We start from the raw sequence: 56,802 nt of genomic DNA, 5'->3' as shown, positions 1-56,802 counted from the left end.
TTAATCTAGGCCGGTTTTTTTGCCCGCCGCCGGAGCCTTTCCCATGCCCATCCTCGAGATCCGCCATCCGCTGATCCGTCATAAACTTGGCCTTATGCGCCGCGCAGACATCAGCACCAAGAATTTCCGTGAGCTCGCTCAGGAAGTCGGCGCCCTGCTGACCTATGAAGCCACCAAAGACCTGCCGCTGGAATCCTACGACATCGAAGGCTGGTGCGGCACCGTGTCGGTCGAGAAAATCGCCGGCAAGAAAATTACCGTGGTGCCGATCCTGCGCGCCGGCATCGGCATGCTCGAAGGCGTGCTGAGCCTGATCCCGGGCGCCAAAGTCAGCGCCGTGGGCGTGGCCCGCAACGAAGAAACGCTGCAGGCCCACACCTACCTGGAAAAACTGGTGCCGGAAATCGACGAACGCCTGGCCATGATCATCGACCCGATGCTCGCCACCGGCAGTTCCATGGTCGCCACCATCGACCTGCTGAAAAAAGCCGGTTGCCGTGACATCCGCGCCATGGTGCTGGTGGCCGCGCCGGAAGGCATTGCCGCGGTAGAGAAGGCGCACCCGGATGTGACCATCTACACCGCTTCCATCGATCAGAAACTCAACGAACACGGTTACATCATCCCGGGCCTGGGCGATGCCGGCGACAAGATCTTCGGCACCAAGCAGAAGGACGCGTGACCATGCAGGATGAGTTCAACGATCCGCTCTGGCGCACGGTGCTGTCTGGCGCACAGATGCTGTTCGTGGCCTTCGGCGCCCTGGTCTTGATGCCGCTGATTACCGGCCTTGACCCGAACGTGGCGCTGTTTACCGCTGGCCTGGGGACGATTCTGTTCCAGATCGTCACCGGGCGTCAGGTGCCGGTGTTCCTGGCGTCGAGCTTTGCCTTCATCACCCCGATCATTCTCGCCAAGGGCCAGTTCGGCCTGGCCGCGACCATGGGCGGCGTGATGGCGGCCGGTTTCGTCTACACCTTCCTCGGCCTTGCCGTGAAGATCAAAGGCACCGGTTTCATCGACCGCCTGCTGCCCCCGGTGGTGATTGGTCCGGTGATCATCTCTATCGGCCTGGCCATGGCGCCGATTGCCGCCAACATGGCAATGGGCAAGTCGGGTGAGGGCACCGAGCTGATTCATTACCAGACGGCGATGATGATCTCGATGCCCGCCTTGCTGACCACCCTGATCGTCGCGGTGTTCGGCAAAGGCATTTTCCGCCTGGTGCCGATCATCTCCGGCGTGCTGGTGGGGTTTGCGATGGCGTTCTATTTCGGTGTGGTCGACACCGGGAAGATTGCCGCCGCACCGTGGTTCGCCATCCCCCACTTCACCGCGCCGGAATTCAACTGGCAGGCGATCCTGTTCATCGTCCCGGTGGCCCTGGCCCCGGCGATCGAGCACATCGGCGGCGTGATTGCCGTGGGCAGCGTGACCGGTCGCGATTACCTGAAGAAACCCGGCCTGCACCGCACCTTGCTCGGCGATGGCATTGCCACCACCGCTGCCGGCCTGTTCGGCGGCCCGCCCAACACCACCTATGCCGAAGTGACCGGCGCGGTGATGCTGACCAAGAACTACAACCCGAAAATCATGACCTGGGCGGCGATTTTCGCTATCAGCCTGGCGTTCATCGGCAAATTCGGCGCGCTGCTGCAAAGCATTCCGGTGCCGGTGATGGGCGGGATTCTCTGCCTGTTGTTCGGTTCGATCGCGGCGGTGGGCATGAACACGCTGATTCGCCACAAGATCGATCTGGGCGAAGCGCGCAATCTGGTGATCGTGTCGGTGACCCTGGTCTTCGGCATTGGCGGTGTGCTGGTCGGCACCGGCACCGGCCCGGATGACTTCGGCCTCAAAGGCATCGCGCTGTGCGCGGTGGTGGCGATTGCGCTGAACCTGATCCTGCCGGGCAATGACAGCTGGAAGCACAAGAAGGCGGATGAGCCTTTGTTGTAGTGGCTTGAAGACTGTGTCGCCCGTTGAATAGCTTTCGCGAGCAAGCCCGCTCCCACATCAGACCGCGATCTAATGTGGGAGCGGGCTTGCTCGCGAAGGGGCCCTCAAAAACTACAACGCTATCGGGGCTCGCTCACACAACGTGCTCAACGCCCGCGCCCACTGCGGGTCATCGTTGAGGCATGGCACCAGCACCAACTCCTCCCCTCCCGCTTCGCGGAACTGCTCCAGCCCCCGGTCACCGATTTCTTCCAGCGTCTCGATGCAATCGGCAACAAATGCCGGGCACATCACCAGCACCTTCTTCACGCCGCTCTTGGCCAGCTCGTCCAGGCGAGCCTCGGTGTAGGGTTCGATCCATTTGGCGCGGCCCAGGCGCGACTGGAACGACACCGACCACTTGTCGTCCGGCAAGCCCATGCGTTTGGCGAACTCTTTTGCGGTGCGCAGGCACTGGCCGCGATAACAGGTGGCGACCACTTCCGGCGGCGCTCCGGCGCAGCAATCGCCGCCGCCGTCGAAGCGGTGGCCGGGGTTGAGTTTTTTCAGGTGCCGCTCCGGCAATCCGTGAAAGCTCAGCAGCAGGTGATCGAAATCCTGTTGCAGGTGAGGCCTGGACGTGGCGACCAGGGCATCGAGGTATTCCGGCTGATCGTAGAACGGTTGAAGCACCGACAGTTGCACATCGAGCTTCTTCTCGCGCAGCACGCGCTTGGCTTCCTCGATCACGGTCGTGGTGGTGCTGTCGGCGAATTGTGGATAAAGCGGCGCCAGGGTGATCCGCTTGTGGCCCTGGGCAACCAGACGCAGCAGGGTCGTTTCAATGGACGGTTCGCCGTAACGCATCGCCAGCTCGACCGGCCCGTGGTGCCATTGCGCGGTCATGGCCTGTTGCAGGCGCCGGCTGAGCACCACCAGTGGCGAGCCCTCCTCCCACCAGATCGAGGCGTAGGCATGGGCCGACTGCTCGGGGCGCTTGAACAGGATCAACGACACCAGCAAACGTCGCATCGGCCATGGCAGGTCGATCACGTACGGGTCCATCAGAAACTGATTGAGGTAGCTGCGCACATCCGCCACCGAGGTGGAGGCAGGTGAGCCCAGGTTGACCAAAAGCAACGCGTGATCGGTCATGCAACATCCTTTTCAGAGGCGGCTGGACAGTTCGTCCAGGGCCGCGCGCAAATCAGTGAACTGGAAAGTGAAACCCGCCTGGAGCAAGCGCGCCGGCGTGGCCCGCTGGCCACCCAGCAGCAACAACGACAACTCGCCCAAACCCACCTTCAACGCAAACGCCGGCATCGGCATGAACGCCGGACGGTGCAGCACGCTGCCCAGGGTTTTGGCAAATTCGCGGTTACGCACCGGCTTCGGTGCGCAGGCATTATATGGACCGATGGCGTCATTGCGATGCAGCAGAAAATCAATCAGGGCGATTTGATCGTTGATATGGATCCACGGCATCCACTGCCGGCCACTGCCAATCGGCCCGCCCAGCCCCAGTTTGAACGGCAACAACAGGCGCGACAAAAAGCCGCCCTCGGCGGACAGCACCAAGCCGGTGCGCACGAGCACCACCCGAATACCCAGGGCTTCGGCGCGCTGCGCGGTTTCTTCCCAGGCGATGCACAACTGGCTGGCAAAATCATCGATGACCGGGGGTGAGTCCTCGGTCAGCTCGCGTTCGCCACCGTCGCCGTACCAACCGATCGCGGAACCGGAAATCATGACCCGCGGTTTCTGCTCACGACTTTCCAGCCAGGCCAGCAGGGTTTCCGTCAGGGTAATGCGGCTGCTCCACAACAATGCCTTGCGCTTGTGTGTCCACAGCCGGTCGGCGATCGGTGCACCGGCGAGATTGACAATGGCATCGACGGGCTCCTGGCCCACCTCCTCCAGTCGAGCCACACCCCGCACTTGAGCCCCACAGATTTTGGCAACTTTTGCGGGCGTCCGGCTCCAGACCGTCAGGCGATGACCCTGGCCCAACCAGTGCCGACAAAGCTGACGTCCTATCAAACCAGTACCGCCGGTCAGCAATATGTGCATGACTTCTTCCTCGCGTGGCGTTTTACCCTGATCACTAGTCTATTTTTATAAGCAAGGGATCTTTCTTATCGGACAGGCTCTATGGTTAACAATAGGCCAAGCTGTCAGAACCAGAACGCTGAAAGTTATACCAAAAAACAATATTGTACAGGTTTCAAGCCCGGCGTAGTCTGTACAGAAAGGTAAACGAGGCCCTTATGACTGTACCTATCGCAATCATCGGCACCGGCATAGCCGGGCTCTCAGCCGCACAAGCCCTGACAGACGCAGGGCATGTCGTCCAACTTTTCGATAAAAGCCGCGGCAGTGGCGGACGCATGTCGAGCAAACGCAGCGATGCGGGCGCGCTGGACATGGGTGCGCAATATTTCACCGCCCGCGACCGCCGCTTCGTCACCGAAGTCCAGCGCTGGCAAGCCAACGGCTGGGTCGCCGAGTGGACGCCGCAGCTGTACACCTTCCATGGCGGCCAGCTCAACCTGTCGCCGGATGAACAGACGCGCTGGGTCGGTACGCCACGCATGAGCGCCATCACCCGCGCCTTGCTCGGCGACCTCGAAGTGCATTTCGCCTGCCGGATCACCGAGGTCTATCGCGGTGAAGAGCACTGGCACCTGCAGGATGCCGAGGGCTTCACCCACGGGCCGTTCAGTCACGTGGTGATCGCCACGCCCGCCCCGCAAGCAACCGCGTTGCTGGCCTCTGCGCCGAAGCTCGCCGGTGCCGCCGCCGGAGTGAAAATGGACCCCACCTGGGCCATCGCACTGGCGTTCGAAACCCCGCTGGATACGCCCATGGAAGGCTGCTTCGTGCAAGACAGCCCGCTCGACTGGCTGGCGCGCAACCGCAGCAAACCCGGGCGCGATAACACCCTCGACACTTGGGTGCTGCATGCCACCAGCGCCTGGAGCCGCCAGCACATTGACCTGCCAAAAGAGGCGGTGATCGAACAATTACACGGCGCCTTCGCCGAGTTGCTGCACAGCGCCATGCCCGCACCGAGCTTCAGCCTCGCCCATCGCTGGCTCTACGCCCGCCCGGCCAGCAGCCATGAATGGGGCACCCTGGCCGATGCCGACCTGGGCCTGTATGCCTGCGGCGACTGGTGCCTGTCAGGGCGCGTCGAAGGCGCTTGGCTGAGTGGCCAGGAAGCCGCCCGCCGCCTGCATGAACACTTGCAGTGAACCGCATTAACCCGGGCAAATTGCTGCTGTCGAAATGGACAGCAGCGCACCCGCAAAACCGCGAAAAACACTTTCTGGTGACCGACCTGTTTCGTGATGAGGACGGCACGGTGCGGGAGGTGGAATTGCAGGCTGTTTTGACCAGGCGCAGTGAAAGGTTCGAGTGGCGCGTCTTGCAGAACAGCACCACCTGGCAATCAGGCTGGAAATAGCCTCTGGTGGGAGCGGGCTTGCTCGCGAAGCGGTGTATCAGGCGACTGAATGGTTGAATGTCAGAAGGTCTTCGCGAGCAAGCCCGCTCCCACAAGGGCAGATGGCTCCGCACAAAACTTATACAAATAATTTGACTTGCACACCTTTGAATCTATGATGAACCTATGTTGTACAGGCATATTTATCTGTACAGGTTTTGATTCCGAGGTGCTCCGATGCCCCTGCCCGCCACCAAACCGAAAATCGCCATCAGCGCCTGCCTGATGGGCGCCGAGGTGCGCTACAACGGCGGGCACAAGGCGTCACGATTGTGCAGCCGCGTCCTGACCGACTACTTCGATTTCGTGCCGGTCTGCCCGGAAGTCGCCATCGGCCTGGGCATTCCGCGCGAACCGATCCGGCTGGTCGGTCAGACGGATCGACCCGAAGCCGTCGGCACGGTCGATCGCCAGCTCAACGTCACCCGGCCATTGGCCGAGTACGGCCAACAGATGGCCGTGGAGCTTGGCGATATCTGCGGTTACATCTTCATGCAGAAGTCCCCGTCCTGTGGCCTGGAACGGGTCAAGGTCTACCATGCCAACGGCGCACCGCAGGACGGTGGCGGCCAGGGCATCTACGCTCAGGCGTTCTGCGCCCTGCACCCTGACCTGCCGGTGGAAGAAGACGGCCGTCTCAACGACCCGGTGCTGCGGGAAAACTTCCTCACCCGCGTGTTCGCCTACAGCGCCTGGCAGCAACTGCGCCAGCAAGGCCTGAGCCGTCGCGGCCTCACGGACTTTCATTCGCGCTACAAGTACTTGCTGATGGCCCACAACCCGGTGCAATACAAAACCCTGGGCAACCTGCTGGGAACCATGGGCAGCAGCGATCCGCGAGAGCTCGGCCCGCGTTATTTCAGTGAGCTGATGGCGGCCTTGAAAAAGTGCGCCACCCGCCGCACCCACACCAATGTCCTGCAGCACCTCAGCGGCTATTTGAAACAGGCGATCAGCGCCGAGGACAAGCAGGAAGTGCAGCACGTGATCGGCCAGTACCGCCTGGGCATCGTGCCGCTGGTGGTGCCGCTGACCCTGCTCAAGCACCACTTTCGCCAACACCCGGACCCTTACATTGCGCAGCAGGTTTACCTGCAACCGCACCCGGAAAACCTCAGCTTGCGAAACGCCATCTGATGAAAACGCTCATCGACAGCAGCGCCGGCGAAGGCCTGGGCGGGGACTTTAAAAAAGCCCTCGACGAGGGCTGGCTGCCGATTCGCGAGGTAGCCCGGCAAACCGGCGTCAATGCCATCACCTTGCGCGCCTGGGAACGGCGCTATGGCTTGATCGTGCCGCAACGCACGCCCAAGGGGCATCGGCTGTTCTCTGCCGACCATGTGCAACGCATCCTGACGATCCTGACCTGGCTCAATCGCGGTGTCGCCGTCAGCCAGGTCAAGCAATTGCTCGACACCCCGCAGGCCTTCAGCGAGTCCGGGGAAAACGATTGGCAACGATTGCGCCAGGCATTGTTGCAGGCGGTCACTCAACTGACCGAGCGCAGCCTGGACGACACCGTCAACCAGGCCATGGCGCTGTACCCGCCGCGAACCCTGTGCGAACAACTGTTGATGCCACTGTTGTCGGAACTGGAACAACGCTGGCAGGGCCAGTTCGGCGCACAGATGGAACGGGTGTTTTTTTATTCCTGGCTGCGCAGCAAGTTCGGCGCGCGTATCTACCATAACAACCGTCAGCTGCATGCCTCGCCACTGCTGTTGATCAACCATTCGGACCTGCCACTGGAGCCGCATCTGTGGCTCACCGCATGGCTGATCAGCAGCGCCGACTGCCCGGTGGAGGTGTTCGACTGGCCGCTGCCCGCCGGTGAACTGGCGCTGGCGGTCGATCACCTGCAACCCCGGGGCGTCCTGCTGTATTCCAGCAAAGCCATGAACCTTTCACAACTGACGAAACTTTTGAACGGCGTCAGTTGCCCAAAAATGATCGCCGGACCAACGGTGTGTATTCACCACGCCGAGTTGTCCGCGAGAACTTCCGTCATCGCTGATTTGTACCTGGCCGAAAATCCGTTGTTGGCACATCAGGTGCTTGCTCAGCGTGGACTCATTTAATGGACACCTCCATGCAATTGATCTGGCTGCGCAGCGACTTGCGTGTACACGACAACACCGCCCTTTCGGCCGCCGCTGCGGTTGGCCCGTGCGTGGCGGTGTACCTGCTGAGCCCGGAACAATGGCTGGAACACGACGACGCCCCCTGCAAAGTGGACTTCTGGCTACGCAACCTTGCCGAAATGAGCCAGGCGCTGGGCGAACTGAACATTCCCCTGCTGATCCGCACGGCCCCTCGCTGGGACGACGCACCGAAGGTGTTGCTCGAACTTTGTCAGCAATTGAACATCGACGCGGTGCACGTCAACGAGGAGTACGGCATTCACGAAAGCCGTCGTGACGCGGCGGTTGCGCAGGCGCTGCAGGCCAAGGGCATCCAATGGCGCAGCTATCTAGACCAGTTGCTCTTCGCGCCTGGCACCGTGCTGACCAAAACCGGCACTTACTTCCAGGTCTTCAGTCAGTTCCGCAAGGTGTGCTACGACCGGCTGCACCGTTCACTGCCGGGCCTGGTCAGCGCTCCCATGGTTCAATCGCCGCTGGCCCTCGACAGCGATGCCGTCCCCTCGACGGTCGAAGGCTTTGAAACGCCCGGCGAATCCCTGCGCGCCCTCTGGCCTGCCGGTGAAGCCGAAGCCCGGCGCCGCCTCGACACCTTCGCCGACGCCCAGATCGACTACTACAAAAGTGAGCGCGACTTCCCGGCCAAACCCGGCACCAGCCAGCTGTCGACCTACCTCGCAGCCGGGGTCATTTCGCCACGCCAGTGCTTGCACGCGGCTTTGCAAAGTAATCAGGGCGAGTTCGAAAGCGGCAAGGTCGGGGCCGTGACCTGGATCAACGAGCTGTTGTGGCGCGAATTCTACAAACACATCCTGGTGGGCTACCCACGGGTGTCCCGCCACCGCGCCTTTCGCCCGGAAACCGAAGCCCTGGCCTGGCGCCAGGCCCCCGACGAACTGGCCGCCTGGCAACAAGCGCGCACCGGTTTGCCGATCATCGATGCGGCCATGCGTCAATTGCTCGAAACCGGCTGGATGCACAACCGCTTGCGCATGGTGGTCGCCATGTTCCTGACCAAGAACCTGCTGATCGACTGGCGTGAAGGCGAACGCTTTTTCATGCGCCACCTGATCGATGGCGACCTCGCAGCGAACAACGGCGGCTGGCAGTGGAGTTCGTCCACCGGCACCGACTCGGCGCCCTATTTCCGGATATTCAACCCGCTGAGCCAATCGGAAAAATTCGACCCCGAAGGGATCTTCATCAAGCACTGGCTGCCGGAACTGGCGGAGCTGAACAAAAAAGACGTGCACAACCCGGCGAACCTCGGCGGGCTGTTCGGGGTTGCCGATTACCCCTCGCCAATCGTCAATCTAAGTACGTCCCGCACCCGTGCGCTGGCGGCGTTCAAAAACCTGCCATCGCGACAACAGGATGCCGGAGGTGGCTATGAGTGAGTTCCTCCAGCGTTTTGCCGGGCAGTTTTCCAGCCTGGACAAAGACAATCTGCAACGCCTGGATGAGCTGTACAGCGCCGACGTGCATTTCACCGACCCTTTGCATGACGTGCAGGGGCTTGGGCATTTGCGCAGCTACTTCGGCGATCTGTACGCCAACGTCAGCGAACTGCAGTTCGAATTCCACGGCTATGACCAGGTGGCCGAAGGCGAGGGTTATCTGCGCTGGGTCATGAGCTACCGCCATCCGCGCCTGGCCAACGGCCAGTTGATTCGCGTCGACGGCTGCTCACACCTGCGCTGGCGCGACAAGGTCTATCGCCACCGGGACTACTTCGACGCCGGGGCGCTGATTTATGAACATCTACCCGTAGTGGGCCGGGCGATCGCCTGGCTGAAAAGGAGAATGGGATGAGTTTTACGTCTCCACGGCGCTATTGGCTGACCGGTGCCAGCAGTGGCATCGGCGCCTCGCTGGCCGAAGAAATACTGAAAACCGGTGCACACCTGGCCGTCAGTTCGCGCTCGGTAGCGCCCCTGAAAGTCTTGTCGCAGCGCTATCCCGGGCAGGTTTTGATTGTCCCCGGCGACCTGACCAACAGCCAGACGGTGCGCGAAATCGGCGAGCAAATCGCGCAAGAGTGGGGTTCGCTCGATACGGTGATACTGAATGCCGGCACCTGTGAATACGTCGACGTCCAGCAGTTCGATGCCTCGATCATCGAGCACGTCGTGCGCACCAACCTGCTGGCCAGCAGTTATTGCATCGAAGCGGCCCTGCCCTTGTTGCGGGCAGGCCTGGCGCCGCACCTGGTGGGTGTCGCCAGCTCGGTGACCTACCTGCCGCTGCCGCGGGCCGAAGCCTACGGTGCATCGAAAGCCGGGCTGCGCTACCTGTTCGAGTCGTTGCGTATTGACCTGGCACCCGAAGGCATCGAAGTGACCGTGGTCAGCCCCGGTTTTGTCGACACACCGCTGACCGCGAAAAATGATTTCCCCATGCCCCTCAGTTGGCCGGCGGCCAAGGCCGCGCAGCACATCTTCGCCAAGCTCAAGCATCGGCCGCTGGAGATCGCCTTCCCGGCGCTGTTCATGGCGGCGCTCTGGCCGCTGTCGAAATTGCCCAACCGTGTGAAGCTCGAAATTGGCAAACGCATGGTGCGCAGCAACCCGCCGATCAAGGATGTTCCGTGAACATCGCCATTATCGGCAGCGGTATCTCGGGGCTGACCAGCGCCTACCTGCTCAATCGCCGCCACGAGATCACCCTGTTCGAGGCCGGCGACCGGGTTGGCGGCCACACCCACACCGTGGAAGTGACCACCGATGGTCAGCGCCATGCGGTGGACACCGGTTTCATCGTGTTCAACGACTGGACATACCCCCATTTCATACGCCTGCTGGGCCAGATTGGCGTAGGTTTCAAACCGACGCAGATGAGCTTCTCGGTCACCGACCCGGACAGTGGCCTGTCCTACAACGGCAACAACCTCAACAGCCTCTTTGCCCAGCGCCGCAACCTGCTGTCGCCGGGTTTCTGGGGCATGCTGCGGGACATCCTGCGCTTCAACAGGCAATCGCAGCTTGACCTGTCCGAAGGCCGGATCAGCGCCGACACCACGCTGGATCAGTACCTCAAGGCCGGCGGTTACGGCGAGCGCTTCATCCTGCATTACATCGTGCCCATGGGCGCGGCGATCTGGTCGATGTCCATGGCCGACATGCTGGGTTTTCCGCTGCGTGGCTTTGTCCGCTTTTTCAAGAATCACGGCTTGCTGTCGGTCAATCATCGACCGCAATGGTGCGTGATCGAAGGCGGATCCAGTGCCTACATCGCCCCCCTGACGGCAAGCTACTCAGAGAAGATCCGGCTCAACTGCCCCGTTACGCGCGTCGAGCGCGATGAAGACGGCGTGGTGATCCACAGCGCCGCCGGCCGCGAACGCTTCGACAAAGTGGTGTTCGCCTGCCACAGCGATCAGGCGCTGGGCCTGCTGGCCACACCCAGCGCCAGCGAACAATCGATCCTCGGCGCCCTGCCCTACGCCGACAACGAAGTGGTGCTGCACACCGACACGCGCCTGCTGCCTGCGCGAAAACTCGCCCGGGCCAGCTGGAACTATCGCCTTGGCGGCACCGGGCACACGCGGTCCACCGTGACCTACGACATGAACCTCCTGCAGGGCATCCAGAGCGATACCACCTATTGCGTCAGCCTGAACCAGAGCGCCGGCATCGACACGGCCCTGGTGCTCGGCAGATTCACCTATGCCCATCCCCAATACAGCCTGACAGCCGTGGCCGCGCAAGAACGCTGGGAAGAATTGAACGGCGCGCAACACACCTTTTATTGCGGCGCCTACTGGGCCAACGGATTCCACGAGGATGGCGTGGTCAGCGCGCTGCGCGTGGCCCGATCCTTCGGTGAAACCCTGTGAACAGCGCCCTTTACAGCGGCTGGATCGCCCACCGGCGGTTCTCGCCAAAACGCCATGAGTTTCGCTACCGGATCGGCTTGCTTTACCTCGATCTGGATGAGCAGGACGCGGTGCTGGGGTTGTCGCGCCTGTCGGGCAGCCATCGTTTCTCGCCCTTTTCGTTTCGCGAACGCGATTACCTCAAGACCTTTACCGACAAGGGCGAACGCCTGAGCGACGCCGTGCGCGAACAGGTTCGCCAGGCCATCGGCCATGCACCACAAGGTGCAATCTGCCTGCTGACGCAACCTCGCAGCTGGGGACTGTCGTTCAACCCGGTCAGCTTTTTCTACTGCTACGAAGCCGATGGTCAACTGGCGGCGATTCTCGCCGAAGTCACCAATACCCCGTGGCACGAGCAGTATCACTACGTGCTGCCGGCCAGGACGCCAGAGGAGCTGCACGATTTCCATCAACATTTCGCCGTCGCCAAGGCCTTTCACGTATCGCCGTTTTTACCCCGGGATCTCGAACACCGCATGAGCTTCAGCCCCGCCGCGAAAAAGCTCGGTGTGCACATGGCGGACTGGCAAGGCGATCTGAAACTGTTCGACGCGACGCTGAACCTCAAACGCGAAACGCTGGATCGGGCCAGCCTGCACCGTTACTTGCGGCGCTTCCCCTGGATGACCGCGAAAACCTGCCTGGCGATTTACTGGCAAGCCCTGCGCCTGCTGCTCAAGCGCGTACCGCTATTTGCTCATCAGGCTGCCGATGGCAGCTTTCAAACCGCCATCGTTCCGCCCAAGGATCGCCGCCATGAAATCCTCTAGCGTCCTGGCCAAAGCCAGCCTGTTGAGCACCAACGGCCTGACCGGGTCGCTGCTGCGCCGAGGAGTATTGCGCCAACTCGCGCACCTCAGGCACGGGCAACTGGTGGTGATCGACGAGAGCGAACGGCACGTGTTCGGCACCGCCGGCAGTCATTTGCTGGGGGAAATCCAGATCCACGATGCCGCCGCCTGGGGACTGGTGGCGAGCAAGGGTTCGATCGGGGCGGGCGAGGCCTACATTCATGGCTACTGGAGTTCGCCGGACCTGACCGCGGTGGTGCGGATTTTCGTCAGCAACCTTGAGGTGCTGGATGCACTGGAAGGCGGCCTGGCCAAACTCGGCCGGCCGTTCGTCCAGGGACTGCACTGGCTCAACCGCAACACCCGCAAGGGCTCGCAGAAAAACATTGCCGCCCACTATGACCTGGGCAATGACCTGTTCGAACAGTTTCTCGACCCGACCATGATGTACTCGGCCGCGCAATTCCTGAGCCCCGAGGACAGCCTCGAACAGGCGCAGTTGAACAAGCTGGAGCGAATCTGCCGCAAGCTCGACCTCAAACCCAGTGACCACTTGCTGGAAATCGGCACGGGCTGGGGCAGCATGGCGCTGTACGCGGCCCAGCACTACGGTTGCAAGGTGACCACCACCACGCTCTCCCGGGAGCAGCACGCGTATACCGCGCAGCGGATTGCAACCCTGGGGCTGCAAGACCAGGTGACGTTGTTGCTCAAGGACTATCGCGACCTCACCGGGCAATACGACAAACTGGTGTCGATCGAGATGATCGAAGCGGTCGGCCACCGCTTTTTGCCGACCTATTTCAAGCAATGCGCGCAGTTGCTCAAGAGCAACGGCTTGATGCTGTTGCAGACCATCACCATTCGCGAGCAGCGCTACGAACAGGCCAGGCGCAGTGTCGATTTCATCCAGCGCTACATATTCCCCGGCGGCGCCCTGCCCTGCGTGCAGAAGATGCTGGAGATCGTCAGCCGCGACACCGACATGAACCTGCTGCACATGGAGGACTTCGGCCTGCATTACGCACGCACCCTGCGCCTGTGGCATGTGAATTTTCGCCATGCCCAGGCGCGCCTTGGGGAATTGGGCTACGACGAGTATTTCCTGAGGCTGTGGGAGTTTTACCTGTGTTACTGCGAAGGCGGTTTCCTGGAGCGCAGCATCGGTACCGCGCAGCTACTGCTGGCGAAGCCCTCGGCGATCACCGCGCCCCTGCTCGGCCGTTTCGATGCTTGAACGCCTGGCCAACGCCGCGCTGTTCCAGCTTGGTTGGTTTGCTTGCGTGGCCGGCGGCAACAGTCTTTGGCTATGCGTGCCGCTGGGGGCACTGGTGATTCACCTGCTGTGGATAAGTAGCTGGGCAGAGGAAGGCCGATTGATTCTCAGCGTGGTGCTCCTCGGTACTGCGGTCGACGGCGCGTTGCGCTGGCTGGGGGTGTTCCGGTTCAACGATTTCTCGCCGCTGATTCCGCTGTGGCTGATGCTGCTGTGGGCCCTGCTGGCGACCACCCTGCGCCACTGCCTGTCGTGGACTGCCAGGCCCAAATGGCGGGCAAGCCTGCTGGGCGCCATCGCCGCGCCGCTGTCGTATTACGCCGGAGGGCAATTGGCCGGGGTGCAGTTTCCCCATGGAGAACTGCCCACCTTGATCGGCATCGGTCTGCTGTGGGCGCTGCTGTTTCCGCTCCTGCATGAGATGGCGCAGCGTTTCGTGGGCGATACACAGGACTGAGCGTCCGTCTGGCCTTTCACACAGCAACGACTGACTGCCTTACACTGCGCGCCATGAAAACCATTCCCCACACGCAGATCACCGAACCGGTCGTGACATGCTCGACCTGTGCAGCCTGCTGCTGCCAGCTTGAAGTCATGCTGATCACCGACACCGGTGTGCCCGAGCGCTATATCGATACCGATGATTGGGGTGGGGAAGTCATGTTGCGCCTGGACGACGGCTGGTGCGCCGCGCTGGATCGCGACACGATGATGTGCACCATCTACGAAAAGCGCCCGCTGATTTGCCGGGAATTCGAGATGGGCGCACCGGAATGCATTGACGAACGCCAGGGGATATTGACGGCGTACCGCTGAAATTCAGGTCAGCAAAGATCTAATGTGGGAGCGGGCTTGCTCGCGAAAGCGGACTGCCAGTTAACACACGTGTTGAATGTGAAACTGCTTTCGCGAGCAAGCCCGCTCCCACATTGGTTATGCGGTGATTACAACGGTAACGTGTAGTGAAGTGCGTAACTCTCAACACCGTTGTTCGGGCTGCTGATGCCGGCATTGGAATAGTGCGTCGCTCGAATCCCGACTTCATGCCCGCCCGCAAAGCGCAGGCCGACCCCCAGGCGGTCTTCGAACTGAAAGGCGCTACCGAGGTTGTTGTTCTCGATTTCAGTGTCGGAAAACAACGCCACGCCCACGCCAAGTTCCACGTACGGCTTGACGTTCTGACCGGCAAACTCGTACACAAACACGGGAGAGAACGACAGGCTGTTGTTGCCGGAGGTTTTATCGCCTTCCCAGTAGGTATAGGCGCCGCTCCAGTAACCGGTCAGTCGACCCACGTCACTCTGCCACCAGCTCTTGTCCCAATCGAATTGCATGCCCAGGCGATACGTCATGGTCGACTCGCCGGTCTGGCCGACCGCGAACTCCACGCCTGCCGCCTGTGCGGTAAAACTGTGCCCCATCAGTGCAGCCGCAATCGCGGCCAAGCAGAATAGTCGCTTCATAGAAACTTCCTTTCCGAACGATTCGTTTGGTTTTTTTATTGCTCGACGCTCACAGCTATAGAAGTCGACGATTTATTAGAAGTTCACCCCAATTAGTCGCTCGCCCCAAAACCTGCCTACACGCTGAAGCTTTGCACAACGCCAGCGGTCTGCCACAAAATCGGCAAGATATTTCTGAAATGAGCGGGATCGGCACTGGTCCAGAACTGCGCGGCACGGGCGGGCCCTGCGGCGAGCAGCTCGCGTTCGGCCAGCAAGCGTTGAAGTTGCCGGGCGACGGCGGCGCCGGTGTCGATCAGGCTGATGTCATCGGGGATCATCTGCTTGAGCAACGGCTTGAGGAAGGGGTAATGGGTGCAGCCGAGAATGATGGTGTCCGCGCCGTCGGCAAGCAGCGGCTGAACGTAACGCTCAAGCAACTGGCGCAGGGCCGGACTGTGCAGATCGCCGTTCTCGATCAGCTCCACCAACCCCGGGCAAGGTTGGGTGATCACCCGCACATCGGTGGCGAAACGGTCGAGCAACGCCGCGAACTTGGCGCTCTGCAATGTACCCGTCGTGGCCAGCACCCCGACCACGCCGCTTCGGGTGGCGGCCGCAGCGGGTTTGACGGCGGGCTCCATCCCGACGATGGGCCATTGGGGATAATCGCGGCGCAGGTCGGCAACGCCGGCGACGGTGGCGGTGTTGCAGGCCAGTACCAGCGCCTTGGCGCCCTGGCGTTGAAAAAAATCGGCCATGACACTGCAACGCTGCTGGATGAATTGCGGCGTTTTCTCGCCGTAGGGAATGTTCCCGCAATCGGCGACGTACAACAGCGATTCGTTGGGCAGCAACCGCTGGATCTCGGCCAGCACCGAAAGCCCACCGACACCGGAGTCGAACACGCCGATCGGCGCTTCACGCATGCTTGGGCCCACAGACGCTGCAACCCGGATCCCGCTTGACCCGCAACTCACGAAAGCGCGAGCCCAAGGCATCGATCAACAACAGGCGACCTACCAACGGTTCGCCGAAACCGGCCAGCAACTTCAGCGCTTCAAGGGCCTGCAGGCTGCCCACCAACCCGACCAACGGGCCGACGACCCCGGCTTCGCTGCAGGTCAATTCAGCCTCGCTGCCGTGCCCGTATAAACAGTGGTAGCACGGGCTTTCAGCACGACGCGGGTCGAACACCGACAATTGCCCTTCGAGACGAATCGCCGCGCCGCTGACCAAAGGCTTGCCGCTGGCCACGCAAGCGGCGTTGACCGCTTCACGGGTGGAGAAATTGTCGGAACAGTCCAGGACCAGGTCCACCCCCGCCACGACAGTCGCCAGGGTGTCTTCATCCAGCGCCGAACGGTGGGCGACCAGTTGTATCTCGGGATTGATGGCCGTCAGGCGCTTGATCGCCGAATCGACTTTGCTCAGGCCGACGCTGTCGGTGTCATGAATGATCTGGCGTTGCAGGTTGGTCAGGTCGACCGTGTCAAAATCCGCCAGATGCAGCTCTCCAACCCCCGCCGCCGCGAGATACAGCGCTACCGGCGCACCGAGACCGCCGAGGCCGACGATCAGCACGCGGCTGTCTTTGAGCCGCAACTGACCGTCGATGTCGATGTGCGCCAGCAGAATCTGCCGGCTGTAGCGCAGCAATTCCTGATCATTCAGCACGGCAGGCGTCCCAGACTGATGCGTTGGTGACCGCCCAGATCGGTGCGGCTGTGGACCTCTTCAAAACCACGGGTCAGCAGCAGGTCGCGGACCGCCGCGGCTTGATCGTAACCGTGTTCGAGCATAAGCCAGCCACCGCTCACCAGATGATCCGGTGCCTGGGCGACGATCAAGCGCAGATCGTCGAGCCCGTCGACCCCGGCCACCAGGGCGCTGGCCGGTTCGAAGCGCACATCGCCTTCCACCAGGTGCGGATCGGTCGCGGCGATATACGGCGGGTTGCTGATGATCAGCTCAAAACGCTGGCCTTCCAGGGCGCTGAACCAATGACTGGCAAGTACCTTGGCGTTGTTCAAATGCAGGCGCTGGCGATTGCGCTCGGCCAGGGCCACGGCTTCGGGCACGCGGTCCACGGCCGTGACTTTCCACGCCGGACGCTCGCTGGCCAGGGCCAGTGCGATGGCCCCGCTGCCGGTGCCAAGGTCCAGGACGCTTGCAGGGGTAGGCGGCAACAGTTCGAGTGCGGCCTCCACCAGCAATTCGGTGTCCGGGCGCGGGATCAGCGTGTGCGGTGCCACTTCCAGGTCGAGCTTCCAGAAACCTTGCTGACCCAGAATGTAAGCCACCGGCTCGCCGCCGCGACGACGCTGCAAATATTCGGCAAAGGCCAGCGCGGCTTCGCTCGGAACGATGCGCTCCGGCCAGGTGTGCAGAAAGCTGCGGGACTTGCCCAGCGCCGCCGCCAGCAACAATTCGGCATCCAGGCGCGCGGTGGGCGAGTCTGGCAATTCGGCGGCGCGCAACAAACTGGCAATGATCGTCATTTACTCACCTATCGCTGCCAGTTGATCGGCCTGATACTCGGCCAGCAATGGCTCGATCACCGCGTCGACGCCACCGGCGAGGATTTCGTCGAGGGAGTAGAGGGTCAGGTTGACCCGGTGATCGGTTACCCGACCCTGGGCAAAGTTGTAGGTGCGGATGCGCTCGGAACGGTCACCGGACCCCACCAGCAACTTGCGCTCGCTGGCGATGGCATTGGCGGCGGCGCTGGTCTGCTGGTCATTGAGCTTGGCCGACAGCCAGGACATGGCGCGGGCGCGGTTCTTGTGCTGCGACCGTTCTTCCTGGCACTCGACCACGATCCCCGACGGCAAGTGGGTGATACGAATGGCCGAGTCGGTCTTGTTGACGTGCTGGCCACCGGCTCCGGAGGAGCGGTAGGTGTCGATCCGCAGGTCCGCCGGGTTGATTTCGATGGCTTCCTGCTCGTCCGGCTCGGGCAATACCGCCACCGTGCAGGCCGAGGTGTGGATGCGACCCTGGGATTCTGTCGCCGGGACCCGTTGTACGCGGTGGGCGCCGGATTCGAACTTCAGCTTGCCGTAGACGTTGTCGCCCTCAACCCGGGCGATGACTTCTTTATAGCCGCCATGTTCGCCTTCGTTTTCCGAGAGGATCTCCACGCGCCAGCCACGACGCTCGGCGTACCGCGAATACATGCGGAACAGGTCGCCGGAGAAAATCGCCGCCTCGTCACCGCCGGTGCCGGCACGGATTTCGAGAAACACGTTACGCCCGTCGTTCGGGTCCTTGGGCAGCAGCATGCGTTGCAGGCTGGCTTCCAGTTCGACCAGGCGCTCCTTGGCCTCGCGCACTTCTTCCACGGCCATTTCACGCATGTCCGGGTCGCTGTCCTTGAGCAGCGCCTGCGCACCTTCGAGGTCGCCCTGCACTTTGAGCAACTGCTTATAGGTGTCGACAATCGGCTCGACTTCCGCGTATTCCTTGGAATAGGTGCGGAATTTGTTCTGATCGGAAATGACCTCGCCGTCGCCAAGCAAGGCGGTCAATTCCTCGAAACGGTCCTGGAGGATGTCCAGCTTATTGAGCAGTGACGCTTTCATTGCGGTTTCTTATCCGAAAAGCTTTCCGATGAGCCCTCATGGAGGGCAAAGAGTTCCTGAGCCATCGCCAGCGCATCGAGGCGCCCTTCGGCAGAGAGCTTTTTCAACTGCACGCTCGGCGCGTGCATCAGTTTGTTGGTCAGGCCGCGGGCCAGTTGCACCAGCACCTCTTCGGCGCTGCCGCCGTTGGCCAGCAGGCGCTGGGCCTTTTGCAATTCTTCGTCGCGCAAGCGTTCGCTCTGTTGACGATAGGCCTTGAGCACGTCCACCGCCGCCAGTTCGCGCAGGCGGATCATGAAATCTTCGGCACCGACCGAGACCATTTCTTCCGCGGCCTGCGCAGCGCCCTGACGGCTCTTGAGGTTCTCGGCGACCACTTCGTGGAGGTCGTCGACGCTGTACAGGTAAACGTCGTCCAGTTCGCCGACTTCAGGCTCGATATCCCGTGGAACGGCAATGTCCACCATGAAGATCGGCTTGTGCTTGCGCAGCTTCAGGGCACTTTCCACCGCGCCCTTGCCAAGGATCGGCAGTTGGCTGGCGGTCGAGCTGATGACGATGTCGCTGCGCACCAGTTCTGCCGGAATGTCCGACAACAGCACCGCGTGAGCGCCGAACTGTTCGGCCAGGATGCTCGCGCGCTCCAGCGTACGGTTGGCCACCACGATACGCTTGACCCCCAGATCATGCAGATGGCGGGCGACCAGGGTAATGGTCTCGCCAGCACCAATCAGCAAGGCCTGGCTGCGTTGCAGGTCGCTGAAAATCTGTTTGGCCAGGCTGACCGCGGCAAAGGCCACGGACACCGGGTTTTCCCCGATCGCCGTGTCGGTGCGCACCTGCTTGGCCGCGTTGAACGTGGCCTGGAACAGCCGCCCGAGCAACGGACCGACGGTGCCCGCCTCACGCGCCACGGCGTAGGCCGATTTCATCTGGCCGAGAATCTGCGGCTCGCCCAACACCAGCGAATCGAGCCCGGAGGCGACCCGCATCATGTGACGAACTGCCGCATCATCTTCGTGCACATAAGCGCTTTGACGCAGCTCATCGAGGCTCAAATGGTGATATTCGGCCAGCCAGCGCAGCACGACATCGGCCGACAGGTGATCCTGTTCTATATAGAGTTCACTGCGATTGCAGGTGGAGAGGATCGCAGCTTCGCGGCTGTCGGTAAGTCGGCAGAGCTGCTGCAAGGCCTCAACCAGCTGCTCAGGGGTAAAGGCCACGCGCTCGCGGACGTCTACTGAAGCAGTCTTGTGGTTAATACCGAGTGCAAGGAAGGCCATTCAAAGTCGCTGATGGTGACGTGAAGCCGGCAATTGTCCTACTTCGCCAGATTCAGAACAACTACTCGATATCTATTGGCCTGGTAGGCGAGACCTGCGTTTGCGAGCGCTTCTCGTTTACTGCTTTTGCAGGCGCTGCCTTCGGCTGCGATCTCGTGCTGTTGTAAAGCAAGATCAAAAGATCGCGGCCTTCGGCAGCTCCTGCGGGTATTGGGGCGATGGGTAAATTGGCGGGCCGGTTATGTTTGGCCCAAGGCTTGTGTCATGATGATCCGACCGCAGGTTAGTCGTCCTCTTCCTATATGAATAGATCTTCCGCGTTGCTTCTCGCTTTTGTCTTCCTCAGCGGCTGCCAGGCCTTGGCACCCGTGTCGCCGGACGGTACGCCACCGGCTGAAGACAGCACCCCGGCACCTGAAAAGCCCAAGGTTTACAGCTCGTTCAGCGAAGACACCGTCTTCAGCCTGCTGAGCGCCGAACTGGCTGGCCAGCGCAATCGTTTCGACATTGCCCTGGACAACTACGTGACCCAGGCCATCAATACCCAGGATCCGGGCATCTCCGAGCGGGCATTCCGCATCGCCGAATACCTGGGCGCCGATCAGGCTGCCCTGGACACCGCGCTGATCTGGGCGAAAAACGCTCCCGACGACCTCGAGGCGCAACGGGCCGCCGCCGTGCAACTGGCGCGCGCCGGGCGCTATGACGACTCCATGGTCTACATGGAGAAAGTCCTGCAGGGCAAGGGCGACACCCATTTCGACTTCCTCGCCCTGTCCGCGGCCGACACCGACCAGGACACGCGTAACGGCTTGATGAAGAGCTTCGACCGTTTGCTGCAGCGTCATCCGAACAACGGCCAGCTGATTTTCGGCAAGGCCTTGCTGATGCAGCAGGACGGCGACTCCCGGGGCGCGCTGACCCTGCTGGAAGACAACCCGCCGGACGACGGCGAAATCGCCCCGATCCTGCTGCGCGCGCGCCTGCTGCAATCCCTTGATCGCGGCGAAGAAGCCCTGCCGCTGCTACAAAAAAGCATCAGGAAATACCCGGACGACAAGCGCCTGCGCCTGACCTACGCCCGCATGCTGGTCGAACAGGACCGCATGGACGACGCGAAAGCCGAGTTCTCCAGCCTGGTCCAGCAATACCCGGAAGACGACGAGTTGCGTTACTCCCTGGCGCTGGTCTGCCTGGAAGCCAAGGCCTGGAACGAGGCCAAGGGTTATCTGGAGGACTTGATCGCCCGCGACAGCCACGTCGATTCAGCACACCTGAACCTGGGGCGAATCGCCGAGGAGCGCAACGATCCACAGGGCGCGCTGATCGAGTACGGCCAGGTCGGTCCGGGTAACGACTACCTGCCGGCACAATTGCGCCAGGCCGATATCCTGATGGGTAACGGCAAGACCGCCGAAGCCCAGAGCAAACTTGCGACTGAACGCGATGAACAACCGGACTACGCGATCCAGTTGTACCTGATCGAAGCCGAAACCCTGTCTGCCAATAAACAGGGCGACAAGGCCTGGAAAGTGCTGGAAAAGGCGCTGCAGCAATACCCGGACGATCTCAACCTGCTCTACACCCGGGCCATGCAAGCAGAAAAACGCAATGACCTGGCGCAGATGGAAAAAGACCTGCGACTGATCATCAAGCGCGACCCGGACAATGCGATGGCGCTGAATGCCCTCGGCTACACCCTGTCCGACCGTACGACGCGCTATGTCGAAGCCAAGGCCCTGATCGAACAGGCGCACCAGATCAATCCGGAAGACCCGGCGGTACTCGACAGCCTTGGCTGGGTGAATTTCCGCCTGGGCAACCTTGACGAAGCGGAGCGCTTGCTGCGCCAGGCCCTGGAACGCTTCCCGGACCAGGAAGTCGCCGCGCACCTGGGCGAAGTCCTGTGGGCCAACGGCAAGCAGCGCGAAGCCCGGCAAATCTGGGACAAGTTCCTCAAGGCACAACCCGACAGCCCTACCCTGCGCAGCACCATCAAGCGCCTGACCGGATCAGAGACTCTTTAAGATTATGTTTTTGCGCCACATCATTGTTTTCAGCTTCATCGCCCTGCTCGCCGGTTGCGCGGGCTTCGGCGCCCGCGAATCGGTCGAGGGCCACGGCAACCCCGCCCAATGGCGCGAACACAAACAGCAACTGACCGCCCTCGATGGGTGGCAGATCGACGGCAAGATCGGCATTCGTGCGCCAAAAGATTCTGGCAGCGGCACGCTGTTCTGGTTGCAGCGCCAGGATTACTACGACATCCGCCTTTCCGGCCCCCTGGGTCGCGGCGCCGCTCGCCTGACCGGTCGTCCCGGCAAGGTGTCCCTGGAAGTCGCCAATCAAGGGCGATACGAAGCGTCGGCTCCGGATGTGCTGCTTGAAGAGCAGCTGGGCTGGAAATTGCCGGTTTCCAACCTGGCCTGGTGGGTCCGCGGGTTGCCGGCGCCGGACAGCAAGAGCCGCCTGACCCTGGATGGCGATAGCCGCCTGGCCAATCTGGAACAGGACGGCTGGCAGGTCGAATACACCGCCTACACCGAGCAGAACGGTTACTGGTTGCCCGAGCGGATCAAACTGCACGGCACCGACCTTGATGTCACGCTGGTCATCAAGGCCTGGCAACCGCGCAAACTGGGGTTGTGACATGGCTGCGAATCGCCTGACCCTGCCTTCCCCGGCCAAACTCAATTTGATGCTGCACATTCTGGGTCGCCGTGAAGATGGCTACCACGAACTGCAGACCCTGTTTCAGTTTCTCGATTACGGCGACGAAATCACCTTCGCCGTGCGTGAAGACGATGTGATTCAGTTGCACACTGAATTCGAAGGCGTCCCCCACGACAGCAATCTGATCGTCAAGGCCGCGAGGAAACTCCAGGAACAATCCGGCTGTGCGCTGGGGATCGATATCTGGATCGACAAGGTCCTGCCCATGGGTGGCGGGATCGGTGGTGGCAGCTCGAATGCCGCGACCACCCTGCTCGGCCTCAATCACCTGTGGCAACTGGGCTGGGACGAAGACCGGCTTGCCGCCCTGGGCCTGACGCTGGGGGCCGATGTCCCGGTTTTCGTGCGCGGCCATGCGGCTTTTGCCGAGGGCGTGGGGGAGAAACTGACCCCTGTTGAACCCGAGGAACCCTGGTACGTCGTACTGGTACCGCAAGTCTCTGTAAGCACAGCAGAAATTTTTTCCGATCCGTTGTTGACACGTAACACGCCGCCCATTAAAGTGCGCCCCGTTCCCAAGGGAAACAGTCGTAATGACTGCTTGCCGGTGGTAGCAAGACGTTATCCAGAAGTTCGTAACGCCTTGAATTTGCTAGGTAAATTTACCGAAGCAAAACTCACCGGAACTGGAAGTTGTGTGTTTGGGGGCTTCCCAAGCAAAGCTGAAGCTGATAAAGTCTCGGCCCTTCTTACAGAGACCCTTACAGGGTTTGTAGCAAAAGGAAGCAACATTTCGATGTTGCATCGCAAGCTGCAAGACCTGCTCTAAAGGAACCGAGTACTGGGTACTCGTTGCAACAGATACAGGGGCGTCGCCAAGCGGTAAGGCAGCAGGTTTTGATCCTGCCATGCGTTGGTTCGAATCCAGCCGCCCCTGCCATTTTCTATACTCATCCAGGTTACCCTCAGCCTCTAGGTACTGCGCGTGTCCAAGATGATGGTCTTTACGGGGAATGCTAACCCCGATCTGGCTCGGCGTGTCGTACGTCAGCTGCATATCCCTCTCGGTGACATCTCTGTCGGTAAGTTCTCCGACGGCGAAATTACAGCCGAGATCAATGAAAACGTCCGCGGTAAGGATGTCTTCATTATTCAGCCGACTTGCGCTCCGACCAACGATAACCTGATGGAACTGGTAGTGATGGCTGACGCCTTCCGCCGCTCCTCGGCTACTCGTATCACTGCTGTTATTCCTTACTTTGGTTATGCCCGTCAGGATCGCCGTCCGCGTTCCGCACGTGTGGCTATCAGCGCGAAAGTCGTCGCTGACATGCTTACCGTAGTCGGCATCGACCGTGTTCTCACGGTTGATCTGCATGCTGACCAAATCCAGGGTTTCTTCGATATTCCGGTAGATAACATCTACGGCTCCCCGGTTCTGGTGGATGACATTGAAGATCAGCGCTTCGAAAACCTGATGATCGTGTCCCCGGACATTGGTGGCGTCGTGCGTGCACGGGCTGTTGCCAAATCCCTGGGCGTGGATCTCGGGATCATCGACAAACGCCGTGAGAAAGCCAATCACTCTGAAGTGATGCATATCATCGGTGATGTCGAAGGGCGTACCTGTATTCTGGTCGATGACATGGTCGATACCGCCGGCACCCTGTGCCACGCGGCCAAGGCCTTGAAAGAGCATGGCGCTGCCAAGGTTTTCGCCTACTGTACGCACCCTGTGCTGTCCGGTCGGGCGATCGAAAACATCGAAAATTCCGTGCTGGACGAGCTGGTGGTGACCAACACCATCCCGCTGTCCGCTGCAGCACAAGCCTGTGCGCGTATCCGCCAACTGGATATCGCACCGGTAGTTGCCGAGGCGGTTCGCCGCATCAGCAATGAAGAATCGATCAGCGCGATGTTCCGTTAAGGGCCCTGCCCTTCTCGAACTTCTCGTTGACGAAAAGCGCCCCGCCCCGGCATTCCTGTCGGGGCGGGGCTTTTTTGCCCATATCGCCTTTAGCGCTGGTCGCAAACGCTGGGGCGAGTGTGGTTATTTTGGAGATACAACATGAACGATTTTACTCTGAATGCTGAAGTGCGTTCCGACCTGGGGAAAGGTGCGAGCCGCCGCCTGCGTCGTCTCGCAAGCCTGGTTCCAGCTGTAGTTTACGGTGGCGACAAAGCCCCTGAATCCATCAGCATGCTGGCCAAAGAAGTTGCCAAACTGCTCGAAAACGAAGCGGCTTACAGCCACATCATCGAGCTGAACGTTGGCGGCACCAAGCAAAACGTCGTGATCAAAGCCCTGCAACGTCACCCGGCCAAAGGCCACGTGATGCACGCTGACTTCGTACGCGTAGTAGCTGGCCAGAAACTGACCGCTATCGTTCCAGTGCACTTCATCAACGAAGAAGCACCGGTCAAGAAAGGCGGCGAAATCTCGCACGTCACTTCGGAAATCGAAGTGTCCTGCCTGCCGAAAGACCTGCCTGAATTCATCGAAGTCGACCTGGCTAACGCCGAAATCGGTTCGATCATTCACCTGTCCGACCTCAAAGCCCCTAAAGGCGTTGAGTTTGTTGCTCTGGCACACGGTGATGACAAGGCTGTTGCCAACGTCCACGCTCCACGTGTTGCTCCAGAAGCTGCAGAAGGCGCTGCAGAGTAATTTTACTCTGTACGCCGGAGTGACCGGAAACATCGCGGACTAGAGCGTAGCGAGAAAGCGGGCGAGAACGCGGAGTTTACATTCATGGTAAATGAGCAATGTTCGTCCACTTTCGCCGCTTTCCCTGATTGCGGCGATGTTATCCACCACTCCAAGGAAGGGCCCCTATCGTGACTGCCATTAAACTGATCGTTGGCCTGGGAAATCCAGGCGCTGAATACGAACAGACCCGGCATAACGCAGGGGCCCTTTTTGTTGAGCGCATCGCGAACGCCCAAGGCGTCAACCTTGTGGCCGATCGCAAGTATTTCGGCCTGACCGGGCGCTATTCGCACCAGGGTCAGGATGTTCGCCTGCTGATTCCCACCACCTACATGAACCGCAGCGGCCAGGCCGTGGCGGCACTCGCCGGTTTCTTCCGCATCAAGCCTGAAGAGATCCTGGTGGCGCACGACGAACTCGACCTGCCTCCGGGCGTTGCCAAGCTCAAGCAGGGTGGCGGCCACGGCGGTCACAACGGGTTGCGCGACATCATTGCGCAACTGGGCAATCAGAATACCTTCTACCGCTTGCGGCTTGGCATTGGCCACCCGGGCGTTGCCAGTATGGTTTCAAATTTCGTCCTGGGTCGTGCGCCACGCGCCGAACAGGAAAAACTCGATGCCAGCATCGACTTTGCCCTCGGCGTGCTGCCGGATATTCTCGCCGGCGAATGGAACCGCGCGATGAAAAACCTGCACAGCCAGAAGGCCTGACTCTAATCCGAGGGGAAACACCATGGGATTCAATTGCGGCATCGTCGGCCTGCCTAACGTCGGCAAGTCCACCCTGTTCAACGCGCTGACCAAATCCGGTATCGCGGCCGAGAACTTCCCCTTCTGCACCATCGAGCCCAACAGCGGTATCGTGCCGATGCCGGATCCGCGCCTGGATGCCCTGGCCGCCATCGTCAATCCGAAACGCATCCTGCCGACCACCATGGAATTCGTCGACATCGCTGGCCTGGTTGCCGGCGCGTCGAAAGGCGAAGGCCTGGGCAACAAGTTCCTGGCCAACATTCGTGAAACCGATGCCATCGCCCACGTGGTCCGCTGCTTCGAGGACGAGAACGTCATTCACGTCTCCAACAGCGTCGACCCGAAACGCGACATCGAAATCATCGACCTGGAATTGATCTTCGCCGACCTCGACAGCTGCGAAAAACAACTGCAGAAAGTCGCGCGCAACGCCAAGGGCGGCGACAAGGACGCCGTCGTTCAGAAAGGCCTGCTGGAGCAACTGATCGCTCACTTCACCGAAGGCAAGCCGGCGCGCAGCCTGATGAAGAACATGAGCACCGACGAGAAAGCGGTGATCAAGGGCTTCCACCTGCTGACCACCAAGCCGGTCATGTACATCGCCAACGTCGCTGAAGACGGTTTCGAGAACAACCCGCACCTGGACGTGGTCAAGGCCATTGCCGAAGAAGAAGGCGCCATGGTCGTGCCGGTCTGCAACAAGATCGAAGCGGAAATCGCCGAGCTGGACGACGGCGAAGAGAAGGACATGTTCCTCGAAGCCCTGGGCCTGGAAGAACCTGGGCTGAACCGCGTGATCCGTGCGGGCTACGAAATGCTGCACCTGCAGACCTACTTCACCGCCGGTGTCGAAGAAGTCCGCGCCTGGACCGTCCGCGTCGGTGCCACCGCACCACAAGCCGCTGGCGTGATCCACACCGACTTCGAAAAAGGCTTCATCCGCGCCGAAGTGATCGCCTACAACGACTTCATCCAGTACAAGGGTGAAGCGGGTACCAAGGAAGCCGGTAAATGGCGCCTGGAAGGCAAGGACTACATCGTCAAAGACGGCGACGTGATGCACTTCCGCTTCAACGTCTAAGTTTTCTGGACTAAGCACCCGCCCAGGAAAAAGCCGCGTTTGATACGCGGCTTTTTTGTGCCTGATGGCAGATAACAAAAGATCGCAGCCTTCGGCAGCTCCTACAGGGTGTACGCCATACCAGTGTAGGAGCTGCCGAAGGCTGCGATCTTTTTAGGCATCAAGCTTTTTTGGTTCTTGGCAGGAAGATCGCCAGCACCCCCAGCAACGGCAGGAATGAACACAGGAAGTACACGTACTCGATGCCGTGGATATCCGCCAGATGCCCCAGCAGAGCAGCCCCGATCCCGCCAAAGCCGAACATCAGGCCGAAGAACACCCCGGCGATCATTCCGACATTGCCCGGCACCAGTTCCTGGGCATACACCACGATGGCCGAGAACGCCGACGCCAGCACGAAGCCGATGACCACACTGAGAATGCTGGTCCAGAACAGGTCGACGTGCGGCAGGATCAGGGTGAACGGCGCGACGCCGAGAATCGAGAACCAGATCACCGCCTTACGCCCGATCTTGTCGCCGATCGGCCCGCCGAAGAACGTCCCCGCCGCCACCGCGCCGAGAAACAGGAACAGGTGCAACTGCGAACTGGCCACCGAAAGGTCGAACTTCTCGATCAGGTAGAAGGTGAAGTAACTGGTGAAACTGGCCATGTAGAAGTACTTGGAAAACACCAGCAGCCCAAGTACCACCAGCGCGCTGGTCACTCGCCCCCTGGACAGGCCATGAGTCGCCGCCTGACCCTGTTTGAGCTTGAACAGGCTCAAGTGGTTGGCGTACCAGCGGCTGATCCGATAGAGCACGAACAGGGCGAACACCGCAAACAAGCCGAACCAGGCCACATGCCCCTGCCCGTAGGGGATGATGATCGCCGCCGCCAGCAATGGGCCGAAGGCCGACCCCGCGTTGCCGCCGACCTGAAAGGTCGACTGTGCCAGGCCGAAACGCCCGCCCGAGGCCAGCCGTGCCACGCGAGAAGCTTCCGGGTGAAAGGTCGAGGAGCCGATGCCGATCAACCCCGCCGCCAACAGTATCATCGGAAAACTGCCGACCACCGACATCATCAGAATCCCGATCAAGGTGCAGACCGTGCCGGCGGGCAACAGCCAGGGCTTGGGATGGCGGTCAGTGTGATAACCGACCCAGGGTTGCAGCAAGGAGGCCGTCAGCTGGAACGTCAGGGTGATCAGGCCAACCTGGGTGAAGGTCAGGCCGTAGTTGGCCTTGAGCATCGGGTAGATCGACGGCAGCACCGACTGGATCAGGTCGTTGATCAAATGCGCCAGGGCCACTGCGCCAATGATGCGCATGACCAGCGGACTGCTTTGTGAAGGAGCGGACGCCGACGCGGCGGCGGACTGAACGTTGCTGATAGCCATGAGGGATTCCGGACAACAGAGAGGTGCGCACAGGCAGGTGCGTCAATGTGCCATTTTTCGGTGCAGCAGCGCCATCCCCTTAGCCTGCTAACGACCTCGATTTTCAGCGCTTCGCAAGGTGATAGCGCTTAGCCATGGTCTGAATCTTGCCTTGCTTATCCGCTTCAACGCGGCCCCCTTACAAAGGGGACCGAGAATGGGAAGTTTCGCCACAGAGTCGGCCTACAGAGCTGGCGAGGGTGAACTTTCGAGGCCTTTTAAAAGGGCACGGGTCGTGGTCGCAAGGCCCCGATGCACGCTAATGGCGCGTGGTGTCCAAAGGAGTCGTGGGGCATGCAGGCTTTTTTATCACCGGGGATCGGACTGCTGGGGCGTTTTGGCTTCGCGCGTAAATTCCAGTTGCTGTTTCTGCTGTTCATCCTGCCGCTGGCCGGCAGCCTGTGGATGATTGGCCAGGATTATCGCGACAAACTGAACTTGATCTCCGGCGAACGTGCCGGGGTTCGACAACTGCTCGCTCTCGATACGCTCGATAATCTGCTGGCAGCACAACGCGATCGCGCAGCCCGCTGGCGCGCGACCGAAACCAATCGTCAACCGACACCTGCCACCCTTGCCGCCATGGCCGCGTTCGATGCCGTCCAGCCTGCCGTCACCCAGGCCGCGTCGGACCTGCATGACACACTGCAAAAAGAAGGTGCCGAGGGCGAAACCCTGGCCCGTTATCAAGCCCTGCACAAAGCCCTCGACGGCCTGGACTCCAAAAGCCTGAGCAGCGTGGGTTGGTGGCCGGATGGCTACGATCGCTTCACCAGCGCCTTGAGCGCCCTGCAAGCCTTGCGCGAACAGATCGCCATGGACAATCGGCTGACCCTGGCTCCCTGGCTGGAAACCTATTTGCTGACCCAGATTTCCACCCAACACGCACCCGACCTGATCGAACGGATCGGCCGCCTGGCCAGTGTCGGCCAGGCCTCGGTGGTGTCCGGCCAATTCACCCTGCAAAGCCGCCTGCAACTTCGCGACTTGCGCAGCCGTATCGGCGATGCCCGCGAGCAGCTGGTAAAAACCGCCGGCTTGCTCGAAGCGCGTTTGCCCAGCGCCCTGCAGGCATGGGCGGGGCAATACCACGACAGCCTCAAGCGCCTCGATGCGGGCTTGAAAGTGCTGGATGACGGCGTGTTCGGCGGCAGCATCACCCTCAAGCCGGATGAGTTCGAGCGGACTCTGGATGCCCTGCTCGCCGACCTCTCCACGCTGCGCCAGCAATCGCTGGTGTCGCTGGATCAGCGCCTGGATTACTACCATGACTCGGCGATTCGCCAGTTCATGGTCGTGGCAAGCATTTTGGGTTGCCTGCTGCTGGCCGCGCTGTACCTGTTCATCTGCTTGCAGGCATCGATTCGCCGCAGTGCCAGCGGCATCACCTTGCTGGCCGAAGCCCTGCGCGATGGCAATCTGAGCCTGCAAGTGCCGGTGCAAGGGCGCGACGAACTGGCCGCCATCAGCACCGCGCTCAATGTCGCCGTCCTGCAACTGCGCACCAGCCTGCTGGGTGTCGATCACGAAACCTTGCAGCTGAGCAGCGCGGTGCAAACCCTCAATCATCACGCCAGCGACGCCCTCGGCGAAGTGGAAGCGCAGCAGCTGCAGATCAGCCAGATCGCCGCGGCAGCGACGCAATTGGCCGCCACCTCCCAGGGGGTGGCCGCGAGCTGCGAACGGGCCTCTGGCAGCGCCCAGCACACCCGGCGCATCGCCGCCGACAGCAGCCGTGACAGCCAGCGCACGACGGCGAGTATCCAGCAGCTCAATCAACGCCTGAACGACACCGCTGCCGCGCTGGGGCGTGTCAGTGAACAGGGGCAGCAGATTCAACTGGTGGTCGATACCATTCGCGGCGTCGCGGAGCAGACCAACCTGCTGGCCCTCAATGCCGCCATCGAGGCCGCTCGCGCAGGTGAACAGGGTCGCGGTTTTGCGGTGGTGGCCGACGAGGTCCGCAGCCTGTCGCAACGCACCCAGTCCTCGACCGCGCAGATCGCCGGGACGGTCGACAGTTTGCGCAGCACGGTCAACGAAGCGGTCAGCCTGATGGAAGCCGCCTGCGACCAGGCACAATCCGACGCACACGCCGTCACCGGCCTCGGGGAACGCCTGGGGGAAATTGCCAGCGCCGTGCAGGGCGTCACCGACACCCTGGCGCAGATCGCCACGGCGGTCGACGAGCAAGCCAGCACCGCCGATGAAGTCAGCGGCAACATCCAGCAAGTCGATCAGGCGGCAGTCCGCTTGCTCGAAGGTGCGCGGGCGGTGAACCTTGCCGCGGACACCTTGAGCCAGGGCAGCAAGGCCCTGAGCGCCAATACCGGCAGATTTCAGCTCAATTGACGCCCTCCTCCGGGCGGTTTTTCTGGCCACGGAGGATAAGCGGTTGAAAGTGTAGAGAAATATTTTGAATTTACGCTTGACGCATCTGCATTACCGGTGAATAATGCGCGCCACTTGGCTACATAGCTCAGTTGGTTAGAGCATAGCATTCATAATGCTGGGGTCCGGGGTTCAAGTCCCTGTGTAGCCACCAAGTACTAAAAACGGCTTACCGCAAGGTAGGCCGTTTTTTTATGCCTCGAAAAAACTGGACATCGATTGTCGTTATCTACCTGTAGGAGCGAGCATGCTCGCGATGGTCATAAACGATAACGCTGTCAGCCTGATGCCCCACGGCGTTCTTTCGACCATCGCGAGCATGCTCGCGCCTACAGGTATCAGGTGCGAATGGTGGGCAGCGCCGACAACGCCCTCTCCCAGATCTGCCAGGTTCGCAACCAGACCATCGCCTGCCAGTCGCTATCGGCCGGATAGAACTGCTCAAGCAGATTCAGTTTGATCTCGCGGCCCACACCATCACTCGGGTTGCCATACAGATGCAGCCAGTGGTCATCGCGCAGATGACGATGCACATCCGCTCCCGGATAGGTCCCGCACTCGATGACGAACGGCATCAACCGCACCTGTGGCAGCGCATCGATCAGGGCTTGCGAGGTATAACCGGTCGCGGTGGCTGCAACGCCGGTTTCGCTCAGCGTCTGCGCACCGGTCTGCAAGGTGTAGAGCCATGGCCCGTAGATCGCCTGGGCATCGGCCAGCGCCGGATAGGCTGACTCGGTGATGGTGAGCAACATCGGATGACCGTACTCGCCGGCACCGGTGTGCAAGTCAAAGCACAGGGCGACGTCGGCGTGTGCGGCGTGTTTCTCGATGATCTGGTGCAAGGTGCGATTCGACCAGCTCGGCGCCAGCCCGCCGTAAAACAATCCGTCGGGATGCGCATGCTGTCCACCCTCGACAATCGACATCACCGCCGGCCAGCCATGCTTGTTGATTTGTTCATCCAGCAGCGCGTCCGCGCGGTCACGCTCGGGGCCTTTGAGCTGGGTGCAGGCGTAGATGTCATGCAGCGCCTGGTAGGCCTGGTTGTCCGGCAAAGGACCGTCGAAATCCAGGTGGTTGCGGTTCAGGTCGATGTTGTCTTCGTTCACCCGGCGCAACCACGCCATGCCCCACGGATTGATCGCATGGATCATCACCACCGCGACATCCGCCGGCAACGAACGCTTGCCCAACTCCTGCAGCCACTTGATCTGACAACCCGAACCGTAGAAGCCCTCGACGCCATGGGTGCCGCTCAGCGCAATCAATAGTCGTTTGGCGGCGGGATCGCCAAAGACCGCCACGTCGGTGCTCAAGTGCTCGCCGAACGGCCCTTTGAGCGGGTGTGGATACTCGGTCAGCGTCGCCCCCGCAGCGGTGGCCGCCGCGAGGAATTGTTCGCGCTGGGAGCGATAGCTGGGCTGGGTCGGAAACTCGGTCTGCATGTGTGCCTCTTGTCGATTGTTCTGGCCTGGCGGATGGCTACGACCCTACAGACATTGCGCCCATTGATGAAGGACAAAAGCGTCATTGCCGCAGGACCCGGTTTGCGCCATCGCGTGGTGACCGATACAGTCCCCTGACCATTTCCCATGGACAGAGTGCCCAACGTGTTTCCAGCCTTCCACTTGAGCCGCTTTCGCCTGTCAGCCTTGTCGCTGATCGCCGCCGCGCTGACCCTGGGCGCTTGCAACGCGCCGCCCTCTTCGCCATCGGTCTCGACGCTGCCACTCGCTCCGGAAAACGCTTCCGGCTACCGCACCGACCTGCAGACCCGGCACGCCACACGACACATGGCCGCAGCCGCCAACCCACTGGCGGCCGAAGCCGGGCGGGAGATGCTGCGTCGCGGCGGTTCGGCCATCGATGCGGCGATTGCGATGCAGGCGGTGCTGACACTGGTCGAACCACAGTCGTCGGGTATCGGCGGTGGCGCGTTGATCGTGCTTTGGGATGGCAAGGCCGTGCGCACCTACGACGGTCGCGAAACGGCTCCGGCCGGCGCCACCGAGCGGCTGTTCCTGCAAGCCGACGGACAACCGATGGGGTTCACTCAGGCGCAGATCGGTGGCCGCTCGGTGGGGACACCGGGCGTATTGCGCGCCCTTGAACTGGCCCATCAAAGACACGGTCGCCTGCCCTGGGCGCAGCTGTTCGAACCAGCCATCACACTCGCCGAGCAAGGCTTCGCCATCTCGCCACGTCTACATCTGCTGATCGCTTCGGATTCAAAACTGCGCAACTCTCCGGACATGGCAGCGTACTTTCTGAATGCCGACGGCAGCCCGAAGGCCACCGGCACACGCCTGAACAACCCGGCCCTGGCCGCCGTGTTCCGGCGCATCGCCAAAGAAGGCGCGGATGCTTTGTACAAAGGCGCCATCGCCCAGGAAATCGTGGCCAAGGTTCAGGGCCATGCCAACCCGGGCAGCCTGTCGCTGAACGACCTCAAGCACTACAGCGCCAAGGAGCGCCCTGCGCTGTGCACCGATTACAAACGCTGGCAGGTGTGTGGCATGCCGCCGCCATCCTCGGGCGGAATTGCCGTGGCGCAGATCCTCGGAACGCTGCAAGCCCTGGAGGCGCGCGATAAACGCCTGGCCCTGGCACCGATGAAACCGGTCAAGAGCACGGCCCCCGCCGGCCTCGAACCGGACCCCGACGCGGTGCACCTGATCTCCGAAGCCGAGCGCCTGGCCTACGCCGACCGCGCCCAGTACGTGGCCGATACCGACTTTGTGCCCGTGCCCGTGAAAGGCCTGGTGGATCCGGCCTACCTGGCCAGCCGCGCCGCCCTGATCGGTCAGCGCAGCATGGGCACGGCTCAACCGGGTACGCCGCCGGGCATTCAGGTTGCCTACGCGATGGATCGCTCACCGCTGCGAATCTCCACCTCGCAGGTGGTCGCCGTCGATGATCAGGGTGGCGCCGTGTCCATGACCACCACCATTGAATCGGCCTTCGGCTCGCACCTGATGGTTCAGGGTTTTCTGCTCAATAACGAGATGACCGACTTTTCGTTCATCCCCGAAGAGAACGGGCAAAAAGTCGCCAACCGCGTCGAACCCGGCAAACGCCCGCGCTCGTCCATGGCGCCAACACTGATCTTTGATCGCCAGAGCGGCGAGTTCGTTGCCAGCGTCGGCTCACCCGGCGGCTCGCAAATTATCGAATACGTGGCCAAAACCACCATCGGCTTGCTCGACTGGAACCTGGACGCACAGTCGGCCATCAACCTGCCCAACTTCGGCAGCCGCAACGGTGCGACCGAACTGGAACGCGGACAATTCAGCCCGGCACTGATCCAGGCCTTGAAGGATAAGGGTCACCCCGTGAGCGAAATCGACATGACCAGCGGCACCCAGGCGATCGTCCGGGTCAAGGATGCGCAGGGCAAAGCCTCGCTGACAGGCGGAGCCGACCCTCGACGTGAGGGGGAAGCATTGGGGGATTGAGTCGTACGCGGGTATGAAAACCCTGTAGGAGCTGCCGCAGGCTGCGATCTTTTGATCTTGCTTCTTGAGTCAAAAGCTAAAGATCGCAGCCTGCGGCAGCTCCTACCGTTGCGCCTACCTTTCAGGCGATTGAAGTCAGGCCGGCACACCCAGAATGATATGCGACGCCTTGATCACCGCCGTCGCACTGACGCCCGGCGCCAGGCCCAGTTCAGCCACGGCATCGCGGGTGACGATCGAGTAGACCTCGGTGCCGCCATCGAGCTGGATCACGACCTCGGCGTTCACCGCGCCATCGGTGACGCTGGTGACCTTGCCTTCGAGGCAGTTGCGCGCCGAGAGGCGAATGTCGCTGGAGTCGGTCATGAGCATGACCCACGGCGCCTTGACCAGCGCGACCGCTTCTTTGCCCACCGCCAGGCCGAGGTTCTTCACGCTTTCCATGGTGACCACTGCCACCAGTTCATTGCCACCGGGCAGCTTCAGGGATATTTCCGCGTTGACGGCGCCGGATTGCACTTGGCTGATGGTGCCCTTGAATACGTTACGTGCGCTGACCTTCATGAACTTGTAGCCTCTGATGGTTATTTTTGTATACAAGTTACAGCATCATTCTGTCTGAGCGGGCATGACCCAATGTCGCACCCGCTACCGATTGATCTTCAGCACCCGACGCGCCTGGTGTTTTTCCAAAGCCAGTTCGATCAGCCGCGTGACCAGTTCACTGTAGGTCATTCCTGCGGCCTGCCACAGTTTCGGGTACATGCTGATGCGGGTGAATCCCGGCAGCGAGTTGATTTCATTGATCAGCACTTCGCCGCTGTCGGTCAGAAATACATCCACCCGCGCCAACCCGGAACATCCCAGCACCTGGAAAGCCTCGACCGCCATGGCACGGATGCGCTCGCTGGCTTCGACACTGATGTTGGCCGGCACGACCACTTCAGCCGCTTTGTCATCGATGTACTTGCTGTCGTAGGAATAGAAGCCGCTGTGCACCACGATCTCGCCGCAGCCGCTGGCAATGGCGTCGTCGTTGCCGAGCACCGCGCATTCGATTTCGCGGCCACTGACCGCAGACTCGACCAGCACTTTTTCGTCGAATCCCAGAGCCAGCTCGACCGCCGCCGTGTACCCGGCTTCGTCGGTGACCTTGCTCACACCCACGGAAGAACCCTGGTTCGCCGGTTTGACGAACAATGGCAGACCGAGCTGGCCTGCCACTTCGGCAAAATGGCTTCGCTGCGCCGACCTGCGGGTCAGGGTCACGAACGGCGTGACCGCCAGCCCGGCATCCCGCAGCAGGCGCTTGCTGTTGTCCTTGTCCATGCACACGGCGGAACCGAGCACATCGGAACCGACAAACGGCAGGTCAGCCATGCGCAGTAAGCCTTGCAGACAGCCGTCTTCACCGAGGGTGCCGTGGACAATCGGGAAGATGACATCCACGTGGCCCAACAGCTCCTGACTGGAGGTTTCCACTAACTGCTGACTGGTCTTGCCTGGAACGACCGCCAACTCCCGGTTGGATTGATTGAGGGCGATCAGGGCCGGATTCTCCTGGTTCAGCAGGAAATTCGAAGGGTCGTTGAGGTGCCAGTGGCCTTGCTTGTCGATCCCGATCAGCACCGGCTCGAAGCGCGAACGGTCCAGGGCATCGACAATGTTCTTCGCCGACTGCAACGACACTTCATGCTCGGCCGAGCGCCCCCCGAAGATAATCCCTACACGCAGTTTGCTCATTCAATTCACCTCAACGATTGGCCACCAGATGCACGCCGAACAGCAGGTAGCAGCTGCCAGCGAAGCGATCCAGCCATTTCCGGGAGCGGTCATAGACGCCCGCCACCCGGCGACTCGAAAACACTAGCGCGACGCTGCAATACCAGCAGAAGGACAGACTCGCCATGGTCAGCACAGCCAGCGCCAGCAACATCGGCGGCACAGAAGCGGGCATGGCGGTGGCGAAGATGGTCGCCACGAACAGTGCGGACTTGGGATTGGTCATGTTGCCCAACAGACCCTGGCCGTACACCGACAGCAACGTGCGCCCCGCATCGCCAGGCGAACCGTCGCTCGCGACCTTCGCCGGCGTGCGCTTGAACTGTTTCAGGCCCAGGTAAATCAGGTAACAACCACCGGCGACCTTGAACCCCAGGTAGAGCGTTGGCGCGGCGCTGAACAGGGACTTGATGCCCAGGCCACCCGCCAGCCCCCAAAGCACCGTGCCCGTCGCCACACCCAGCGCGGCGACTACACCGTGACGCTTGGAATGACTGACGGCCAGCTGCGCGATGTTGAAAAAATTCGGCCCCGGGGTCACCACCGCAACCGTCCACAACAGTGCCAGCGACAATAACGGAGCGGCGTAGCTCAGGTAGGTCACATCCATGGCTCGGGGGCCTCCAGATTGAAAAAAGGGAAGGCGATCAATCTTGCCAGGGAGCCACCTTACGATTGCAAGGTCTTGCCGTCCACCGGGCTGCCAATGGTCAAAAAGTGCCCACCGGCGACGTGGTGCAAGGTGCGCAGCGCGTCCTGGCCTTCGAAGTGCCAACGCCCGTCGCTGAACACACGCTCATCGGCCTGGGCGGCAATCACTTCGGCCAGGAACAGGTCGTACTGCTGGTGGTTGTCGGGTTCCGGCAGCAGCCGGCATTCCAGCCAGGCAACGCAGCCTTCGAGCATCGGCGCATCGATCAGCTCGGCATCGAAGGTCGGCAAGCCATAAACCTGGAACTTGTCGAGCCCCTGGTTTCGAGTCAACTCCAGGCCGGACGTCGAACCGACGGTTTGCACGATATCGGCCTGCGCGGCACAGGGAACGTTCAGCACGAAGGTGCCCGAGGCTTCCAGCAGTTGCCGGGTCCAGGTGGACTTGTCCAGCACCACGGCGATTTTCGGCGGTTCGAAATCCAGTGGCATGGCCCAGGCCGCCGCCATGATATTGCGCTTGCCGCCATGGGCGGCACTGACCAGCACGGTCGGCCCGTGGTTAAGCAAACGATAAGCCTTGGGCAATGGGACCGGACGGCGACGGGAAACGCTCATGGATGTTGCTCCTGGAGAAAATCACCGATTGTAACGGGATACAAACCGCGCCTACTGTTCCTCGACGTCAGACACATGGACCAGCAGGTCACCGGGCTGGCAGCACAGGTACTGGCAAATAGCATCCAGGGTGGCCAGCCGTATGCCCTTCACCTTGCCTTGTTTAAGCAGCGAAAGGTTGGCTTCGGTAATGCCGATGGCTGCTGCAAGGTCTTTGGATTTGACTTTGCGCAATGCAAGCATCACGTCCAGCTGAATCACAATTGACATAACAATCTCAAACGAAGGTCTGGTTTTCAGAGTTCACGACGCTGGCCTGCCTCAGGATTCGCGCGATGATCGAAATACACGCCGCCATGAACAGCGCCACAAAAGTCGCTGCTGTCAGGCTTACCGTAAACAGCCGTTCACCTTGCGGCTCATTCATCGTAACCCAGAGGCTGAGCATCGGCTCACACACAAAATCGAGCAGCACCCACAACGCGACCGCCTTCCCGACCTTGCCCATGTGCAACGCAGCCTCGATGGAAAAAAACTCACCGCAGGCGTAGCGCTGGAACAGCCGACGCAAATGCCCCAGGCCGAAGGTCAAAGCCAACAGCGGTACACTCGACAACAGCCAGCCGCCAAGCCTTTGCCACCATGAGAACAGTGCCACCACGTCGGTCCTTTCCGAAAGCTGGCGATCAGTCAGCGCAAACCCCAACCCCCACCCTTGCGTCGAAGCCAGGGCGGGAAAACACCACAGCACCGCATTGAGCATCAGCATTACGACGATTAACCCAAGCGTAACTGCCGCCATGTGCTGGCTGAGACGGGCAAGACTGGTAGAAATCATGGTGATGCCTCCTGACACTGAATGTGAGGCACACGCTAAAGGAAAAATTATCGTAAAACAATAATTAATTATTACAGAAGATTAATTATTGGACAAAAATGGATCTTTATTCCCGCTGAATAAAAAGATCGCCGATGGCGATCTTTTTTGTTGAGCGGGTACAGCATTGGACTCAGGTTGCCAACTGATTGGCGAACTGCCCCACCGCATTCACGACCTTCTGCGCACCGTCCTGGATTTCGACGATCACCGTGCCCGCTTCTGCCGCAAGCGCCAGGCCCTGTTCCGCCTGGAGCTTGCCATCGGTCATCAGGGCCACGGCGTTGCGGGCCATGTCCTGGTTTTGACGCACCACCAGCACGATCTCATCGGTGGCCTGGCTGGTGCGCGAGGCCAGCTGCCTGACCTCGTCGGCGACCACGGCGAAACCTCGTCCCTGTTCACCGGCACGGGCCGCTTCGATGGCGGCATTGAGTGCCAGCAAGTTGGTTTGTTCGGCGATACCGCTGATGGTCTTGACGATGGTGCCGATCACCAGCGATTGCTCGTTCAGGGCTTCGATGCCATCACCGGCGGTTTGCATGTGTTTGGCCAGGTCGCGCATCACATCCACCGCCTGCGTCACCACGGCGGTACCGCGCTGGGCACTCTGGTCGGTTTGCTGGGAGGTGCTGTAGGCGATGTTCGCCGCCTCGGCGACGGCTTGCTCCTGATTGACCTGATCAGTGATCACCGTGGCGAACTTCACCACTTTGTAGAGTTTGTTGTTGGCGTCGAGCACCGGGTTGTAGGTCGCTTCCAGCCAGACTGTACGACCATGGCTGTCGATACGCTTGAATCGGGCAGCCACGTATTCCCCTGCGTTCAGACGGCGCCAGAAATTCTGGTATTCGGCACTGTTGGCCTCCTCCGGAAAGCAGAAGGTGCGGTGATGCTTGCCTTTGATCTGCGCCAGGCTGTAACCCATGCCGGAGAGAAAACGATCGTTGGCCGCCAGCACGTGGCCACCAAGGTCGAACTCGATCACCGCCGTCGAGCGCACCAGCGCGCCGATCAGGTTTTCATGTTCGCGGGAGGCCTCGATGGTGCGGGTCAGGTCACTGGAGAAAATCGAGAAATGACGGATCCTGCCATCCGCCGACCGCACCGGCTGCACGATTGATCGCAACCACGCTTCCTGACCCGTACCGCGCAACAGGCGCACGGCACCGGCGAAGTGCTCGCCACGGGTCAGCGCGGCTTTGAAGCGCTGGTGAAATTCATCGGTTTTCACATGAGCCGGGACGATGTCCTCGATGTGCCGACCGATCAAATCGTGGCTCTTGTAGTGCATCTCGCTGAGGAAGTTCTGGTTGACCGATTGCACCCGACCATCCGCTTCCAGGGTGAGCACCAGCATCTCGCTTTCCAGACTTTCCTTCACTTGCTGAAGGCTGGAAAGTTCTTCGCGAAGAGCCGACAGCTCCTGCTTCAAGCGTTTATTGAACATGGGGACGCACCGATGGACAGGGATAGAAAGCGATATGCAGCCTAACCATCGGCCTTGCGGGTTTTTTCTGAAGAGGGTTTCAGCCTTGTCCTACAAAAATAGTTGCGTCACCGGGGCCGGCCCTTTCTGTCACACCGCGCCGGCGACCGGGCAATGGCCGATGTTCGGCATCCGTGCGCCGAAAAACGCCGCACTGCTCACGCCCACCGCGCCCATCACCGCACAAAAAAACACGCAGATCCATGGGCTCCAGGGCATCAGACCGATCAACAGCAACGGTGTGATACTCGCCCACGCCGCGTAGGCAATGTTGTAGGTAAAAGAGATACCCGAAACGCGTATCCGCGCCGGGAACAGGCTGACCATCACCGAAGGCACCGCCCCCACCACACCGCACGCGAGACCCGCCACCGAATAGGCCAGGCCGACCCAGTTGCCGCCACTGATCAAGCAAGCGTAGAGCACGCCAATGCCCAGCGGCAGCAGCAGGCTGTAGAGCATCACGGTGCGCCAGGCGCCGATGCGGTCGACCAGCAAACCGGCGAGTACGCAGCCAATGTTCAGGAAAACGATGCCCAGTGCGCTCAAGGCGAAGGTGTGGCTGGCGGTCATGCCGAAGGTTTTCTGCATCATGGTCGGTGTGATCACGACGAACACCACCACCGCCGACGTCAGCACGCAGGTCAGAATCATCGCCGGCAGCATGGCCAGCCGATGCTCGCGCAGGACCGCCTTCAGCGGCAACTCGACGTGCTCCTCGCGCCGGGCCTGCATCGCCATGAACACCGGGGTTTCGCTCAGCCAGCGGCGCAGCCAGACCCCGATCACCCCGAACACACCGCCCAGCAGGAACGGGAAGCGCCAGGCGTAATCGAGGATTTCTGCCGGGGTAAAGGCTTGAGCAAGGAAGGTCGCGGTCAAGGCGCCGAGCAGGTAGCCAAAGGTCAGCCCCGCCTGCAAGAACCCCAGGGCGTAACCGCGATGCCCAGCGGGCGCGTGTTCGGCAACGAATACCCAGGCGCTCGGCACCTCGCCGCCCACCGCCGCCCCCTGCAGGACGCGCAGCAACAACAGCAACAACGGTGCGAAATAGCCGATCTGCGCGTAGGTCGGCATGATCCCGATCAGCAGGCACGGCAGCGCCATCATCAGGATGCTCAGGCTGAACACCCTCTTGCGCCCCAATCGGTCAGCGAAATGCGCCATCAGGATGCCGCCCAGGGGCCGCGCCAGGTAACCGGTGACGAAAATGCCGAAGCTTTGCAGCAGGCGCAGCCATTCGGGCATGTCCGGCGGGAAGAACAACTGGCTCAGCGTCAGCGCGAAGAATACGAAAATGATGAAATCATAGATTTCCAGCGCCCCGCCCAAGGCCGCGAGCCCGAGGGTCTTGTAGTCCGAGCGGCTGAACGGCGCCGGGCGCGAATCGATATTGGCAGTCATGTAAAGAACTCTGGCACAGGCAAAAACCAAGGCGCCCATGGTCTACGCAAACGCGCCTGCGGACAACCCGTTAGACCAAAGTCCCATAGCCGCAAAACAGCCCCGCAAAAAACCTCCGCTTGATTTACTGTTAGCGCCTGTCCAGACGGGCCTCTGCCGCCCCGAAGACCACAATAAACATAAAAATTCGAGGTACTCCCGTGGCCGCTGATATCGAAGATAGCCGCTCCGCCCGCTTTGCCCTGCGCTGCTCGAGCTTTGCCGAGCGCTGGTTCCCCGACTCCTGGGTGTTTGCCGCCCTGGCCGTGATCATCGTTGCCGTGGCCACCCTGGCCATGGGCGCCAAGCCCACCGATGCCGCCATGGCGTTTGGCGATGGCTTCTGGAGCCTGATCCCCTTCACCATGCAAATGGCGTTCGTGGTGATCGGCGGGTATGTCGTCGCCAGTTCGCCACCGGCGGTGAAGCTGATCGATCGTCTGGCGAAGCTACCGAAAAACGGCCGTTCCGCCGTGGCCTGGGTCGCCTTGATTTCGATGGTCGCGTCCCTGCTGAACTGGGGCCTGTCGCTGGTCTTCGGCGGCTTGCTGGTGCGCGCCCTCGCCCGCCGTACCGACCTGAAAATGGACTATCGCGCTGCCGGCGCCGCGGCTTACCTCGGGCTCGGCGCGGTTTGGGCCCTGGGCCTGTCGTCGTCCGCGGCACAATTGCAGGCCAACCCGGCGAGCCTGCCGCCGTCGATTCTGTCGATCACCGGGGTGATTCCGTTCACCCAAACGATCTTTCTCTGGCAATCGGGCGTGATGTTGCTGGCGCTGGTCGTCATCTCGATCATCATCGCTTATGCCACCGCCCCCGGTCCGAATTCGGCGCGGGACGCCGAGGCCTGTGGCGTCGACCCGAGTTTCAACCTGCCGCCCCTGCAACCGCGCACCCGCCCCGGCGAATGGCTGGAGCACAGCCCGCTGCTGATCATCCTGCTGGTGCTGCTGGCCGCTGGCTGGCTGTTTCATGAGTTTTCGACCAAACCGGCAATCAGCGCGATTTCCGGCCTTAACACCTACAACTTCCTGTTCATCATGCTCGGTGCCCTGTTGCACTGGCGTCCGCGCAGCTTCCTCGACGCCGTCGCCCGCGCGGTACCGACCACCACCGGCGTGCTGATCCAGTTCCCGCTGTACGGCTCGATCGCGGCCTTGATGACCACGGTCAAGGGCGCCGACGCACAGACCCTGGCTCACCACATCTCGACCTTTTTTGTCAGCATCGCGTCCCATGACACCTATGCGCTGCTGATGGGCGTGTACTCGGCGATTCTCGGCTTCTTCATTCCTTCGGGCGGCGGCAAGTGGATCATCGAAGCGCCGTACGTGATGCAAGTGGCCAACGACTTGAACTATCACCTGGGCTGGGCCGTGCAGATCTACAACGCCGCCGAGGCCCTGCCCAACCTGATCAACCCGTTCTACATGCTGCCGCTGCTGGGCGTGCTGGGGTTGAAGGCGCGGGACTTGATCGGATTTTCGTTCGTCCAGTTGCTGGTGCACACGCCGCTGGTGCTGGTGTTGTTGTGGGCATTGGGTACGACGCTGGCGTATACGCCGCCCGTGATGCCGTAGCGCCCTCGCTTTGTTTGCCGGAGTCCTGCACGCGTGCATCGGGGCTCCGGCAGCCCTCCCCCTTGAATCCTGGGCACCACGAAGCCCACAGACTGAATCCGCCCTTCTTACAAAACCTGTGGTGTTGTCCCACTCAATGGAGCGGCAAGCCCCGACTTACCCTGTCAGTGCCTTGAATTAACCTGTCTCGGTTTACCAATCACAAAAACCCAGGAAAATCCGATGACACCGATATCCAAATCACTGGAAGAGTTGATCAATGAAATTTACGAGGATGGTTCAGTTTCAGTGGTCGAATACAGAGTCCTGCGGGACGATGCCGATCGCCGCATGGACGCTGTAGTCAAGGAGTTTGGCCAACACAACAATGTGACCGCCTTTCAGAAAGCGATGGACGTTGCCATGCAGTTACTGAGTAACGCCGTCATGGATGCCAAAAAATCCGGGCTGACCGACACCGGCAAGGCAATCGTCAAGGACGCGGTAACAGCCCAGGTAGAATACTTGCGCGCTGGCAGCCAATTGGCGCTGCGCCTTTTGTGATCGACTGAGTTTTTGCCAGCCTGCAAATCTGTTCGGCCGGCTGGCTTTCTGTTCTCGAATAACCTTCAACGCCTAACTTTTTCGCGTGATTGTGCTAATCCAGTATGAGGTGCACCCCATAACGGGGAAACGCTGAAAAGGATCTGAGCATGTTCAAATTCGCGGGCCTTACCCTCGCCGCCCTCACCCTGAGTGCCGCCGCCCACGCCGATGTCGGCCTGAAGCTGGGCAGCACCGAACGCGTCACGCGCCTGTTTGCTTATCCCAACAACTGCAACGTGATTTGCTTTCGCAACTGGACGCTCGAGCAAACCGTCGAGCATTACCTGACCCAAAGTGTACAGCGCGATGGCTACAACGACGCCAGGGTCATGGTCAAAACCGATAACGGTCAACTCTATGCTGAAATCATCGGGGTGCCCAAAAGCTACGAAAAACCGCTGGCGGCGCTGCTCGATGCTGGTGACCTGGCCTATAACGGCGCCAGCAAACTGAACGCCGACGGCAAGTGGGCCTACAACTGGAATCTGTTCCTGCCGCTGGGCATGCCTCTGCAAAACCGCAGAAGCGTCGAACTGCTGCACTTCCCGCCGGACTATTCGTTGACCCAGGCCCAGGATTACCTGAAGTCCGCCACCTCCGATCGCTGGGCCTCGCTGCTCACTGACAATGGCATCCCGGCCGAACAGACGCCCGCCTTCCAGACGATCATCGACATCGCCCCGATTGCCGCGCCCTCCAATGCCGGCAAGGACCTCGAAGGCGTCTACGACTACTTCACGGACTACCAGACCACCATGGTCAAAAACCTCAGCCAGAATGCCAATGGTCCAGTGCCGATGGTTGCCTTCGGCGCACCGGTGCGTACCTGGATAAAGCGGCAATACGGGCCGACCGTGAATGTGCTGAGCCTGGTCAACATCAGCCCGAGCGACGGGGTGAAAGTGTCCGTGTTGGGCGCCAACCACCCGAGCTACATCTGGTACGCCGCCGACCCGGCAAGCTATACCGGCAAAGATGCCCAGGCCAAGGCCGATACGGCGGGCCTGAAAGTCATGGGCCAGGACTTGAGTGCCGCCTGCTGGCAGGCCGCCATGGGCCGCGATCAGGAAAGCAATCCCGATATTGAACTGAAAACCTGCACCCAAATTTGGCAAGTGGCCGAGACAGAAAAAACCTGCGAGCTGTTCTACACCTCGATCCGCAACCTGACGCGCGGGCAGGCCGTGGCCAAATGCGCGACAGCCACCATCAAGCCCCAGCTCAAACTGCTCAAGGCGCCCGCGCCAGAGACCGCGATTCCCGCGCCACCGCTATGAAACGATGAACGGCACTCACGCTGTCAATTGTGACAGTAGACCGCTGATTTGATCTGCGAGAGGCTGGAGTCGAACCCATGTGCTGCAGCGCCGACAGGATCATCGGCTGATGGAGGTCGCAGCCCCCAGCCGACAAGGATCGTTATGAAAGCCAATAGTTTGCGCCGTTCGCTCGCACCGCCACCGGGAGGCGTCTATCCCTCGGCCGAGTTACCTCTCTCACTCGGATTCCCTTCCCTGGCCGACTTCGAGATCCTCACGAACAGCGCGGGCAAGCCGGTCGCTGCTGTGGCGTTGCGCGAGTTTCCACGGATCAGCCGGATTTGCCGGGTTTCAGGGCATTTGCTGCCCTATCGCTGCCGACATACCCGGCAACTGGCGCCCGGCGTGCATGTCTTCGACCCACGCTTTTGCGGACTGCTACGCCATTCCTGCGACCCTAACGCCTATCTCGACCTGAGCGAATTGTGGTTGTGGGCGCTGAAGGACATTCACAAAGGTGACCGGCTGACAATGGACTACGCCGCCACTGAAGACAAAGTGCTGCGCCAGTTCGCCTGCCGCTGTCGTTCGTACAACTGCCGAGGCTGGATCACCGGTTATGACGAACCACCCAACACCGACGGCCAGGAGTTTTTGAAACTCTGGCGTCGGCAAGGTTAGCGCCGATAGCGCTTTACAGCGGCTCGAACGGACGCAGGCGATACTGCGGCGGCAATTGCTCAAAACCGCTGATGGTGGCGTTCAGGCTTTTCCAGCGACCGTCCTTGATGCCATAGATGCAGCCGTGGATCGACAGTTTCTGCCCACGATGCCAGGCGTTTTGCACGATGCTGGTGTGGCCGACGTTGGCCACTTGCTGGATCACGTTGAGTTCGCACATGCGGTCAACCCGCTCCTCTTCCGTCGCGAGCTGGGCGAGTTCTTCACGCTTTTCGTAATAGAGGTCGCGAATCGAACGCAGCCAGCCGTCGATCAAGCCGAACTGGCGATCCTGCATCGAGGCGCGCACACCGCCGCAGCCATAGTGGCCGGTAACGAGGATGTGTTTGACCTTGAGCACGTCCACCGCGTACTGGATCACCGACAGGCAGTTGAGGTCCGTGTGCAGCACCACGTTGGCCACGTTACGGTGCACGAACAGGTCACCCGGCAACATGCCCACGATCTCGTTGGCCGGCACCCGCGCGTCGGAGCAGCCGATCCACAGGTATTCCGGCGTTTGCTGGCGAGCCAGCTTGGCGAAGAAGTCCGGATCTTCCTTGGTGATCGCGTCAGCCCAACGCTCGTTGTTATCAATCAGGTCTTGTAAGTCGTGCATGCTGGGAAGCCTCAAGAATGATTCGCTGCTTTGACAGACGACCGCCCGTCGGGGTCACTAAAGGATCGCAAGTGTTTCCGTTGGAATTCTCATGTGGCCGGTGAGTCCACTCTAGTAAGGCTCACAGTATGAGGAATGGCCATGACTGATTCACGACGTCCCTACGATGCGGTGCAACCGGAACCCATCGATGATAACGAAGACCGCATGGGTTCGGTGCACGAACTGGACTTCGACGACGAACAGCCCAGCGCGAAAATCGGCGACGAACTGCCGGAGCGTGAACGCGAGCAACTGATGCCCCGGGAACGTGTGCGCGAAGCCGGCATGACCGGCGCCTCGACCGCTGACCATGAATCGACCGACGACGACATGAGCCCTGAAACCCTCATCCGTGAGGATGGTGCACGGGACGCCCATGAAGCCGGTGAAGGAAATCAGGCCGATTGGGACTTGAGTATCGTCGACGAGGACGATATCGGCGGTGGTAACGGGCTGGATGAGGCGGAGATGGCGCGGCGCGATCCCATGGACGGTAAACGCTGACCACAGGCAGGGGCTGCCGAAGGCTGCGATCTTTTGATCCGTGTTCTTAAAAAATCGCAGCCTTCGGCAGCGCCTACAGGGGTTTAATCGACCAGGGTGCAGGCCATGACCACCGCGTCTTCACGCCCACCCACCGCCGGGTAGTAATCCCGACGCCGACCGATCTCATTGAAGCCATAGCGCTCATACAACTTGAACGCGGCCGTATTGCTGTCGCGCACTTCCAGAAAGCACTCCCGGGCATCCGCCTTGTAGGCAATCGACATCAAATGCTCCAGCAGCGTCAACCCCAGGCCACGGCCCTGGTTTTCCGGTTTCACCGTGATGTTCAGCAGATGCGCCTCGTCGAGAATAATCTGCACCACGCCATGACCGACCTGCTGCTGGCCTTCGAACATCAGCCAGATCTGGTACTTGCCCAGGCCATCGAGAAAAATCCCGCGGGTCCAGGGATGGCTATAGGCGGCGTATTCGACTTTCAGTACGGTTTCCAGGTCCGCCTCGGTCATCGGGCGGAACGATACAGCATCACTCATTCGATTCTTTCCAGCGCGCCATCAGCCGACGCATGGCTTGCCAGACATCAGCCTTACGCTGTGGCTCTTCCATTAATAACTCCAGGCCCGGCAAGGCCCAGACCGACCCCAGGCCTTCGACCTGGAGTTCGCGATTGTAGGACTCGGCGTTCGCCTCACCGGCAAAGCGCACCGCCGGCAGGCCGATCAGCCACAGGCAGACGCACGGTTGATCTTCCAGCCGGGCCGAGAGAAAACCCTGCACGAAATCACGGGCCGCTTCCGGGCCTTGATCCATGGTGCCCCGCACCAACAACGGCCAGCGTACCGGCTCGCCCACGATCTGCGGGCTGTCCGGCAGGCCGGCGGCGCGCAGCATGTCTTTGAGCAGCAAATACGCGGGATCGCGGGTCTGGAAGGTTTCGCCTGTGGGTAACTCCACCAGCAGCAGGCAGCGTCCGGCGCGCAGCAATTGCAGGGCGAAACGTGGCGGTGGTACAGGTGCGACCTTGGCGACGATCGGCGTTTGCGCGATATCATCCACCGGCTTGGCCCCGGTGCGGGTGCTCGCCAGCGATGGCCGGGGCACTTCGATCTTCGCCCGTTCCGCCGTTTTCACGACCGGCGCCACAGGCGCTTCGGCCGCAACTGCCGGCACTGTCGGGGCGACCACCAGCGGCTCGAGCGGCTCCAGCAGTTCGGGCCGCGACGGCGCAGCAAAGGGCAATTCGGTGCGCGGCAGCCAGTTGACCACCTGCATGGCGGTCAGATAGGCGCGGCGACGGGACTCGTTAAGCAAAGGTCGGCCACTTGTGGATAACTGAAGTGCGGTGATTCTACCGCCCTTCGCACAAGATCGCCTGCTGTTGATCGATTGCCTTGACCGAAAGAAAAGCGGCAGTCCATCCCGAGACTGATTCGCATCGCCCGCGATGAAGTACAATCGCGGCTTTTAATCGCCAACCAGCCGGCCATTCCGATGATCGAACCCAAGCGCGTCTTGCGCGCCCTCGCTGAACACTGGGCACTTCTGGAGCCTCTGTGCGAGCATTTCGACCAAGGCACCCTGAGCCTCAACGAATTGCGTTCACAGTTGGCCGCCCAGCAACTGGACAGTACGCCGCAGGACATCACCAGCCTGCTGGACGTGTGGATTCGCCTCGACATTCTGGTTCCCGTGGCGAAAAGCCCGAACCGTTTCGAGCTCAATGCGCAGATTCACGACTTCCTCGCCTACCTGCGCCGTGAACACCGCCTTGGCCTGTGCCTGGAAATCGAAGCCTACCTGCGCCATCTCGAACGCCTGGCCGGCTACATCCAGGACGCCTTCGACATCCGCGACGGCAACGACCTGGCCCGTCAGTTGCGCCTGCTCGACATGCGCGTGCGCGATGTATTGAAAAAACTCGCCAACGACGAACAGGCCCTGGTGGCCGTCGCCGAGCGGGCCAAGACCAGCGACCGGCAGATCCCGTTGCGCCAGCGTTATGCCGAAGTACTGGCGACCTGGGACGAATACGTCGAACCGATGATTCAGCTGGTGAATGCCGACGGAGCCTTCGAACAAGGCGTGCGCAAGGTCGAAAACGTCCTGCTGAAGATGCTCACCGAACAGCAACGTCTAGGCCACCTGGTCGATGACGACATGTTGCTGCGCACCCACGCGCGCATCCTCGAAATGCAGACCAGCGCCCAACTGACCCTGCGTCACGCCCGCGAACTGCTGCTGCCGCTGCGGGAAGAAGCGCGCCGGCACAACGCGGTGACCCGTGGCGCGGCGCTGGCGCTGTCGATGATTCGCCGCAAGGGCATCGACGCCGTGCCGCAAGCTGCCATGCCGATGTTCACCCGCCCGCAAAGCACCTTTCTCGGCAGCGCCAGTCAGGTGGAGGCCTACGTTTACGCCCTGGCCCGTTTCGAGCCGAAACCGGCGCGGTTCCCCAAGGCCCACAAGACCCAGAAAGGCGAAACACCGCGCGCGCCACGCACGGTCCGGGAGATGCTCGACCGTTGCGAAGACGCCCTGCCGATGCCGGACCTGATGACTTGGTTGCTGGAGCAGGAGCCGGACGGCGCCACCGACGAATTGCTGTACTGGTTCTCACGCCTGTCCCGGGAAAAACGCTTCAAGCGCGAACGCCTGGAACGCCGCGACTACCACACACACGAGCACCAGGTCAGCCTGCGCTCCTTCGCCCTGCTCTCGGCGGGCCCTGAGGCCCCCGAGAATTCTGCGAGCACTCCACATGCATCTTGATCTATCCGAACTGTCCCAGCTGGCGCCGATCTTTCGCGAGCTGTTCAAGGGTTACCACGTCAGCCGCCGCGATCCGGAGCTGTACGCCCAACTGTCGAATTTTCAGGACCAGTACCGCACGCTGTTCAAGGCCCTGGGCTTTGAACTGGTGTGTGACACCCGCGGTTTCTACTACTTCGTGCCGGACCTTGCCGCCGCCGCGGTGAACAAGACCGCCCAGCGCCTGGCGCTGTTCACCTTCATTCTGGTCGAGCATCTGGCCGACCAGGGCCGCGACCCGATTGCCGTGCTCGATGGCGGTAGTCTCGGTCGCGATGAGCTGCCGTCGCTGCTGGAAAAGTACCGCGACTTGTTCATTCAGGCTGAAGTGCAGACCCAGGACGAGCTGGAAGAAAAGATCATGCGCCGCATGACCCAACTCGGTTTTGCCAATGAAGAAAACGGTGTCTACCGCTTCCTGCCGCCGATGCACCGTTTCCTCGATGTCTGCCTGTCGGTGCAGCAGGACCGCGACCTCGCCGCCAGCCTCCACAGCGTACTGCCCCTGCCGGCGCCCGTGCTGATCGACGAAGACAGCGATGAAAAACTGCTGGAGACTGACGATCCGCTGGACCTGGCAGAGTTTGCAGACGAAAGCGAAGAAGACGCCCTGGCACGCGCCATCGCCGAAGAACAGGAGCTCGACGCATGAGCAAGGAACGCTACGGCATCCGCCGCTTTGCCCTTTTGAACACCGCCGGCTACAGCCTCGGCCTGTTCCCGCTGGAAGAACCGCTGTCGGTCTACGGCGCGAACAACCTCGGTAAATCCGCCTCGATCAACGCCTTGCAGTTCCCGATCCTGGCGCGTATGTCGGACATGAGTTTCGGCAAGTACAGCCTGGAGCAATCCCGGCGCTTCTACTTCGCCTCGGACACCAGTTACATTTTGGTCGAGGTCTCGCTGCCCCACGGCCCGCACGTGATCGGCGTGGTCGGGCGCGGACCGGGTGGCGGTTTCGGTCACCAGTTCTTTGCCTACGCCGGCAAACTGGACCTGGCCCACTACCAGAAAAACGACACCTGCCTGCGCCAGAAAGAGTTGTTCACCAACCTTGAGCGCGAAGGCCTGAAAGCCTACGAGCTGAAGCCGGACGAACTGCGCCGCCTGCTGGTCGGTGGCCACACCTCGATTCCGCTGGACTTGACACTGATCCCGTTGCGCTCCACCAGCGAACAAAGCCTCAAGACCTTCCGCGCGTTGTTCATCAACCTGCTGCACATGCGCGAAATCACCGCGGCCAAGCTCAAGCAGCTGTTCCTCGATGCCTTCGAACACAGCCTGCGTTCCGGTAGCGTGGATTACATCGCGGCGTGCGAAGAAGCCTTTCGCGATGTACGACGCATGGAGCAGGACTACAACTCGCTGGTCGCCGCCGGCCCCTTGGTCGAAGCGCTGGCCAATGGTGTTAAACAACGCGACCTGCTGCGCGGCAAGCTGCATCGTCTGTCGCCGTTGCTCGATTCGCTGCTCGGCACCTGGTCGGACTACGCCGGCGCGCGCAAGGAAGAGCTGACCATTCAGGCCGAGCACTACCGTCGCGAGCAGGACGACCTGCAAAACGACCAGCGTGGCGGCACCCAGGAACTGATGCGCCTGGAGCGCGAAATCAGCGGCATCCAGCGCTGGCTCGGCGAGCTGTCGGTGCTCAAGCATCGCTTTGCCCTGGTCGATGACGCCAAGGTCCTGGAGCAACAATTGCTCGCCGCCAAGGACGCTCACGATGAACTGGCCGGTGCCCTGGCGCAGTCGCGTCAGTTCAGCGCCGAAGACCTGGAAGAGCGCCTGCGGGACCTGGAAAAACGCCTGAAATCGGTCAAGCAGCAGCTCGATCACGCCGATAACAACAGCTATGCCCGCCTGCGCGAAGAGTTCTCGCAGCAGGATGTCGAGCGCCTGATGCGTCTGTTCAACAGCGCACTGTTCAGCCTGCCGCTGGGCGAGCATGGCATCACCCTCGACGACAACGGCGATTGGGTGAAATCAGTGGAGCTCATCCTCGACGGCTTCAAAGGCGAACGCTTCGAAGTGCCTGGCCTGTCGATCGACATCTCGCACATCGAACCGCCGGCCCTGCAAGCCCTGGCTGACCGTGCGGCGTTGCGCGACCAGAAAGAGCGCCTGGACAAAGAACTCAAGCAACTGAAAACCCAACAAGCCGTGGCCGCCGACCGCGCCGCGAGCAAGAGCCAGACCGAGGCGCTGTATCAGCAAGTGCTGGACGCGCAGAAGGCACTGGAAGACTTCCGCCGCGCGCAAACCCTGAGCGCCGAGGAAGGCGACAAGCTTGAACAGCTCGCGCAAATGGAAGCCGCGCAGGACGAGTTGAAGCGTTCCAGCGATGCCTTCACCGAGCGTGTCCAGCAACTGTCGGCCAAGCTGCAACTGGTCGGCCGGCAGATCGCCGACATGGAAGCCAAGCAACGTACCCTCGATGACGCCCTGCGTCGCCGTCAGTTGCTGCCGGCGGATCTGCCGTTCGGCACGCCGTTCATGGACCCGGTCGACGACTCCATGGACAACCTGCTGCCGCTGCTCAACGACTATCAGGACAGCTGGCAAGACCTGTTGCGCGCCGACGGCCAGATCGAGGCGCTGTACGCCCAGGTGCGCCTCAAGGGCGTGGCCAAGTTCGACAGCGAAGACGATATGGAGCGTCGCCTGCAACTGCTGATCAACGCTTACGCGCATCGTACCGACGAAGCCCTGACCTTGGGCAAGGCGCGTCGCGCGGCCGTCACCGACATCGCCCGGACCTTGCGCAATATCCGCAGCGACTACGACAGCCTCGAACACCAACTGGCGTTGTTCAACCGCGAGATCAACAAGCGTCAGGTCTCCAACCTGCAAAGCTTCCGTATCGTGCTCGCACCGAACAAGGAAGCGCTCAAGCACATCGACCAGATCATCCACAGCGCCGGCCAGTACGAAGAAGGCGAAACGCTGTCGGTGTTCGACCTGAACCAGAGCGCGGACCAGGACAACAAGAACGAAGAGGCCAAGGAATACCTGGCGCGGCTGGTCGCGGCCAACCACAACCAGCTCGGCCTCAAGGACCTGTTCGAACTGGCCTTCGAGATCACCAAGGTCAACGGTCAACCGGTGATCCACACCGACATCGACGGCGCCGCGTCGAACGGCACCACCATGACCATCAAGGCGCTGACCAACATGTACCTGTTGCTGCACTTGATGGATCGCGACCTGGCGGGACGAGTGCGCTTGCCGTACTACCTCGACGAAGCCGCGGACATTGACGAGAAGAACCAGGCCGCCTTGCTGGAAACCAGCCTGCAACTGGGCTTCGTGCCGATCCTGGCGAGTGTGAAACCGCAAGTCTGCGCCAGTGTCGCCATCGACCTGGAAGGCGGCAGCGGCCCGGCCGGGATCTATATCGATGAAGCGGACTGGAAGTACATTCGTCGTCACGATCACGTGAAGGCGAGCGTCAATGTAGAGGCGGATGAGCCGGAGCTGGATGCGGTTTGATTCGCTGTAGTTGATGGCAACAAAAAGGCCGCGGTCCAGTAGGGATCGCGGCCTTTTTTGTGGGCTTGAGATTTACGGTGAGTTCAATGGCCTGTTCGCGAGCAAGCCCGCCCCCACAGGAGATCGCGGTTTACACAGAATGTGTGAGCAACCGAAAACCTTGTGGGAGCGGGCTTGCCCGCGAAGGCGTCATCCAAGACGCCCTTTCAATACCCTGCTATTTACCGAGGGAAATCTTCGGCGCCCAGGTCAGCCATTCCTCTTCGAACTTGTCGAACAACGGGAATGTCTGCTCCGGCCGCGCCGCACTGCCCATGCGATCGCCGTCCGGCGTGGCAAACGCAACGCCACCCTGGATCATGGTTTCCAGTGACTCGGTACGCATCGTCGCGCCTTTGAACAGACCGACATCAAAATCGAAACCGCTGGTATTCCAGAATCGGGTACCACTGCGCACCAACGGCGCGTACTTCGGCTCGATCAGAATATGGATCAACACCCGATCCGCGGTCTGACCCAGCTCGTAACCCGTCACCTTGCCCACGGTAATTTCGCGATACGTTACCGGCACCCCGGTTTTCAGCGAGCCGCGACGGGCAGCGCTCAAGACCAGGCTCAACCCGGCCTCGGTCTTGGCCGTCTCAGGTGGAATGGGCAGCGCGACAAAGTTCTTCTGTGGGCCAAGATTCTTCGGTGCGGGTTGCACTTCGATGTACTGGCCGGTCACCAAGGTTTCAAGGTTCGACGTCTTGATCAGGCCCAACTCCGGCTTGACCACCCAGAACTCGCTGCCCACCCGTGCGATACGCTCCGGCACTTCGGTGATGCGTGCCGTCAGGAGCACCGATTGCAGATCGTCGCTGAGGTCGACATTCTCGATCTTGCCGACATCCAGGCCTTTGAAGCGGATCGGCGTCCCGGTGCGCAAGCCATCGGCGCGGTCGACCTTGATCGTGATCATCGCGCCTTTTTGCGTGGCGTCTTCATGACTGGCAAACAGTCGGAACCGTGGAATTCGCTTCTGTAAAGGCGCCTTGGCTTCCGGTGTTTCAAAGGCAATGCCGCCCGCCATCAGGCTTTGCAATGACTCGCTTTTGACCTGAATGCCGCCGGTCAGTCCCCCCGTCAGCGTGATGCCGCTGGCATTCCAGAACCGCGTCGAGGCATTGACCAGATTTTCGTATTCCTTCTCGATGTGGACGCCGATCACCAACTGGTTTTTCTTTCGCGAAAACTGATAGCTCTGGACCGAGCCCACCTTGACCTGCTTGTAGAGAACCGGGCTGCCGACTTCCAGCGAACCGAGGTTGTCGGTGAACAGCACCAGATGCAGCCCCGGCGAGCGCAGATCCAGCGGCGGCGCCTTGGGCCGTGCGACGAACTCGCGTTGCGGTGCTGCGCCTTTGTCACCGGGGCGCACGGCGATGTAGTTACCCTTGACCAACGCCTCCAGACCCGTGATACCGGCGAGGGAGATCGATGGCTTGACCACCCAGAACTGGGTGCCGTCGACCAGGTAATCCTCGGCCAGCGGGTCCAGCGTCAGTTCGGCGCTGGCGGCGGAAAGGTCCGGATCAACCTTGAGTGCCTTGAGCGTGCCGACCTGGATACCTTTGTACATGACGGGTGTGCGACCGGCTTGCAGGCCCTCGAAATCACTGAGCTTGACCTTGACCTTGATCCCGGCCGCCGCCGCATCAAAATCTTCGTAGAGCCGGAACGGCAGGCTCGGATCGGTGGGCGGGCTGTCCTTGCGGTTTTCTGGCGTGGCGAACGCGATTCCCCCGGCGACAATACTGGCCAGGGACTCGCTACGCACTTTCACACCCGATAGATTGGCGTCGATGCTGATGCCGCTGGCGTTCCAGAAGCGCGTATGTTTGCGCACCAATTTGGCGTAGGTGGGCTCGATAAACACTTTGAGCTCGACGGTGCTCTGGTCTTCGGAGAGCACATAGCTTTTGATCTGACCGACCCTGATCTGCTTGTAGAACACAGGGCTGCCGCGGTTCAGCGATCCCAATCGATCGGCCTTGATCGTCAGGTGCAGGCCCGGTTGGGCGTCAGACAGTGGTGGTTCCTCAGCCAGCGCCTTGAACTTGCGTGTCGACTCGCCCTCTCCGGGGCTGATCGCGACGTAGTTGCCCGAGACCAGCGTCTCCAGGCCCGTAATACCGGCCAGGGTTACGCTCGGCTTGACCAGCCAGAAGCGCGTGCTGGTGCGCAGGTATTGCTCAACGTCCTTGTTCATCTCGATGCTGGCAATCACCCCTTTGGTGGAGCCTTCGTCATCGAGCTTGAGTGTCTTCACTTTACCGACCGACATGCCTTTGTAGACCACTTCGGTTTTGTTGGCCTGGATACCCTCGCCGCTTTCGAAGCGCACCTGAATTTCGATACCGGTCTCGGTGTAAGCACGCCAGCCAAGCCAGCCGCCAATAATCAAGGCAATGAGGGGCAACACCCAGATGGCGGACCAGTTCGAGGCCGGACGGGTTTTCGCTGTAGGCAAATCAGTCATGGTCGTCGTCCGACTCCGTGTTGTCCCAAATCAGTCGGGGATCGAAAGTTACTGCAGCAAGCATTGTCAAAATCACCACGCTGGCGAATGCAATAGCACCGAGATCAGCCTCGACACTGGCAAGCCGTCCAAAATTAACGACCGCCACCAGGATGGCGATCACAAAGATATCGAGCATCGACCAACGGCCGATGAACTCGATGAAGCGATACATCCAAATCCGTTGCCGGGCCGAGAGCGGCTGTCGACGCTGCACCGAATACAACAACAGTGCGATGCCTACCAGTTTGAAGGTGGGCACCAGGATGCTGGCGATAAACACCACGGCGGCAATGGGAATCATGCCGTGCTGAACCAGTTGAATCACACCGGACATGATGGTGCTGGGATCCCCCTTGCCCAATGAGCTCACGGTCATGATCGGCAGCACATTAGCCGGTATATAGAGAATCGCCGCCGTGATCAGCAGCGCCCAGGTCCTTGCGAGGCTATTCGGACGGCGGGCATGAACCAGCGCTCCACAGCGTGTGCAGGTCTGCTCGTCAGCATCAGCTTCCTCCCTGTTCAATTCATGACATTCCGCGCAAATCAGAATGCCTGCATCAATCGCCCGCATGGGCATCTTCTCCTGATAATGCCTGCCAGATCTGGTGAGGCGACATGACCACCTCCAGCCAGACCTGAACCAACAACAGACCGATGAAACACGCCAACCCGAGACCTATGGTCATGGCTGCCATATCTGCCAGTTTGACGATCGCTACCAGCACGCCCATGAGGTAGACCTCGAGCATTCCCCAGTCTCGCAAGTGGTGATAAATACGGTAAAGGAGCAGGCCGTAGCTGCGTCCGATATCAAAACGAATACTCAGCAGGACGGCCAGTTGGCAAAGCAGTTTGAGCAACGGGATGCCCATGCTGCACAGGAACACGACGACGGAAACGCCTTGCATGCCCGTATTGAATAGCCCAACAACACCGCTCCAGACAGTGTCTTGCGAGGACTGCCCGAGTAGATTGAGCTGCATGATGGGCAAAAAGTTCGCGGGGACATACAACAAGAGCGCTGCGATCACCAAGGCGAGACTGCGCTGCACGACATTGTATCGATGGGCGTAGAGCTCATAACCGCAGCGCGGGCACAGGGCTTTCTCACCATGGGCGAGTTCGGGCTTGCGCATCAGCAAGTCGCACTCATGACACGCCACCAAATCGTCCAGTGGTAATTCTGACAGCCCGGGGGCATCAACCGGATCTGGCATAAAGGCTCTGGCTCCGAAAAAGTTGGACCTATTCTAGTGTCCTGAATCGAAAATAACTGTGCAAATTTGTGCTCATGGACATCGTGCTTTTCGAGCGCGCAAAACAAAACCCCAACTGCTTTCGCAATTGGGGTTTCGGAATTTAATCTTGACGATGACCTACTCTCACATGGGGAAACCCCACACTACCATCGGCGATGCATCGTTTCACTTCTGAGTTCGGGA

At 60.8% G+C, this 56,802-nt stretch carries 54 protein-coding genes, 2 tRNA genes and 2 pseudogenes; 33 read left to right on the top strand and 25 right to left on the bottom strand.

Annotated features, from left to right (window positions below):
* Positions 1-43: 43 nt before the first annotated feature.
* Both upp and F8N66_RS21655 read left to right on the top strand, forming a co-directional pair.
* Positions 44-682, top strand: a complete 639-nt coding sequence (gene upp / locus F8N66_RS21660) for a uracil phosphoribosyltransferase (RefSeq protein ID WP_150704774.1) — start codon at positions 44-46, stop codon at positions 680-682.
* 2 nt (positions 683-684) lie between these two features.
* Complete coding sequence (locus F8N66_RS21655) at positions 685-1,959, top strand: uracil-xanthine permease family protein (RefSeq protein ID WP_150772132.1); 1,275 nt, start codon at positions 685-687, stop codon at positions 1,957-1,959.
* Between the two features lie 111 nt (positions 1,960-2,070).
* Here the strand turns inward: F8N66_RS21655 and hemH are convergent, their stop codons facing one another.
* Complete coding sequence (hemH, locus tag F8N66_RS21650; RefSeq protein ID WP_150772131.1) at positions 2,071-3,093, bottom strand: ferrochelatase; 1,023 nt, start codon at positions 3,091-3,093, stop codon at positions 2,071-2,073.
* A 12-nt stretch (positions 3,094-3,105) separates the two neighbouring features.
* Positions 3,106-4,008 (bottom strand): TIGR01777 family oxidoreductase, encoded by a 903-nt coding sequence (locus F8N66_RS21645; protein WP_150772130.1) that lies wholly within the window; start codon positions 4,006-4,008, stop codon positions 3,106-3,108.
* Positions 4,009-4,205: 197 nt separating this feature from the next.
* Between F8N66_RS21645 and F8N66_RS21640 the strand changes: the two genes are divergently transcribed.
* The 12 genes from F8N66_RS21640 (at position 4,206) to F8N66_RS21585 (ending at position 14,344) form a co-directional block, all read left to right on the top strand.
* Complete coding sequence (locus tag F8N66_RS21640) at positions 4,206-5,192, top strand: NAD(P)/FAD-dependent oxidoreductase (protein ID WP_150772129.1); 987 nt, start codon at positions 4,206-4,208, stop codon at positions 5,190-5,192.
* The gene (locus tag F8N66_RS21635; protein WP_150772128.1) at positions 5,189-5,404 is read left to right on the top strand and encodes a TIGR02450 family Trp-rich protein; all 216 of its coding nucleotides are present in this window, start codon (positions 5,189-5,191) and stop codon (positions 5,402-5,404) included. Before F8N66_RS21640 ends, F8N66_RS21635 begins: the two co-directional genes overlap by 4 nt.
* Before the next feature lie 216 nt (positions 5,405-5,620).
* Positions 5,621-6,580: a YbgA family protein gene (locus tag F8N66_RS21630; protein ID WP_150772127.1), complete on the top strand. Its 960-nt coding sequence runs from the start codon at positions 5,621-5,623 to the stop codon at positions 6,578-6,580.
* On the top strand, positions 6,580-7,521 hold the full coding sequence (locus tag F8N66_RS21625; protein ID WP_150772126.1) for a MerR family transcriptional regulator: 942 nt from the start codon (positions 6,580-6,582) through the stop codon (positions 7,519-7,521). Before F8N66_RS21630 ends, F8N66_RS21625 begins: the two co-directional genes overlap by 1 nt.
* A gap of 11 nt (positions 7,522-7,532) precedes the next feature.
* A complete protein-coding gene (gene phrB, locus F8N66_RS21620; RefSeq protein ID WP_150772125.1) occupies positions 7,533-8,981 on the top strand; it encodes a deoxyribodipyrimidine photo-lyase in 1,449 nt (482 codons plus the stop codon).
* Positions 8,974-9,396, top strand: a complete 423-nt coding sequence (locus tag F8N66_RS21615) for a nuclear transport factor 2 family protein (protein WP_150772124.1) — start codon at positions 8,974-8,976, stop codon at positions 9,394-9,396. The genes phrB and F8N66_RS21615 overlap by 8 nt, the downstream gene beginning before the upstream one ends.
* Complete coding sequence (locus tag F8N66_RS21610) at positions 9,393-10,175, top strand: SDR family NAD(P)-dependent oxidoreductase (protein WP_150772123.1); 783 nt, start codon at positions 9,393-9,395, stop codon at positions 10,173-10,175. The genes F8N66_RS21615 and F8N66_RS21610 overlap by 4 nt, the downstream gene beginning before the upstream one ends.
* Positions 10,172-11,419, top strand: a complete 1,248-nt coding sequence (locus F8N66_RS21605) for an NAD(P)/FAD-dependent oxidoreductase (RefSeq protein ID WP_150772122.1) — start codon at positions 10,172-10,174, stop codon at positions 11,417-11,419. The genes F8N66_RS21610 and F8N66_RS21605 overlap by 4 nt, the downstream gene beginning before the upstream one ends.
* On the top strand, positions 11,416-12,231 hold the full coding sequence (locus tag F8N66_RS21600) for a DUF1365 domain-containing protein (RefSeq protein WP_150772121.1): 816 nt from the start codon (positions 11,416-11,418) through the stop codon (positions 12,229-12,231). Before F8N66_RS21605 ends, F8N66_RS21600 begins: the two co-directional genes overlap by 4 nt.
* Entirely contained in the window at positions 12,218-13,489 is a 1,272-nt protein-coding gene (locus F8N66_RS21595; RefSeq protein ID WP_150772120.1) for an SAM-dependent methyltransferase, read from the top strand. The genes F8N66_RS21600 and F8N66_RS21595 overlap by 14 nt, the downstream gene beginning before the upstream one ends.
* Positions 13,482-13,985, top strand: coding sequence for a DUF2878 domain-containing protein (locus tag F8N66_RS21590; RefSeq protein WP_150772119.1), 504 nt, complete (start codon positions 13,482-13,484; stop codon positions 13,983-13,985). Before F8N66_RS21595 ends, F8N66_RS21590 begins: the two co-directional genes overlap by 8 nt.
* Before the next feature lie 53 nt (positions 13,986-14,038).
* The gene (locus F8N66_RS21585; protein WP_150772118.1) at positions 14,039-14,344 is read left to right on the top strand and encodes a YkgJ family cysteine cluster protein; all 306 of its coding nucleotides are present in this window, start codon (positions 14,039-14,041) and stop codon (positions 14,342-14,344) included.
* Between the two features lie 128 nt (positions 14,345-14,472).
* Here the strand turns inward: F8N66_RS21585 and F8N66_RS21580 are convergent, their stop codons facing one another.
* The 6 genes from F8N66_RS21580 to hemA form a co-directional block, all read right to left on the bottom strand.
* Positions 14,473-14,991, bottom strand: a complete 519-nt coding sequence (locus F8N66_RS21580) for an acyloxyacyl hydrolase (protein WP_150772117.1) — start codon at positions 14,989-14,991, stop codon at positions 14,473-14,475.
* A gap of 116 nt (positions 14,992-15,107) precedes the next feature.
* Positions 15,108-15,899 carry a glutamate racemase gene (gene murI / locus F8N66_RS21575; protein ID WP_150772116.1) on the bottom strand — a complete coding sequence of 264 codons (792 nt, stop codon included), beginning with the start codon at positions 15,897-15,899 and terminating at the stop codon, positions 15,108-15,110.
* Positions 15,892-16,647 (bottom strand): molybdopterin-synthase adenylyltransferase MoeB, encoded by a 756-nt coding sequence (locus F8N66_RS21570; protein ID WP_150772115.1) that lies wholly within the window; start codon positions 16,645-16,647, stop codon positions 15,892-15,894. The genes murI and F8N66_RS21570 overlap by 8 nt, the downstream gene beginning before the upstream one ends.
* Positions 16,641-17,471, bottom strand: a complete 831-nt coding sequence (prmC, locus tag F8N66_RS21565) for a peptide chain release factor N(5)-glutamine methyltransferase (protein WP_150772114.1) — start codon at positions 17,469-17,471, stop codon at positions 16,641-16,643. The genes F8N66_RS21570 and prmC overlap by 7 nt, the downstream gene beginning before the upstream one ends.
* A complete protein-coding gene (gene prfA / locus F8N66_RS21560) occupies positions 17,472-18,554 on the bottom strand; it encodes a peptide chain release factor 1 (RefSeq protein WP_090325132.1) in 1,083 nt (360 codons plus the stop codon).
* Complete coding sequence (hemA, locus tag F8N66_RS21555) at positions 18,551-19,840, bottom strand: glutamyl-tRNA reductase (RefSeq protein ID WP_150772113.1); 1,290 nt, start codon at positions 19,838-19,840, stop codon at positions 18,551-18,553. Before hemA ends, prfA begins: the two co-directional genes overlap by 4 nt.
* Before the next feature lie 302 nt (positions 19,841-20,142).
* Between hemA and F8N66_RS21550 the strand changes: the two genes are divergently transcribed.
* The 8 genes from F8N66_RS21550 to ychF all read left to right on the top strand — a co-directional run bounded on the left by F8N66_RS21550 (position 20,143) and on the right by ychF (position 27,059).
* Complete coding sequence (locus tag F8N66_RS21550; protein ID WP_150772112.1) at positions 20,143-21,867, top strand: tetratricopeptide repeat protein; 1,725 nt, start codon at positions 20,143-20,145, stop codon at positions 21,865-21,867.
* Between the two features lie 4 nt (positions 21,868-21,871).
* Entirely contained in the window at positions 21,872-22,489 is a 618-nt protein-coding gene (lolB, locus tag F8N66_RS21545; protein ID WP_150772111.1) for a lipoprotein insertase outer membrane protein LolB, read from the top strand.
* Position 22,490: 1 nt separating this feature from the next.
* Complete coding sequence (gene ispE, locus F8N66_RS21540; RefSeq protein WP_150772110.1) at positions 22,491-23,342, top strand: 4-(cytidine 5'-diphospho)-2-C-methyl-D-erythritol kinase; 852 nt, start codon at positions 22,491-22,493, stop codon at positions 23,340-23,342.
* 36 nt (positions 23,343-23,378) lie between these two features.
* A tRNA-Gln gene (locus tag F8N66_RS21535) sits at positions 23,379-23,453 on the top strand.
* A gap of 45 nt (positions 23,454-23,498) precedes the next feature.
* Positions 23,499-24,440 carry a ribose-phosphate pyrophosphokinase gene (locus F8N66_RS21530; protein WP_003171603.1) on the top strand — a complete coding sequence of 314 codons (942 nt, stop codon included), beginning with the start codon at positions 23,499-23,501 and terminating at the stop codon, positions 24,438-24,440.
* Positions 24,441-24,581: 141 nt separating this feature from the next.
* Positions 24,582-25,181 (top strand): 50S ribosomal protein L25/general stress protein Ctc, encoded by a 600-nt coding sequence (locus tag F8N66_RS21525; protein ID WP_150772109.1) that lies wholly within the window; start codon positions 24,582-24,584, stop codon positions 25,179-25,181.
* A gap of 170 nt (positions 25,182-25,351) precedes the next feature.
* Positions 25,352-25,936, top strand: a complete 585-nt coding sequence (pth, locus tag F8N66_RS21520) for an aminoacyl-tRNA hydrolase (protein WP_008037207.1) — start codon at positions 25,352-25,354, stop codon at positions 25,934-25,936.
* A gap of 22 nt (positions 25,937-25,958) precedes the next feature.
* A complete protein-coding gene (gene ychF / locus F8N66_RS21515; protein ID WP_150772108.1) occupies positions 25,959-27,059 on the top strand; it encodes a redox-regulated ATPase YchF in 1,101 nt (366 codons plus the stop codon).
* Positions 27,060-27,219: 160 nt separating this feature from the next.
* On the opposite strand, the gene F8N66_RS21510 is transcribed toward ychF, so the two are convergent.
* A complete protein-coding gene (locus tag F8N66_RS21510) occupies positions 27,220-28,437 on the bottom strand; it encodes an MFS transporter (RefSeq protein ID WP_150772107.1) in 1,218 nt (405 codons plus the stop codon).
* Positions 28,438-28,770: 333 nt separating this feature from the next.
* Here F8N66_RS21510 and F8N66_RS21505 point away from each other — a divergent pair, with 333 nt between their 5' ends.
* Both F8N66_RS21505 and F8N66_RS21500 read left to right on the top strand, forming a co-directional pair.
* Positions 28,771-30,828: a methyl-accepting chemotaxis protein gene (locus F8N66_RS21505; RefSeq protein WP_150772106.1), complete on the top strand. Its 2,058-nt coding sequence runs from the start codon at positions 28,771-28,773 to the stop codon at positions 30,826-30,828.
* A gap of 116 nt (positions 30,829-30,944) precedes the next feature.
* Positions 30,945-31,021 (top strand) — tRNA-Met (locus tag F8N66_RS21500).
* A 184-nt stretch (positions 31,022-31,205) separates the two neighbouring features.
* Here F8N66_RS21500 and F8N66_RS21495 read toward each other — a convergent pair.
* Positions 31,206-32,315, bottom strand: coding sequence for a DUF2817 domain-containing protein (locus tag F8N66_RS21495; RefSeq protein ID WP_150772105.1), 1,110 nt, complete (start codon positions 32,313-32,315; stop codon positions 31,206-31,208).
* A 165-nt stretch (positions 32,316-32,480) separates the two neighbouring features.
* Here F8N66_RS21495 and ggt point away from each other — a divergent pair, with 165 nt between their 5' ends.
* On the top strand, positions 32,481-34,325 hold the full coding sequence (ggt, locus tag F8N66_RS21490) for a gamma-glutamyltransferase (protein WP_150772467.1): 1,845 nt from the start codon (positions 32,481-32,483) through the stop codon (positions 34,323-34,325).
* Between the two features lie 135 nt (positions 34,326-34,460).
* Here ggt and F8N66_RS21485 read toward each other — a convergent pair whose 3' ends face one another.
* The 9 genes and pseudogenes from F8N66_RS21485 to F8N66_RS21450 all read right to left on the bottom strand — a co-directional run bounded on the left by F8N66_RS21485 (position 34,461) and on the right by F8N66_RS21450 (position 41,146).
* On the bottom strand, positions 34,461-34,889 hold the full coding sequence (locus F8N66_RS21485; RefSeq protein ID WP_150772104.1) for a TOBE domain-containing protein: 429 nt from the start codon (positions 34,887-34,889) through the stop codon (positions 34,461-34,463).
* A gap of 84 nt (positions 34,890-34,973) precedes the next feature.
* Complete coding sequence (ddlA, locus tag F8N66_RS21480; protein ID WP_150772103.1) at positions 34,974-36,068, bottom strand: D-alanine--D-alanine ligase; 1,095 nt, start codon at positions 36,066-36,068, stop codon at positions 34,974-34,976.
* Positions 36,069-36,078: 10 nt separating this feature from the next.
* Entirely contained in the window at positions 36,079-36,717 is a 639-nt protein-coding gene (locus F8N66_RS21475; RefSeq protein WP_150772102.1) for a LysE family translocator, read from the bottom strand.
* Positions 36,718-36,776: 59 nt separating this feature from the next.
* Entirely contained in the window at positions 36,777-37,376 is a 600-nt protein-coding gene (locus F8N66_RS21470; protein ID WP_150772101.1) for a flavin reductase family protein, read from the bottom strand.
* Between the two features lie 51 nt (positions 37,377-37,427).
* Positions 37,428-37,646, bottom strand: a complete 219-nt coding sequence (locus F8N66_RS21465) for a helix-turn-helix domain-containing protein (protein ID WP_150772100.1) — start codon at positions 37,644-37,646, stop codon at positions 37,428-37,430.
* Positions 37,647-37,653: 7 nt separating this feature from the next.
* Positions 37,654-38,214 (bottom strand): DUF2975 domain-containing protein, encoded by a 561-nt coding sequence (locus tag F8N66_RS21460; RefSeq protein ID WP_150772099.1) that lies wholly within the window; start codon positions 38,212-38,214, stop codon positions 37,654-37,656.
* Positions 38,215-38,386: 172 nt separating this feature from the next.
* Positions 38,387-38,824: pseudogene (locus F8N66_RS32230) on the bottom strand (methyl-accepting chemotaxis protein); the annotation flags it as partial.
* Between the two features lie 150 nt (positions 38,825-38,974).
* A pseudogene (locus F8N66_RS32225) lies at positions 38,975-39,613 on the bottom strand (PAS domain-containing protein); the annotation flags it as partial.
* Positions 39,614-39,832: 219 nt separating this feature from the next.
* Positions 39,833-41,146, bottom strand: a complete 1,314-nt coding sequence (locus tag F8N66_RS21450; protein ID WP_150772097.1) for an MFS transporter — start codon at positions 41,144-41,146, stop codon at positions 39,833-39,835.
* Between the two features lie 200 nt (positions 41,147-41,346).
* Between F8N66_RS21450 and F8N66_RS21445 the strand changes: the two genes are divergently transcribed.
* The 4 genes from F8N66_RS21445 to F8N66_RS21430 all read left to right on the top strand — a co-directional run bounded on the left by F8N66_RS21445 (position 41,347) and on the right by F8N66_RS21430 (position 45,290).
* Positions 41,347-42,765 (top strand): short-chain fatty acid transporter, encoded by a 1,419-nt coding sequence (locus F8N66_RS21445; protein WP_150772096.1) that lies wholly within the window; start codon positions 41,347-41,349, stop codon positions 42,763-42,765.
* Between the two features lie 222 nt (positions 42,766-42,987).
* Positions 42,988-43,308, top strand: a complete 321-nt coding sequence (locus F8N66_RS21440; protein ID WP_150772095.1) for a hypothetical protein — start codon at positions 42,988-42,990, stop codon at positions 43,306-43,308.
* Between the two features lie 149 nt (positions 43,309-43,457).
* Positions 43,458-44,627, top strand: a complete 1,170-nt coding sequence (locus tag F8N66_RS21435) for a hypothetical protein (protein WP_150772094.1) — start codon at positions 43,458-43,460, stop codon at positions 44,625-44,627.
* Between the two features lie 144 nt (positions 44,628-44,771).
* Positions 44,772-45,290 (top strand): SET domain-containing protein-lysine N-methyltransferase, encoded by a 519-nt coding sequence (locus F8N66_RS21430; RefSeq protein ID WP_150772093.1) that lies wholly within the window; start codon positions 44,772-44,774, stop codon positions 45,288-45,290.
* A gap of 13 nt (positions 45,291-45,303) precedes the next feature.
* Here the strand turns inward: F8N66_RS21430 and can are convergent, their stop codons facing one another.
* Entirely contained in the window at positions 45,304-45,948 is a 645-nt protein-coding gene (can, locus tag F8N66_RS21425; RefSeq protein WP_150772092.1) for a carbonate dehydratase, read from the bottom strand.
* Positions 45,949-46,089: 141 nt separating this feature from the next.
* Here can and F8N66_RS21420 point away from each other — a divergent pair, with 141 nt between their 5' ends.
* On the top strand, positions 46,090-46,494 hold the full coding sequence (locus F8N66_RS21420; protein WP_150772091.1) for a serine kinase/phosphatase: 405 nt from the start codon (positions 46,090-46,092) through the stop codon (positions 46,492-46,494).
* A gap of 83 nt (positions 46,495-46,577) precedes the next feature.
* Here F8N66_RS21420 and rimI read toward each other — a convergent pair whose 3' ends face one another.
* The gene (rimI, locus tag F8N66_RS21415; protein ID WP_150772090.1) at positions 46,578-47,030 is read right to left on the bottom strand and encodes a ribosomal protein S18-alanine N-acetyltransferase; all 453 of its coding nucleotides are present in this window, start codon (positions 47,028-47,030) and stop codon (positions 46,578-46,580) included.
* Positions 47,023-47,769: an energy transducer TonB gene (locus F8N66_RS21410; protein WP_150772466.1), complete on the bottom strand. Its 747-nt coding sequence runs from the start codon at positions 47,767-47,769 to the stop codon at positions 47,023-47,025. The genes rimI and F8N66_RS21410 overlap by 8 nt, the downstream gene beginning before the upstream one ends.
* 219 nt (positions 47,770-47,988) lie before the next feature.
* Between F8N66_RS21410 and mksB the strand changes: the two genes are divergently transcribed.
* From mksB to mksF, 3 genes are read left to right on the top strand one after another with little or no spacing between them, the layout of a single operon-like run.
* Positions 47,989-49,266 carry an Mks condensin complex protein MksB gene (gene mksB, locus F8N66_RS21405; protein ID WP_191623036.1) on the top strand — a complete coding sequence of 426 codons (1,278 nt, stop codon included), beginning with the start codon at positions 47,989-47,991 and terminating at the stop codon, positions 49,264-49,266.
* Positions 49,256-49,957 (top strand): Mks condensin complex protein MksE, encoded by a 702-nt coding sequence (mksE, locus tag F8N66_RS21400; RefSeq protein WP_150772088.1) that lies wholly within the window; start codon positions 49,256-49,258, stop codon positions 49,955-49,957. The genes mksB and mksE overlap by 11 nt, the downstream gene beginning before the upstream one ends.
* Positions 49,954-52,794 carry an Mks condensin complex protein MksF gene (mksF, locus tag F8N66_RS21395; RefSeq protein WP_150772087.1) on the top strand — a complete coding sequence of 947 codons (2,841 nt, stop codon included), beginning with the start codon at positions 49,954-49,956 and terminating at the stop codon, positions 52,792-52,794. Before mksE ends, mksF begins: the two co-directional genes overlap by 4 nt.
* Positions 52,795-53,011: 217 nt before the next feature.
* Here mksF and F8N66_RS21390 read toward each other — a convergent pair whose 3' ends face one another.
* Genes F8N66_RS21390 through F8N66_RS21380 form a run of 3 tightly spaced genes read right to left on the bottom strand, consistent with a single transcriptional unit; the run spans position 53,012 to position 56,577 of the window.
* The gene (locus F8N66_RS21390; protein WP_150772086.1) at positions 53,012-55,315 is read right to left on the bottom strand and encodes a PqiB family protein; all 2,304 of its coding nucleotides are present in this window, start codon (positions 55,313-55,315) and stop codon (positions 53,012-53,014) included.
* Entirely contained in the window at positions 55,308-55,931 is a 624-nt protein-coding gene (locus F8N66_RS21385) for a paraquat-inducible protein A (RefSeq protein ID WP_150772085.1), read from the bottom strand. Before F8N66_RS21385 ends, F8N66_RS21390 begins: the two co-directional genes overlap by 8 nt.
* Complete coding sequence (locus tag F8N66_RS21380; RefSeq protein WP_150772084.1) at positions 55,918-56,577, bottom strand: paraquat-inducible protein A; 660 nt, start codon at positions 56,575-56,577, stop codon at positions 55,918-55,920. Before F8N66_RS21380 ends, F8N66_RS21385 begins: the two co-directional genes overlap by 14 nt.
* Positions 56,578-56,802 lie beyond the last annotated feature (225 nt).

The sequence above is a fragment of the Pseudomonas fluorescens genome (genome assembly GCF_902498195.1).
Taxonomy (GTDB): domain Bacteria; phylum Pseudomonadota; class Gammaproteobacteria; order Pseudomonadales; family Pseudomonadaceae; genus Aquipseudomonas; species Aquipseudomonas fluorescens_BU.
The sequence above is the reverse complement of the archived record's forward strand: the minus strand, read 5'-3'. Positions and strand labels throughout refer to the sequence as shown.

Bases quoted from the DNA above. Each gene is read 5' to 3' on its own strand.
- upp (WP_150704774.1), top strand. From the start codon at position 44: ATGCCCATCCTCGAGATCCGCCATCCGCTGATCCGTCATAAACTTGGC.
- F8N66_RS21655 (WP_150772132.1), top strand. From the start codon at position 685: ATGCAGGATGAGTTCAACGATCCGCTCTGGCGCACGGTGCTGTCTGGC.
- hemH (WP_150772131.1), bottom strand. From the start codon at position 3,093: ATGACCGATCACGCGTTGCTTTTGGTCAACCTGGGCTCACCTGCCTCC.
- F8N66_RS21645 (WP_150772130.1), bottom strand. From the start codon at position 4,008: ATGCACATATTGCTGACCGGCGGTACTGGTTTGATAGGACGTCAGCTT.
- F8N66_RS21640 (WP_150772129.1), top strand. From the start codon at position 4,206: ATGACTGTACCTATCGCAATCATCGGCACCGGCATAGCCGGGCTCTCA.
- F8N66_RS21630 (WP_150772127.1), top strand. From the start codon at position 5,621: ATGCCCCTGCCCGCCACCAAACCGAAAATCGCCATCAGCGCCTGCCTG.
- F8N66_RS21625 (WP_150772126.1), top strand. From the start codon at position 6,580: ATGAAAACGCTCATCGACAGCAGCGCCGGCGAAGGCCTGGGCGGGGAC.
- phrB (WP_150772125.1), top strand. From the start codon at position 7,533: ATGCAATTGATCTGGCTGCGCAGCGACTTGCGTGTACACGACAACACC.
- F8N66_RS21615 (WP_150772124.1), top strand. From the start codon at position 8,974: ATGAGTGAGTTCCTCCAGCGTTTTGCCGGGCAGTTTTCCAGCCTGGAC.
- F8N66_RS21610 (WP_150772123.1), top strand. From the start codon at position 9,393: ATGAGTTTTACGTCTCCACGGCGCTATTGGCTGACCGGTGCCAGCAGT.
- F8N66_RS21595 (WP_150772120.1), top strand. From the start codon at position 12,218: ATGAAATCCTCTAGCGTCCTGGCCAAAGCCAGCCTGTTGAGCACCAAC.
- F8N66_RS21590 (WP_150772119.1), top strand. From the start codon at position 13,482: ATGCTTGAACGCCTGGCCAACGCCGCGCTGTTCCAGCTTGGTTGGTTT.
- F8N66_RS21585 (WP_150772118.1), top strand. From the start codon at position 14,039: ATGAAAACCATTCCCCACACGCAGATCACCGAACCGGTCGTGACATGC.
- F8N66_RS21580 (WP_150772117.1), bottom strand. From the start codon at position 14,991: ATGAAGCGACTATTCTGCTTGGCCGCGATTGCGGCTGCACTGATGGGG.
- murI (WP_150772116.1), bottom strand. From the start codon at position 15,899: ATGCGTGAAGCGCCGATCGGCGTGTTCGACTCCGGTGTCGGTGGGCTT.
- prmC (WP_150772114.1), bottom strand. From the start codon at position 17,471: ATGACGATCATTGCCAGTTTGTTGCGCGCCGCCGAATTGCCAGACTCG.
- prfA (WP_090325132.1), bottom strand. From the start codon at position 18,554: ATGAAAGCGTCACTGCTCAATAAGCTGGACATCCTCCAGGACCGTTTC.
- hemA (WP_150772113.1), bottom strand. From the start codon at position 19,840: ATGGCCTTCCTTGCACTCGGTATTAACCACAAGACTGCTTCAGTAGAC.
- F8N66_RS21550 (WP_150772112.1), top strand. From the start codon at position 20,143: ATGAATAGATCTTCCGCGTTGCTTCTCGCTTTTGTCTTCCTCAGCGGC.
- lolB (WP_150772111.1), top strand. From the start codon at position 21,872: ATGTTTTTGCGCCACATCATTGTTTTCAGCTTCATCGCCCTGCTCGCC.
- ispE (WP_150772110.1), top strand. From the start codon at position 22,491: ATGGCTGCGAATCGCCTGACCCTGCCTTCCCCGGCCAAACTCAATTTG.
- F8N66_RS21525 (WP_150772109.1), top strand. From the start codon at position 24,582: ATGAACGATTTTACTCTGAATGCTGAAGTGCGTTCCGACCTGGGGAAA.
- ychF (WP_150772108.1), top strand. From the start codon at position 25,959: ATGGGATTCAATTGCGGCATCGTCGGCCTGCCTAACGTCGGCAAGTCC.
- F8N66_RS21510 (WP_150772107.1), bottom strand. From the start codon at position 28,437: ATGGCTATCAGCAACGTTCAGTCCGCCGCCGCGTCGGCGTCCGCTCCT.
- F8N66_RS21505 (WP_150772106.1), top strand. From the start codon at position 28,771: ATGCAGGCTTTTTTATCACCGGGGATCGGACTGCTGGGGCGTTTTGGC.
- F8N66_RS21495 (WP_150772105.1), bottom strand. From the start codon at position 32,315: ATGCAGACCGAGTTTCCGACCCAGCCCAGCTATCGCTCCCAGCGCGAA.
- F8N66_RS21485 (WP_150772104.1), bottom strand. From the start codon at position 34,889: ATGAAGGTCAGCGCACGTAACGTATTCAAGGGCACCATCAGCCAAGTG.
- ddlA (WP_150772103.1), bottom strand. From the start codon at position 36,068: ATGAGCAAACTGCGTGTAGGGATTATCTTCGGGGGGCGCTCGGCCGAG.
- F8N66_RS21475 (WP_150772102.1), bottom strand. From the start codon at position 36,717: ATGGATGTGACCTACCTGAGCTACGCCGCTCCGTTATTGTCGCTGGCA.
- F8N66_RS21470 (WP_150772101.1), bottom strand. From the start codon at position 37,376: ATGAGCGTTTCCCGTCGCCGTCCGGTCCCATTGCCCAAGGCTTATCGT.
- F8N66_RS21465 (WP_150772100.1), bottom strand. From the start codon at position 37,646: ATGTCAATTGTGATTCAGCTGGACGTGATGCTTGCATTGCGCAAAGTC.
- F8N66_RS21460 (WP_150772099.1), bottom strand. From the start codon at position 38,214: ATGATTTCTACCAGTCTTGCCCGTCTCAGCCAGCACATGGCGGCAGTT.
- F8N66_RS21450 (WP_150772097.1), bottom strand. From the start codon at position 41,146: ATGACTGCCAATATCGATTCGCGCCCGGCGCCGTTCAGCCGCTCGGAC.
- F8N66_RS21440 (WP_150772095.1), top strand. From the start codon at position 42,988: ATGACACCGATATCCAAATCACTGGAAGAGTTGATCAATGAAATTTAC.
- F8N66_RS21435 (WP_150772094.1), top strand. From the start codon at position 43,458: ATGTTCAAATTCGCGGGCCTTACCCTCGCCGCCCTCACCCTGAGTGCC.
- F8N66_RS21430 (WP_150772093.1), top strand. From the start codon at position 44,772: ATGAAAGCCAATAGTTTGCGCCGTTCGCTCGCACCGCCACCGGGAGGC.
- can (WP_150772092.1), bottom strand. From the start codon at position 45,948: ATGCACGACTTACAAGACCTGATTGATAACAACGAGCGTTGGGCTGAC.
- F8N66_RS21420 (WP_150772091.1), top strand. From the start codon at position 46,090: ATGACTGATTCACGACGTCCCTACGATGCGGTGCAACCGGAACCCATC.
- rimI (WP_150772090.1), bottom strand. From the start codon at position 47,030: ATGAGTGATGCTGTATCGTTCCGCCCGATGACCGAGGCGGACCTGGAA.
- F8N66_RS21410 (WP_150772466.1), bottom strand. From the start codon at position 47,769: ATGCAGGTGGTCAACTGGCTGCCGCGCACCGAATTGCCCTTTGCTGCG.
- mksB (WP_191623036.1), top strand. From the start codon at position 47,989: ATGATCGAACCCAAGCGCGTCTTGCGCGCCCTCGCTGAACACTGGGCA.
- mksE (WP_150772088.1), top strand. From the start codon at position 49,256: ATGCATCTTGATCTATCCGAACTGTCCCAGCTGGCGCCGATCTTTCGC.
- mksF (WP_150772087.1), top strand. From the start codon at position 49,954: ATGAGCAAGGAACGCTACGGCATCCGCCGCTTTGCCCTTTTGAACACC.
- F8N66_RS21390 (WP_150772086.1), bottom strand. From the start codon at position 55,315: ATGACTGATTTGCCTACAGCGAAAACCCGTCCGGCCTCGAACTGGTCC.
- F8N66_RS21385 (WP_150772085.1), bottom strand. From the start codon at position 55,931: ATGCGGGCGATTGATGCAGGCATTCTGATTTGCGCGGAATGTCATGAA.
- F8N66_RS21380 (WP_150772084.1), bottom strand. From the start codon at position 56,577: ATGCCAGATCCGGTTGATGCCCCCGGGCTGTCAGAATTACCACTGGAC.